This is a genomic window from Lawsonibacter faecis (assembly GCF_014287675.1).
Taxonomy (GTDB): domain Bacteria; phylum Bacillota; class Clostridia; order Oscillospirales; family Oscillospiraceae; genus Pseudoflavonifractor; species Pseudoflavonifractor faecis.
Window position 1 is genome coordinate 113,605 of record NZ_JACOPQ010000002.1, and the last position, 54,851, is coordinate 168,455.

General features: G+C 64.5%; 57 protein-coding genes (2 of these 57 only partly in view). 10 read left to right on the forward strand and 47 right to left on the reverse strand.

What is annotated here, in order from left to right; genetic code table 11:
- From H8S62_RS02660 to H8S62_RS02675, 4 genes are all read right to left on the reverse strand, one after another.
- Nucleotides 1-1,621: the 5' portion of an ABC-F family ATP-binding cassette domain-containing protein gene (locus H8S62_RS02660; RefSeq protein WP_155146336.1), read on the reverse strand. Its footprint begins 161 nt before the window's first position; 1,621 of the gene's 1,782 nt are visible here — the first part of the coding sequence; its start codon is at nt 1,619-1,621; its stop codon lies off the left edge, out of view.
- Between the two features lie 430 nt (nt 1,622-2,051).
- Nucleotides 2,052-2,966, reverse strand: a complete 915-nt coding sequence (gene tsf / locus H8S62_RS02665; protein ID WP_155146335.1) for a translation elongation factor Ts — start codon at nt 2,964-2,966, stop codon at nt 2,052-2,054.
- A 152-nt stretch (nt 2,967-3,118) separates the two neighbouring features.
- Entirely contained in the window at nt 3,119-3,838 is a 720-nt protein-coding gene (gene rpsB / locus H8S62_RS02670; RefSeq protein WP_186918389.1) for a 30S ribosomal protein S2, read from the reverse strand.
- 211 nt (nt 3,839-4,049) lie between these two features.
- Nucleotides 4,050-4,331, reverse strand: a complete 282-nt coding sequence (locus H8S62_RS02675) for a YlmC/YmxH family sporulation protein (RefSeq protein WP_155146331.1) — start codon at nt 4,329-4,331, stop codon at nt 4,050-4,052.
- 86 nt (nt 4,332-4,417) lie between these two features.
- Between H8S62_RS02675 and H8S62_RS02680 the strand changes: the two genes are divergently transcribed.
- Nucleotides 4,418-5,305, forward strand: a complete 888-nt coding sequence (locus tag H8S62_RS02680) for a hypothetical protein (protein WP_186918390.1) — start codon at nt 4,418-4,420, stop codon at nt 5,303-5,305.
- Between the two features lie 94 nt (nt 5,306-5,399).
- Here H8S62_RS02680 and H8S62_RS02685 read toward each other — a convergent pair whose 3' ends face one another.
- From H8S62_RS02685 to H8S62_RS02715, 7 genes are all read right to left on the reverse strand, one after another.
- Nucleotides 5,400-6,344, reverse strand: coding sequence for an L-lactate dehydrogenase (locus tag H8S62_RS02685; protein ID WP_155146325.1), 945 nt, complete (start codon nt 6,342-6,344; stop codon nt 5,400-5,402).
- Between the two features lie 124 nt (nt 6,345-6,468).
- On the reverse strand, nt 6,469-7,239 hold the full coding sequence (gene sigG, locus H8S62_RS02690) for an RNA polymerase sporulation sigma factor SigG (protein ID WP_155146323.1): 771 nt from the start codon (nt 7,237-7,239) through the stop codon (nt 6,469-6,471).
- A gap of 232 nt (nt 7,240-7,471) precedes the next feature.
- Complete coding sequence (locus H8S62_RS02695) at nt 7,472-8,107, reverse strand: RsiV family protein (RefSeq protein WP_186918391.1); 636 nt, start codon at nt 8,105-8,107, stop codon at nt 7,472-7,474.
- Nucleotides 8,108-8,461: 354 nt separating this feature from the next.
- Nucleotides 8,462-9,184, reverse strand: coding sequence for an RNA polymerase sporulation sigma factor SigE (gene sigE, locus H8S62_RS02700; protein ID WP_155146319.1), 723 nt, complete (start codon nt 9,182-9,184; stop codon nt 8,462-8,464).
- A gap of 27 nt (nt 9,185-9,211) precedes the next feature.
- Nucleotides 9,212-10,069 carry a sigma-E processing peptidase SpoIIGA gene (locus tag H8S62_RS02705; protein ID WP_155146317.1) on the reverse strand — a complete coding sequence of 286 codons (858 nt, stop codon included), beginning with the start codon at nt 10,067-10,069 and terminating at the stop codon, nt 9,212-9,214.
- A 314-nt stretch (nt 10,070-10,383) separates the two neighbouring features.
- Nucleotides 10,384-11,451, reverse strand: a complete 1,068-nt coding sequence (gene hisC / locus H8S62_RS02710) for a histidinol-phosphate transaminase (protein ID WP_186918392.1) — start codon at nt 11,449-11,451, stop codon at nt 10,384-10,386.
- Nucleotides 11,448-11,642 carry a DUF951 domain-containing protein gene (locus H8S62_RS02715; RefSeq protein ID WP_155146313.1) on the reverse strand — a complete coding sequence of 65 codons (195 nt, stop codon included), beginning with the start codon at nt 11,640-11,642 and terminating at the stop codon, nt 11,448-11,450. The genes hisC and H8S62_RS02715 overlap by 4 nt, the downstream gene beginning before the upstream one ends.
- 167 nt (nt 11,643-11,809) lie before the next feature.
- Here H8S62_RS02715 and H8S62_RS02720 point away from each other — a divergent pair, with 167 nt between their 5' ends.
- Nucleotides 11,810-12,709 (forward strand): S1 RNA-binding domain-containing protein, encoded by a 900-nt coding sequence (locus H8S62_RS02720; RefSeq protein ID WP_341481005.1) that lies wholly within the window; start codon nt 11,810-11,812, stop codon nt 12,707-12,709.
- A 150-nt stretch (nt 12,710-12,859) separates the two neighbouring features.
- On the opposite strand, the gene H8S62_RS02725 is transcribed toward H8S62_RS02720, so the two are convergent.
- From H8S62_RS02725 to H8S62_RS02750, 6 genes are all read right to left on the reverse strand, one after another.
- Entirely contained in the window at nt 12,860-13,246 is a 387-nt protein-coding gene (locus tag H8S62_RS02725; RefSeq protein WP_155146311.1) for a DUF3795 domain-containing protein, read from the reverse strand.
- Nucleotides 13,247-13,271: 25 nt separating this feature from the next.
- A complete protein-coding gene (locus tag H8S62_RS02730; protein WP_186918393.1) occupies nt 13,272-13,652 on the reverse strand; it encodes a nuclear transport factor 2-like protein in 381 nt (126 codons plus the stop codon).
- Nucleotides 13,653-13,664: 12 nt separating this feature from the next.
- Nucleotides 13,665-14,930: a replication-associated recombination protein A gene (locus H8S62_RS02735; RefSeq protein ID WP_186918394.1), complete on the reverse strand. Its 1,266-nt coding sequence runs from the start codon at nt 14,928-14,930 to the stop codon at nt 13,665-13,667.
- A gap of 16 nt (nt 14,931-14,946) precedes the next feature.
- Nucleotides 14,947-15,327 (reverse strand): DUF2500 domain-containing protein, encoded by a 381-nt coding sequence (locus H8S62_RS02740; RefSeq protein ID WP_155146730.1) that lies wholly within the window; start codon nt 15,325-15,327, stop codon nt 14,947-14,949.
- Nucleotides 15,328-15,439: 112 nt separating this feature from the next.
- The gene (locus tag H8S62_RS02745; RefSeq protein WP_186918395.1) at nt 15,440-16,696 is read right to left on the reverse strand and encodes a metallophosphoesterase; all 1,257 of its coding nucleotides are present in this window, start codon (nt 16,694-16,696) and stop codon (nt 15,440-15,442) included.
- Between the two features lie 142 nt (nt 16,697-16,838).
- Nucleotides 16,839-18,080, reverse strand: a complete 1,242-nt coding sequence (locus H8S62_RS02750; protein WP_279233729.1) for a serine hydroxymethyltransferase — start codon at nt 18,078-18,080, stop codon at nt 16,839-16,841.
- Between the two features lie 161 nt (nt 18,081-18,241).
- On the opposite strand from H8S62_RS02750, the gene nth reads away from it, so the two are divergent.
- A complete protein-coding gene (gene nth, locus H8S62_RS02755; protein WP_155146302.1) occupies nt 18,242-18,880 on the forward strand; it encodes an endonuclease III in 639 nt (212 codons plus the stop codon).
- A 72-nt stretch (nt 18,881-18,952) separates the two neighbouring features.
- On the opposite strand, the gene H8S62_RS02760 is transcribed toward nth, so the two are convergent.
- From H8S62_RS02760 to H8S62_RS02775, 4 genes are all read right to left on the reverse strand, one after another.
- Complete coding sequence (locus H8S62_RS02760; RefSeq protein ID WP_186918396.1) at nt 18,953-19,339, reverse strand: ribosomal maturation YjgA family protein; 387 nt, start codon at nt 19,337-19,339, stop codon at nt 18,953-18,955.
- A gap of 5 nt (nt 19,340-19,344) precedes the next feature.
- Nucleotides 19,345-20,733: an MATE family efflux transporter gene (locus tag H8S62_RS02765; RefSeq protein WP_186918397.1), complete on the reverse strand. Its 1,389-nt coding sequence runs from the start codon at nt 20,731-20,733 to the stop codon at nt 19,345-19,347.
- 75 nt (nt 20,734-20,808) lie between these two features.
- Nucleotides 20,809-21,600, reverse strand: coding sequence for a type III pantothenate kinase (locus H8S62_RS02770; RefSeq protein WP_186918398.1), 792 nt, complete (start codon nt 21,598-21,600; stop codon nt 20,809-20,811).
- Nucleotides 21,600-22,082: a metallophosphoesterase gene (locus H8S62_RS02775; RefSeq protein ID WP_186918399.1), complete on the reverse strand. Its 483-nt coding sequence runs from the start codon at nt 22,080-22,082 to the stop codon at nt 21,600-21,602. Before H8S62_RS02775 ends, H8S62_RS02770 begins: the two co-directional genes overlap by 1 nt.
- Before the next feature lie 76 nt (nt 22,083-22,158).
- Between H8S62_RS02775 and H8S62_RS02780 the strand changes: the two genes are divergently transcribed.
- The 3 genes from H8S62_RS02780 (at nt 22,159) to H8S62_RS02790 (ending at nt 23,442) form a co-directional block, all read left to right on the forward strand.
- Nucleotides 22,159-22,452 (forward strand): hypothetical protein, encoded by a 294-nt coding sequence (locus tag H8S62_RS02780; RefSeq protein ID WP_155146292.1) that lies wholly within the window; start codon nt 22,159-22,161, stop codon nt 22,450-22,452.
- Nucleotides 22,453-22,559: 107 nt separating this feature from the next.
- Nucleotides 22,560-23,108 carry a hypothetical protein gene (locus H8S62_RS02785; RefSeq protein WP_186918400.1) on the forward strand — a complete coding sequence of 183 codons (549 nt, stop codon included), beginning with the start codon at nt 22,560-22,562 and terminating at the stop codon, nt 23,106-23,108.
- On the forward strand, nt 23,095-23,442 hold the full coding sequence (locus H8S62_RS02790; RefSeq protein WP_243141733.1) for a hypothetical protein: 348 nt from the start codon (nt 23,095-23,097) through the stop codon (nt 23,440-23,442). Before H8S62_RS02785 ends, H8S62_RS02790 begins: the two co-directional genes overlap by 14 nt.
- Before the next feature lie 79 nt (nt 23,443-23,521).
- On the opposite strand, the gene H8S62_RS02795 is transcribed toward H8S62_RS02790, so the two are convergent.
- The 4 genes from H8S62_RS02795 to trpS all read right to left on the reverse strand — a co-directional run bounded on the left by H8S62_RS02795 (nt 23,522) and on the right by trpS (nt 28,170).
- Nucleotides 23,522-24,298: a hypothetical protein gene (locus tag H8S62_RS02795; protein ID WP_155146287.1), complete on the reverse strand. Its 777-nt coding sequence runs from the start codon at nt 24,296-24,298 to the stop codon at nt 23,522-23,524.
- A 532-nt stretch (nt 24,299-24,830) separates the two neighbouring features.
- Nucleotides 24,831-25,979, reverse strand: coding sequence for a non-hydrolyzing UDP-N-acetylglucosamine 2-epimerase (gene wecB / locus H8S62_RS02800; protein WP_155146286.1), 1,149 nt, complete (start codon nt 25,977-25,979; stop codon nt 24,831-24,833).
- A complete protein-coding gene (locus H8S62_RS02805) occupies nt 25,976-27,079 on the reverse strand; it encodes an MraY family glycosyltransferase (RefSeq protein ID WP_155146284.1) in 1,104 nt (367 codons plus the stop codon). The genes wecB and H8S62_RS02805 overlap by 4 nt, the downstream gene beginning before the upstream one ends.
- A gap of 89 nt (nt 27,080-27,168) precedes the next feature.
- Nucleotides 27,169-28,170 (reverse strand): tryptophan--tRNA ligase, encoded by a 1,002-nt coding sequence (gene trpS / locus H8S62_RS02810; protein WP_155146282.1) that lies wholly within the window; start codon nt 28,168-28,170, stop codon nt 27,169-27,171.
- 347 nt (nt 28,171-28,517) lie between these two features.
- Here trpS and gltX point away from each other — a divergent pair, with 347 nt between their 5' ends.
- Nucleotides 28,518-29,984 carry a glutamate--tRNA ligase gene (gltX, locus tag H8S62_RS02815; RefSeq protein ID WP_243255314.1) on the forward strand — a complete coding sequence of 489 codons (1,467 nt, stop codon included), beginning with the start codon at nt 28,518-28,520 and terminating at the stop codon, nt 29,982-29,984.
- 124 nt (nt 29,985-30,108) lie between these two features.
- Here the strand turns inward: gltX and H8S62_RS02820 are convergent, their stop codons facing one another.
- The 6 genes from H8S62_RS02820 to H8S62_RS02845 form a co-directional block, all read right to left on the reverse strand.
- Entirely contained in the window at nt 30,109-30,291 is a 183-nt protein-coding gene (locus H8S62_RS02820; RefSeq protein ID WP_155146278.1) for a hypothetical protein, read from the reverse strand.
- A 348-nt stretch (nt 30,292-30,639) separates the two neighbouring features.
- The gene (locus H8S62_RS02825) at nt 30,640-31,788 is read right to left on the reverse strand and encodes an S-layer homology domain-containing protein (RefSeq protein WP_186918402.1); all 1,149 of its coding nucleotides are present in this window, start codon (nt 31,786-31,788) and stop codon (nt 30,640-30,642) included.
- 150 nt (nt 31,789-31,938) lie between these two features.
- A complete protein-coding gene (locus H8S62_RS02830) occupies nt 31,939-32,571 on the reverse strand; it encodes a redox-sensing transcriptional repressor Rex (protein WP_155146274.1) in 633 nt (210 codons plus the stop codon).
- Nucleotides 32,572-32,775: 204 nt separating this feature from the next.
- A complete protein-coding gene (locus tag H8S62_RS02835; RefSeq protein WP_186918403.1) occupies nt 32,776-34,074 on the reverse strand; it encodes a purine-cytosine permease family protein in 1,299 nt (432 codons plus the stop codon).
- A 201-nt stretch (nt 34,075-34,275) separates the two neighbouring features.
- Entirely contained in the window at nt 34,276-35,868 is a 1,593-nt protein-coding gene (locus H8S62_RS02840) for an L-aspartate oxidase (protein ID WP_186918404.1), read from the reverse strand.
- 211 nt (nt 35,869-36,079) lie between these two features.
- The gene (locus H8S62_RS02845) at nt 36,080-37,261 is read right to left on the reverse strand and encodes an iron-containing alcohol dehydrogenase (RefSeq protein WP_155146268.1); all 1,182 of its coding nucleotides are present in this window, start codon (nt 37,259-37,261) and stop codon (nt 36,080-36,082) included.
- Between the two features lie 175 nt (nt 37,262-37,436).
- On the opposite strand from H8S62_RS02845, the gene H8S62_RS02850 reads away from it, so the two are divergent.
- The 3 genes from H8S62_RS02850 to H8S62_RS02860 are packed head-to-tail and all read left to right on the forward strand — an operon-like array spanning nt 37,437 to nt 39,600.
- A complete protein-coding gene (locus H8S62_RS02850) occupies nt 37,437-37,826 on the forward strand; it encodes a spore cortex-lytic protein (RefSeq protein WP_155146266.1) in 390 nt (129 codons plus the stop codon).
- Between the two features lie 12 nt (nt 37,827-37,838).
- The gene (locus tag H8S62_RS02855; protein ID WP_186918405.1) at nt 37,839-39,077 is read left to right on the forward strand and encodes a peptidoglycan-binding protein; all 1,239 of its coding nucleotides are present in this window, start codon (nt 37,839-37,841) and stop codon (nt 39,075-39,077) included.
- Entirely contained in the window at nt 39,067-39,600 is a 534-nt protein-coding gene (locus H8S62_RS02860; protein ID WP_155146262.1) for a peptidoglycan-binding domain-containing protein, read from the forward strand. Before H8S62_RS02855 ends, H8S62_RS02860 begins: the two co-directional genes overlap by 11 nt.
- A gap of 95 nt (nt 39,601-39,695) precedes the next feature.
- On the opposite strand, the gene hisE is transcribed toward H8S62_RS02860, so the two are convergent.
- From hisE to H8S62_RS02935, 16 genes are all read right to left on the reverse strand, one after another.
- A complete protein-coding gene (hisE, locus tag H8S62_RS02865; RefSeq protein WP_155146260.1) occupies nt 39,696-40,025 on the reverse strand; it encodes a phosphoribosyl-ATP diphosphatase in 330 nt (109 codons plus the stop codon).
- A gap of 37 nt (nt 40,026-40,062) precedes the next feature.
- Entirely contained in the window at nt 40,063-40,383 is a 321-nt protein-coding gene (gene hisI / locus H8S62_RS02870) for a phosphoribosyl-AMP cyclohydrolase (RefSeq protein ID WP_155146258.1), read from the reverse strand.
- 54 nt (nt 40,384-40,437) lie between these two features.
- Nucleotides 40,438-41,193 carry an imidazole glycerol phosphate synthase subunit HisF gene (gene hisF, locus H8S62_RS02875; protein ID WP_155146724.1) on the reverse strand — a complete coding sequence of 252 codons (756 nt, stop codon included), beginning with the start codon at nt 41,191-41,193 and terminating at the stop codon, nt 40,438-40,440.
- A 71-nt stretch (nt 41,194-41,264) separates the two neighbouring features.
- On the reverse strand, nt 41,265-41,987 hold the full coding sequence (gene hisA / locus H8S62_RS02880) for a 1-(5-phosphoribosyl)-5-[(5-phosphoribosylamino)methylideneamino]imidazole-4-carboxamide isomerase (protein WP_186918406.1): 723 nt from the start codon (nt 41,985-41,987) through the stop codon (nt 41,265-41,267).
- Nucleotides 41,984-42,592 carry an imidazole glycerol phosphate synthase subunit HisH gene (gene hisH, locus H8S62_RS02885; RefSeq protein WP_186918407.1) on the reverse strand — a complete coding sequence of 203 codons (609 nt, stop codon included), beginning with the start codon at nt 42,590-42,592 and terminating at the stop codon, nt 41,984-41,986. Before hisH ends, hisA begins: the two co-directional genes overlap by 4 nt.
- A 72-nt stretch (nt 42,593-42,664) precedes the next feature.
- Nucleotides 42,665-42,907: a PF20097 family protein gene (locus tag H8S62_RS18625; protein ID WP_155146252.1), complete on the reverse strand. Its 243-nt coding sequence runs from the start codon at nt 42,905-42,907 to the stop codon at nt 42,665-42,667.
- 1 nt (nt 42,908) lies between these two features.
- A complete protein-coding gene (gene hisB, locus H8S62_RS02890) occupies nt 42,909-43,484 on the reverse strand; it encodes an imidazoleglycerol-phosphate dehydratase HisB (RefSeq protein ID WP_186918408.1) in 576 nt (191 codons plus the stop codon).
- A 55-nt stretch (nt 43,485-43,539) separates the two neighbouring features.
- Nucleotides 43,540-44,814, reverse strand: coding sequence for a histidinol dehydrogenase (hisD, locus tag H8S62_RS02895; protein WP_155146248.1), 1,275 nt, complete (start codon nt 44,812-44,814; stop codon nt 43,540-43,542).
- Nucleotides 44,811-45,458, reverse strand: a complete 648-nt coding sequence (hisG, locus tag H8S62_RS02900; RefSeq protein ID WP_186918409.1) for an ATP phosphoribosyltransferase — start codon at nt 45,456-45,458, stop codon at nt 44,811-44,813. Before hisG ends, hisD begins: the two co-directional genes overlap by 4 nt.
- Complete coding sequence (gene hisZ / locus H8S62_RS02905; RefSeq protein ID WP_186918410.1) at nt 45,455-46,624, reverse strand: ATP phosphoribosyltransferase regulatory subunit; 1,170 nt, start codon at nt 46,622-46,624, stop codon at nt 45,455-45,457. Before hisZ ends, hisG begins: the two co-directional genes overlap by 4 nt.
- Before the next feature lie 143 nt (nt 46,625-46,767).
- Entirely contained in the window at nt 46,768-47,187 is a 420-nt protein-coding gene (locus H8S62_RS02910; RefSeq protein WP_155146241.1) for an NUDIX hydrolase, read from the reverse strand.
- A 36-nt stretch (nt 47,188-47,223) separates the two neighbouring features.
- A complete protein-coding gene (locus H8S62_RS02915) occupies nt 47,224-51,339 on the reverse strand; it encodes a PolC-type DNA polymerase III (RefSeq protein ID WP_186918411.1) in 4,116 nt (1,371 codons plus the stop codon).
- A gap of 41 nt (nt 51,340-51,380) precedes the next feature.
- Entirely contained in the window at nt 51,381-52,418 is a 1,038-nt protein-coding gene (gene ispG / locus H8S62_RS02920; protein ID WP_155149522.1) for a flavodoxin-dependent (E)-4-hydroxy-3-methylbut-2-enyl-diphosphate synthase, read from the reverse strand.
- A 55-nt stretch (nt 52,419-52,473) separates the two neighbouring features.
- Nucleotides 52,474-53,550, reverse strand: coding sequence for a M50 family metallopeptidase (locus H8S62_RS02925; protein ID WP_186918412.1), 1,077 nt, complete (start codon nt 53,548-53,550; stop codon nt 52,474-52,476).
- A gap of 42 nt (nt 53,551-53,592) precedes the next feature.
- Nucleotides 53,593-54,732 carry a 1-deoxy-D-xylulose-5-phosphate reductoisomerase gene (locus H8S62_RS02930; RefSeq protein ID WP_186918413.1) on the reverse strand — a complete coding sequence of 380 codons (1,140 nt, stop codon included), beginning with the start codon at nt 54,730-54,732 and terminating at the stop codon, nt 53,593-53,595.
- Nucleotides 54,733-54,836: 104 nt separating this feature from the next.
- A protein-coding gene (locus H8S62_RS02935) for a phosphatidate cytidylyltransferase (protein WP_186918414.1) crosses the window boundary here: on the reverse strand, nt 54,837-54,851 show its final stretch. Its footprint extends 816 nt past the window's final position; only the last 15 of its 831 coding nucleotides appear in the window; its start codon lies off the right edge, out of view; it ends in the stop codon at nt 54,837-54,839.

Consider the following 54,851-nt stretch of genomic DNA (forward strand, 5'->3'; position numbering starts at 1 on the left):
TCTCTTCCTCCAGCGCGGCGATCTCATCATCGATGGTCTCGTACTCCCGCTGCTCCTTGTAGCTGAATTTCAGCTTTCTCAGGCCGGCGGGCCTCTCCTGCCTCTTCCCGGCCGGCGCCCTGGGGCTCTTTTCCCGCTCCGCGGCCCGCCGTGCCTCCAGATACTCGCTGTACCCGCCGGGGTAGGCGGCCACCCGGCCCTCCTCCTCCACGGCGAAAACCCGGCGTACCACCTTGTCAAGAAAGAAGCGGTCGTGGGAGACGGCGATGACCGCTCCGGGGAAGGTCTCCAGATAATCCTCCAGAATAGTGAGGGTCTGAATGTCCAGATCGTTGGTGGGCTCGTCCAGCAGCAGCACATTGGGGGCCGCCGCCAGCACCGCCATGAGAAAGAGCCGCCGCTTCTCGCCGCCGGAGAGCCTGGAGATGGGGCTGTACTGGACGTCCCCCGGAAAGAGAAACTTGTCCAGCAGCTGTGTGGCGGTCAGCGTGCCCTCGGGCGTCTCAATGTTGTTTCCGATCTCCTTCACGTAGTCGATAACCCTGGTACCGGGGTCCATGGGCGGGTTTTCCTGGCAGAAATACCCCACCCGCACGGTCTCCCCCACCATCACCGCGCCGCTGTCCGGGGCGAGCCTGCCGGCGATGAGGTTCAGGAGTGTGGACTTGCCGCTGCCGTTCCGGCCCACGATGCCGATGCGGTCGTCTCTCAGGAGCATACAGTCGAAGTCCCGCAGAACCGTCCGTCCGCCGAAGGCCTTGCCCACGCCCGCAAGCTCAATGGTCTTTTTCCCCAGGCGGCTGGAGATGGCTGAGAGCTCCAGCTCCGTCTTCTGGGCGGGCCCCTCCCGGTTCTTGAGGGCCTCATAGCGCTCCAGACGCTCCCGACTCTTGGTGCCCCGGGCGGTGGGGCCCTGCATCACCCACTGGTACTCCCGCCGCAGGATGGACTGCCGCTTGCGCTCGCTGGCCTGGGCCATCTCCTCCCGCTCCGCCTTGAGCTTGAGGTACTTGTCGTAGTTTCCCTCATAGAAATGGAGGCTTCCCCCCTCCACCTCCACCATCCGGTTCACCACCCGCTCCAGAAAGTAGCGGTCGTGGGTGACCATCACCAGCGCTCCCCGGTACTGGCGCAGATAGTCCTCCAGCCAGAGGACCATCTCGCTGTCCAGGTGGTTGGTGGGCTCGTCCAGGATGAGCACGTCGCAGGGGTGGACCAGGGCGGAGGCCATGGCCACCCGCTTGCGCTGGCCGCCGGAGAGCTCGCCCACCGCCTGGTCAAAGCGGGAAACTCCCAGGCGGGTCAGTATGGTCTTGGCCTCGTACTCGGCCAGCTCCCTGGCCTCGGGGGACAGCCCGGCGAAGACCTGCTCCAGCACGGTGCGCCTCCCCTCGAAAACCGGATTCTGGGGCAGGTACTCCAGCCTGACGTTGGGGTCCCGGGCGACGGTTCCGCCGTCCGGCTCCTCCGTCCCGGCCAGGATGCGCAGAAGCGTGGATTTCCCGGCGCCGTTGACGCCGATAACCCCCAGCTTCTCCCCCGTATTCAGGTAGAGGTCCGCACCGTCCAGCAGGACCCGGGTACCGTAGGCTTTGGTGATGTTCTCTGCGGATAAGAGCATAACTGGTTCCTCACTTTAACATGCGATTGGAACCAGTATACACGAAATTGGGGTAAATGGGAAGCGGCTTCGGCAAGAATCCGTGGCGCGCCCGCCCCTCCTCATCCTCTTTTTGGGGCCGCCAGTGGTTTGCAGAATACAAAAACGCCCGGAGGTACGGCCTCCGGGCGCTGCGTTCTCTTACTTTCCGAGCTGCTTGGCAATCTCCTCGGCAAAGTTCTCCTGCTTCTTCCCGATGCCCTCGCGCCCCGCCCGGCAAAGGCCGGGCGGGGACCCCCTCATTTTATCTGCACGGACGGAATCAATCCGTCCGGCATCAAGGTTTTGGCCCTGCGTGAGAGGGCCAAAACGCTTGGCGCGCCCCCCGGGCGCGCTGAAGGGCGAGGGCATAAAAATGCCCGGAGGCCGTACCTCCGGGCGCTGCGTTCTCTTACTTTCCCAGCTGCTTGGCAATCTCCTCGGCGAAGTTCTCCTGCTTCTTCTCGATGCCCTCGCCCTTCTCGAAACGGGAGGCGGCCTTCAGGGTGACGGCGCCGCCCAGAGCCTTGGCGGAGTTCTGGATATACTGCTCCACGGAGACGGAGCCGTCCTTCACAAACTCCTGCTGCAGCAGGCAGTTCTCCTTGTAGAACTTACCCAGCTTGCCGGCCACGATGCCCTCCTTGACCTTCTCGGGCTTGGCGGCCATCTTGGGGTCGTTCTCCATCTGGACAAGCATAATCTTCTTCTCCTCGTCCAGCACGTCCTGGCTGACCTCGCTCTTGTCGAGGAAGCGGGGATTCAGGGCGGCGATCTGCATGGCCACGTCCTTGCCGATCTCAGTGACGTCGATATCGCCGGTCACTTCCAGATTCACCAGCACGCCGATCTTGCCGCCGGCGTGGATATAGGGCACGCTGACGCCCTCGGTGTAGAACGCAAAGCGGCGGACCTTGATGTTCTCGCCGATGACCAGGACCATCTCCTGCTGCTGCTCGGTGACGGTCAGGTCGGTGCCGGCGTACTTGCAGGCCATGAGGGCCTCCAGGTCGGCGGGCTTATTGGCGGCCACGGTGGCGGCCACACCCTTGACGAAGTCCACGAACTTCTCGTTCTTGGCGACGAAATCGGTCTCGGCGTTGACCTCGACCACCACGCCCACGCCGTCCACGACGGCTGCGTAAGCCATACCCTCGGCGGCGATGCGGCCGGCCTTTTTCTGAGAGGCGGCCAGGCCCTTCTCACGCAGGTACTCGACAGCCTTGTTCATGTCGCCGTCGGTCTCGGTGAGCGCCTTTTTACAGTCCATCATGCCCACGCCGGTCATCTCGCGCAGGGCCTGTACGTCTTTCGCAGTGAAAGCCATCATTAATTCCTCCTAAAATCATTTCGGATCGCCTCTTGGGCGCCCCTGTCGGGGCGCCGCCCGCCTGCCGGCGGACAGAGGGGTCCATACTTCCTAATATTAAATGAGAGCGTCCGCCCGCGCGGGCGGGCGCTCCCATGCTCGTTGCTCAATTACTCGGCTGCCTTCTCGGCCTCTTCAGGAGCATCCTGGCCCTGACGGCCCTCCTGGATGGCGTTGGCCATCACGCCGGAGATCAGCTTGATGGCGCGGATGGCGTCGTCGTTGCCGGGGATCACGTAGTCGATCTCGTCGGGATCGCAGTTGGTGTCCACGATGGCCACGATGGGAATGTGCAGCTTACGGGCCTCGTTGATGGCGTTGCGCTCCTTGCGGGGGTCCACGACGAACAGGGCGCCGGGGAGCTTGCGCATCTCGGTGACGCCGCCCAGGTACTTCTCCAGCTTGGCGATCTCGCCCAGGTGCTTGATGACTTCCTTCTTGGGGAGCATATCGAAGGTGCCGTCCTCCTGCATCTTCTTGAGCTGGTTGAGACGGTCCACGCGGCCGCGCATGGTCTTGAAGTTGGTGAGCATACCGCCCAGCCAGCGGGCGTTGACATAGTACATGCCGCAGCGGCCGGCCTCTTCCTTGATGGCCTCCTGGGCCTGCTTCTTGGTGCCGACGAAGAGCAGGGTCTGGCCGCTCTGGGACAGATCGCGGACGAAGTTATAGGCTTCCTCCAGCTTCTTCACGGTCTTCTGCAGGTCGATGATATAGATGCCGTTGCGCTCGGTGTAAATATAGGTGGCCATCTTGGGGTTCCAGCGGCGGGTCTGGTGACCGAAGTGGACGCCCGCCTCGAGAAGCTGCTTCATGGATACGACTGCCATAGTGTAATTTCCTCCTTTTTCATTATTACCGCCACGCGCCTCATCTGAGCCGGTCCATCTCCTTTTTAAAGGAGACACGGGACCCCCATCCGTGCGTGTGTGTAATACCGCGCTTTCGCACAGCTATGGTATTTTATCACAGGCTTCCGGCCATTGCAAGCATTTTTTCCATTTTGAGCGGTAAAAATACCCCTTTTTATGGCCGCCCCCATCACGCCTCCCGCCGCCTGCGGCGCTCCGCCCGCCGGACCTGGGCTGCGTCGGCCTCCACCAGGATGATGTCCTCTCCGAAGCGGCGCACCGACTCCCAGGGAAAGATGCGGTCCTCCTCCCTGCCCAGCAGTCCGAAGAGCCGCAGCCGCCCCGGCACCACCAGCGCCGTAACCCTGCCGCTCTCCAGGTCCACCTCCACATCGCCCACGTACCCGAACCGGCAGCCGTCGGACACATTGATGATCTCTTTGCACCGCAGATCGGCGATCCTGCTCTCCATAACAGATTCCCCCATTTTCAAATCAGACTTTCTGGTGTATAATCCTATGATACCAAAAACTCGTCCTATGAGAGGCGGCGGTCCCTGTGTCCCAGCAAGTAAAGAAAAAACGGCGGCGATGGCTCTGGGCGGCGGTCCCTGCCGCACTCATCCTGCTCTTCTTCGGCGTCAACCTCCTGCTCCAGACCTTCTGGGCCCACCGCGCGCCCTACTTCGCCCCCGACTATCCCCGGGTGGATCTGGCCCCCATCCTGGCCCAAGAGACCCTGACGGAGACCGATTACGACTCGCTCTTCCTCCAGACCGGCCTGGCCCGGCCCGCTGTGGACGACCTGCTGGCGGCGGGTCCCGCCTTCGCTCTGGAGCGGCTGACCGAGACCCAGAACGGCTTCTTCGCCCCCATCACGCCCCAGTGCGTCACCCTCATCGGCGGGCGCTTTACCTGTGAGGACCGGCTCCGCGACGGGGAGGGGAACGCCGTATACTCCGTCCCCCTGGCCCCTCTGCAGGCGGGGGATATCATTCTCACCTTCTCCACCCACACCTTCGGCTGGCGGCACGGCCACGCCGGCCTGGTGGTGAGCCCCGAGCTGGGCGTGACGGTGGAGGCGGTGGTCATGGGCAGCGACAGCGCCCAGATGGACGCCCAGCACTGGCGGACCTACTCCAACTTCATGGTCCTGCGGGTGAAGGACGCCGGCGACAGGGAGCGGCGCGATGTGGCCCGGTACGCCCTGGACCACCTGGACGGCATCCCCTACAGCCTGCTGGCGGGCATTTTCGGCGCCAAGGCCCCGGACGACGACCGCTCCCTCACCGCCCAGTGCGCCTACCTCCCCTGGTACGCCTGGCAGTCCGCAGGCGTGGACCTGGACTGCGACGGCGGGCGCATCGTCACGGTGCTGGACCTGGCGGAGAGCCCCCTTCTGGAAGTCGTACAGGTCTACGGCATCGATCCGCGGGACCTGCTGTAAAAACGCGCCCCTGTTTCCCAGCCGCAAAGCAGGTGCCTTTGACAAGCTGAAACGCCGGCCCGGACTCTCGTCCGGGCCGGCGTTTCAGATACCTCTATATATCCAGGCCTCCAATGACCTCTTTCAGCGTCCCGGCGGAGTGGAGAAGCTTCTCCTCCTCCTCGGGCGAGAGCTGGATATCCAGTACGGTCTCCACGCCCTTCCGCCCCACCAGCGCGGGGATGCTCATGCAGATGTCGTTGAGGCCGTACTCCCCGTGGAGGATGCTGGACACCGGCAGCACCGAGTGCTCGTCCCGGACGATGGCGTAGGCGATGCGGCGGATGGCCATGGCCACGCCGTAGTAGGTCGCGCCCTTCCGGCTGATGATCTCATAGGCGCTGTCCCGGACCTCCTCATAGAGCGCGTGGTCCGCCGCCGCGTGGTCGTAGTGGCCCCGCAGCTCACAGAAGTGGTCGATGGGCACACCGGAGATATTGGCGCTGCTCCAGACCGCCAGCTCGCTGTCCCCGTGCTCGCCGATGATGAAGGCGTGGACGCTGCGGCTGTCCACCTGCAGATGCTCCCCCAGCACGTACTTGAGCCGGGCGGTGTCCAGCACCGTGCCGGAGCCCAGCACCCGGTGCTCCGGGTAGCCCGAGAGCTTGAGGGTCACGTAGGTGAGGATATCCACCGGGTTGGAGACCACCAGCAGAATGGCCTCCCTGTTCCGCTTCGCAATCTCCGGGATGATGCTCCTGAATATCGCCACGTTCTTATGGACCAGATCCAGCCGGGTCTCCCCCGGCTTCTGGCCCGCCCCGGCGGTGATGATAATGAGAGCGCAGTCGGAGATATCGTCGTAATTACCCGCCCTGATTTTCATGGGCCGGGCGAAGGGCAGCCCGTGGGAGAGGTCCATGGCCTCGCCCTCCGCCCGGGCCTGATTAGCGTCAATGAGCACCAGCTCGGAAAAAATGCCGGTCTGCATCAGGCTGAACGCCGCGCTGGAGCCGACAAAGCCGCAGCCGATGATTGCCGCTTTCTGTAAACTGACCATAATAGGACCTCCTGTCCGGGTGGCACCGGTTCGGTTTGCTTTCTCTAACCGTCTCTATAGTATACCTTTTCACTATGAATTGCAATCAGAAATCTGCACAAAACCGAGCGTCCCATTTCCATCCCTACAAATTTTTCTTGATTTGCGTAATGGCGTTCTTCTCCAGCCTGGACACCTGGGCCTGGGAGATGCCCACCTCCGCCGAGACCTCCATCTGGGTTCTGCCCTCAAAAAAGCGCAGATTCAGGATGTGCCGCTCCCGCTCGGTGAGCCGGGCGATGGCCTCCTTGAGGGCGATGTGCTCCAGCCAGCTCTCGTCGGTGTTCTTGCTGTCCTTCACTTGGTCCATCACGCAGATGGTGTCCCCGCCGTCGGAGTATACCGGCTCGTAGAGGCTCACCGGGTCCATGATCGCGTCCAGGGCGAAGACCACGTCCTCCCGCTTGATCTCCAGCATCCTGGCGATCTCCTCCACGGTGGGCTCCTTCTGGTGTTCGGCCATATACTTCTCCTTGGCCTGGAGCACCTTGTAGGCCGTGTCCCGCATGGAACGGGAGACCCGCATGGAGCTGTTGTCCCGGAGATAGCGGCGGATTTCACCGATGATCATGGGCACGCCGTAGGTGGAGAATCGCACGTCCAGCTCGGTATTGAAGTTGTCGATGGCCTTGATGAGGCCGATGCACCCCACCTGGAAGAGGTCGTCCACGTTCTCGCCCCGGTTGGTAAACTTCTGAATGACCGACAGCACCAGCCGGAGGTTGCCGGCAATCAGCTGTTCCCGGGCGTCCATGTCCCCGGTCTTGGTCCTTTTGAGCAGCTCCGTGGTCTCGTCATTTTTGAGCACTTTTAATTTGGAGGTATTCACCCCGCAAATCTCTACCTTGCCCTGCAATACGCTGCACCCCCGCCATTAAATACTGTGCTTACAGTATTTCCTCGGCGAAGTGCTTCATACGGTGCATACCTGGGGTATATTTTTTATCGTGGGACCGTTTTCGATTGATTTTCTCATAATAGAGGGGCGCAAGGGAAATCCCTTGCGCCCCTCAGCCCGCCCCGCCCAGCCGTTCTGCCAGGGGCGGCTTGCGGCGGGCCCTTGGCAGAACGCGGTACTCCGTCGCCTCTTATTCCACCACCCGTTCCAATATCTCCGGCTTCAACAGCCCAGCCGCCTTCTCATAGGGGACAAGCACGATGACCTCCCCCACGCACATGGCGGCGGTCAGGCCGACGGGAAACGCGAACCCAAGGCCGTTGGGCGTCAGCATAAAGCTTTGAAACGACTCCGCGCCCATCTCCTCCGCGACGGCAAAGCCGAAAAAGAGATTCTCGCTGTCGGCAATGCGCTCAAAGCCTTCGCCGTTCCCCGCCGCGCGGCTGAGTCCCTCCTCCGCCAGCAGCTCCGCCAGCGCAGGGACCCAGACCTCCTCCTCTCCCGCAAAGAGGTCCTCCAAGCCCAGCATCTCCCCCGTCTCGGCGTCGAAGGTCTCGATCACCGGGGCATAAAAGACCCGGCTGCCAATATCCGGCCTGGTCAATATCACCTGATAAAAGCCGTTCCAGAGGTACTCGTCCTTCATGATCAGCCCGGTCCCGAAGCGGTCGATATAACTTGAGCCGTCCCAGGCCGCATATTCCTCCTGGTACGCCCACTCCTCTTTTAAAAGGCGGTCGTACACCTCGCGGTAATGCCGGTTTACCCCCGCCGCAAGGGGGTCCGCGCCTATGATACTCCAGCCATTGCCGATTTCTGGTCTCAATGCGCGTTTCACCGTCCGCGCCCCTGTAGGCCTCATAGACGTCATAGAGCCACGACAGATATATGCCACCCGAATCCACATAAGACGCATACGGATTGTCGTCCTCCTCCGCCGGCCCGTACGCGGGCGCCGTCTCCGCGTACGGCGCAGGCCCCACGCTCCCAGATTGCGCGGCGAGCGGCTCCGCCGCCTGTTTTTCCGGTTCTGACCGCCCATCACACCCGCTCAGCAGAAATAACGCCGCCAAAAGTACGCAAAAACCGCTCCTTTTCATGCCGACACCCCATTCATGACGAGTTTAGCAGAAAAAGCGCTGCTTTTCCTCTCAAATCGGTGACAATCAGCAGTCAAGCGCTACAGCATCCTCAGTATCTCCTTTTTCAGCCGGGAGATGATGCGCTTTTCCAGTCTTGAAATATAGGATTGAGAGATGCCCAGCAGGTCGGCCACCTCCTTCTGGGTCTTCTCCTGCCGCCCGTCCAGGCCGAAGCGCATGGTGATGATCTGCTTCTCCCGTTCGTCCAGCTTCTCCATGGCGTTGAAGAGGAGCTGCCGGTCCACGTCGGCCTCGATGGGCTTCATCACCACGTCGTTCTCCGTGCCCAGAATGTCGGAGAGGAGCAGCTCGTTTCCGTCCCAGTCGGTGTTCAGCGGCTCGTCGAAGGAGACCTCGCTCTTGAGGGAGGAGGTCTTGCGCAGGTGCATCAATATCTCGTTTTCAATGCAGCGGGAGGCATAGGTGGCCAGCTTGATGTTTTTGGCCGGCTTGTAGGTGTTGATGGCCTTGATGAGGCCGATGGTGCCGATGGAGATGAGGTCCTCGATGTTGATCCCCGTATTTTCAAACCGGCGGGCGATATAGACCACCAGCCGGAGGTTGCGCTCAATGAGCTGGGACTTAACCGCCTCCTCCCCTTCGTCCAGGCGGCCGATGAGCTCGGCCTCCTCGTCCCGGGTGAGGGGGGGCGGCAGGGTGTCGCTGCCGCCGATGTACATAATCTTTCCCGGGAGCTTCAGCCCCAGCTTTGCCAACAGACGCTGGATACGGACGTACCAGCGCGCTTTCCAACCGTTCATTTCCATCCTCCTAATGATAGTGGTTATCTAAGCTCCGATGAGGGCGCTGTACCCCCCGCCGTCGGACAGGCGGCCCGGCGCGAGGGCCACCAGAATGCCCCCGTAGTCCTCCTCCCCCACTCTTACGCCGTCGGTCCGCAGGGCCAGGAGCATCCCGCAGTCCACCCCCACGGCCTGATACGGCAGCAGCCGCCAGCGGCCCTTTCCGGCCCCCTGTGAAAGCCGCTCCAGGGAGGCCACCGGGTCGCGCAGATCGCCCTCCCCCGGGCACTCCCCCTCCGGGAAGAGGGAGACCAGCTTCTCCCCCTCGGCCACCATTACCGGCCGGTTGGTCACCGGGTCGGTGAGGGTGTTCCCCGTGTCCACCAGCGCGGTCAGGGCGGTCCGTCTGCCGCCCAGGGTGATGACCGCGGGCACCAGCTCCCGCCGGGGGCCGCTGTGGCGGGCCGTCCGGCGGAAGACAAAGGCAATCGCCACGTAGCACGCCGCGGCGGACAGCAGAATCAGGCGCAGGTCCATGGCGGAGTAGAAGATGCCGTTTTTCAGGCTCAGCCCCCTCCCGCCCAGCAGCTCGATGGCGAAAATACCGCCGCCGAAGGCCGCCGACACGCCGAAGAACACCAGCGTGAGGCGCAGCAGGCGCCGGCTGCCCCCGAACGCGCACAGAAGCATCAGCACCGCCGCCCCCAGCTTGCACAGGGGATGGACGAGAAACCCCATGCCCGGAAAGAAGACCGCCGCCGCGTAAAAGGCCCCCAGCGCCGCCCCCAGCCCCAGCCGGAGCCGCCGGATGACCTCCCCCGCCAGCCGCGCGGACGCCAGCAGAAGAAGGTAGTTGACCACCAGGTTGAGCAGGAAGAGCGAGTCTATGTATACGACCGTCATGTCATGGCCTCTCCCCTCTCAAATCACTATTCCAAATTATACCTGTCCGGCCAATCAAAAAAGGTCTAATCCGGGATAGCGGCAAAAAGAAGCTGACAAGCTAAATAGCTTGTCAGCTTCTTTTTCTTTATTTTACGCGACACTCCATCCGCAGCCGGGTCTTCCCTACCTCGGCTATGGTTTGCCGTACCCAGTCCAGCACGCGGGGATAATCGATGGCCGTCAAGTCCTCATACCGATTGATAAGCTCCCGGCTCAGGCGGAAAATCGCCTCTGCGTCTTCCGCACCGGCGGGACGCTTCGTCCGTTCCGCCTTAAGTATACGCCCCCACCAGCTCCCCGATGACCCGGCAGAAGGTCTCCATCTCCCCGTCGGTGCCGATGGTCACGCGGAGACAGTTGTCGATGCGGGGCTTGTCCCACCAGCGCACCAGAATGCCCCGCTCCCGCAGCCCCGAGAGCAGCTCCCGGGCGGGGGCCTTGTCGTGGGAGATAAAGAGGAAGTTGGCGGCGGAGTCGTAGACCCGAAAGCCCAGCTCCTTCAGCCGGGCGGCGGCGGCGTCCCTGGTGCGGACGACCCTGGCGACGACAGCCCGGAAGTAGTCCGCGTCCCGGACGGAGGCCTCCGCCCCCGCCTGGGCCACCCGATCCAGCGTGTAGGAGTTAAAGGAGTTCTTCACGCAGTTGAGCGCGGCGATGAGGCCGGCGTTCCCCATGGCGTATCCCACCCGCAGGCCCGCCAGGCTGCGGGACTTGGACATGGTGCGCACCACTACCAGGTTTGGGTAGCCGCCGATGAGCTCCACGGCGGACTGCGCGCCGAAGTCCACATAGGCCTCGTCCACCAGGACCGCCGCCTCTGAGTTGGCCTCCAGAATCCGCCGTATGTCGCTCAGGGGGATATCCCGGCCCGTGGGGGCGTTGGGGTTGGCGATGACCACGCCGCCGCTGCCCCCCAGAAACGCCTCCACCGGCAGGCCGAAGTCCCCGTCCAGGGGGATCTCCCTGTAATCCTGGCCGAAGAGGCTGGCGTAGACCGGATAGAAGCTGTAGGTGATGTCGGGAAACAAGACGGTCCGACCCGGCGTGAAGAAGGCCTGGAAGCAGAACGCCAGCACCTCGTCGGAGCCGTTGCCCACAAAAATCTGCTCCGGGGTCAGGCCGTGAAAGGCGGCAAGCGCCTCCCGGAGGGCGGTGCACTCCGGGTCGGGGTAGCGCCGCAGCTCGGCGCCGGCCGCATCCCTGATGGCGGCCAGGGTCCCGTCGGAGGGCGGATAGGGATTTTCATTGGTGTTCAGCTTAATGAATTTGCGGTCCCTGGGCTGCTCGCCCGGGGTGTAGGGCACCATGTCCCTGATGCGGTCGCTCCAGAATTCTTTCATTCCTGGGCCCCCTCGGTCCGTATGATTTTTTTGACGCTCTTCTCCGCCTTGCTCCGGGGGAGCATCAGCTCGTGCCCGCAGCCCGTGCAGCGCAGCCGGAAGTCCATGCCCACCCGCAGCACCTGCCAGCGGGCGCTGCCGCAGGGGTGCTCCTTCTTCAGCTCCAGCACGTCCCCCACCCGAATATCCATATTTCCGCCTCCTGACCCGAAAGCCGTTTTTCCTATTATAAGTTCCGCCGACTCCGCTGTCAATTCGCAGGCGGCGATTGCATATAGTGGTCTATCAGGAAAAACAACGGATAAGACGAAAGGATTTGGTTAGTTTGATGAATACGTTTCCGCCGGAAGGTCGGTTATTGAACACCAGCGAAAACCAGGCGGCCTGCGCCACCAAGGCCGGCCTCATCCAGGCCATGGAGCGCCGGCAGGTGCTGGAGGGCCGGGTGCTCCTATGCGACGCGGACCACAACCTCATCGTCTCCATGGGGAGCTTCACCGGGGTGGTGCCCCGGGAGGAGGCCGCCATCGGCATCGACGACGGCAGCACCCGTGAGATTGCGATTCTCACAAGGGTGGGTAAGCCCATTGCCTTTACAGTTGAGCGCATAGAGAACGAGGCCGGTGACCTGCGGCCCGTCCTCTCCCGCCGCAGCGCCCAGCGCATGGCCCTGGACCATCTGCTGAACACCCTGGAGCCCGGCATGATTCTCCCGGTCACCGTGACCCACCTGGAGCCCTTCGGCGCCTTCGTGGACGTGGGCTGCGGCGTGGCCTCCATGATCGGCATCGAAAACATCTCCGTCTCCCGCATTCCCCATCCCGACTGCCGCTTCACCGTGGGCCAGGAGATTTTCGCCGCGGTGCAGGGCGTGGACCGGGAGCAGGGGCGGATTCTCCTCACCCACCGGGAGCTGCTGGGCACCTGGGCGGAGAACACCGCCCAGTTCTCCCCCGGCATGACGGTCTCCGGCTGCGTGCGGGGCATCAAGGACTACGGGGCATTCGTGGAGCTCACGCCCAACCTGTCCGGCCTTGCCGAGCTGCGGGGCGACCTGCGGGACGGGGACCGGGTCTCGGTATACATCAAGGCCATTCTCCCGGAGCGGATGAAAATCAAGCTCCTGGCCATCGACCGCCTGCCCCCGGAGGCCGCGCCGCCTGCCCTGCGGTACTTTATCACCTCCGGGCGGCTGCGCCGCTGGCACTATGCCCCCGAGGGCTGCGCAAAGACCGGCGCAGAGACCGTGTTTGAATAAGCAAGAGGTGCGGGCTTGATGCCCGCACCTCTTGCTTTCGGCTTGTCAAAGAAATGCCGAGGGGCTTCTTTGGCAGAGCGCGCCTCATGCGTATTGAAATAGCAAGTTGTCCGCCGCAGGCGCCCCTGCGGATATGAGGCGTCTGCGCCCTTACCCGGCGCTCCCCCTCCCGTGGAGAATCAGCGCTATCGTCTCCTCCTCGGTCCCGGGAGCGTCGTAGTCCCCCAGGAATCCGCCGGGATAGTGGTAGACCACGCCCGCCCTCTCATTGCGCTCCAGGCAGTCCATCAGCTTCTCCTCGCCGTACTCCCGGAGGAACCGGGCGAAAGCCCGCACCTTGGTCTTCTCCATCATTCCACCGGCGCAGGGGAACCCGGCGCATTCCCAGCAGCCCGCGTGCCCCTTCTCCCGGCCGCACCGGAAGCACCCGCACCAGTCCCTGTTCCCGCAGCCCTCCCGGCGGCAGCCGGGACACGCCCCGTCGCTGCAGATGCAGCACGCAAGCCCGCAATAACCAAAGCCCTTGGTCCGATCCATCCTGCAGCCCCTCTCTCAGTCCCGCTTATCCAATGGCGCCTCCAAGCCCCAGCTTCCGCCGCCACTCCGGCGCTTCGCCGTCGTCGCCCCAGTACTCGTCCAGCCGGGAGATGACGCCGCCTGTAAAGGTAAAAAACGATACGGCGTGGAAGGAGGCGCTGTCGTCGGCCAGCCAGACCCGAACGACGGAGATCGCCGCTTCCCCCGCAAGCTCCACCCGCTCCACCTCGCCCCGCCACTCTCCGGGGTACTCGCAGTTGGCGCGGATATACTCCTCCGCGCTGAAGCGCTCGTTGGTATTGTGCCAGAAAACCGCCGCCCCGGGGGCAAAATAAGCCCCCAGAGCCTGCCGGTCCTGGGCGGCCACATCCCGCCAGAAGGCCGTCACAAACGCCTTTGGGTCCATCCCTTCCGCCCCCTATTCGCCCTTGATCTCGTCCCAGTACCGCTTGGCGGCCTGTTCCGTCTTGTTCTCGCCGTAGCGGTAGTACTGCACGCCCACCAGCTTGTCCGGCAGGTATTGCTGCTTTACATAGTGCCCGGGGAAAGCGTGGGGGTAGAGATACCCCTGCTCCCGCTCCATCCCTGCCGAATCGGCATGGACATTCTGGAGGTGCCGGGGGATGTCCCCGGTCCTGCCCGCTTTCAGGTCGGCCATGGCGGCGAAGATGCCCTCGCAGCCGGAGTTGGACTTGGGGGCGGTGGCCATGAGAATCACCGCGTCGCCCAGGGGGATGGCCGCCTCCGGGAGGCCCAGCATATTCGCCGCGTCGATGCAGGCCTTGACGATGGGGATGATCTGCGGGTAGGCCAGCCCCACGTCCTCGCAGGCCATGACCATCATCCGGCGGCAGGCGGACATCAGGTCCCCCGCCTCCAGGAGGCGGGCCAGGTAGTGGAGGGCGGCGTCCGGGTCGGAGCCCCGGACCGACTTCTGGAGGGCGGAGACGATATCGTAGTGGTCGTCCCCCTCCCGGTCGTACCGCATGGCGGAGCGCTGGGCCACCGCCCTGGCGTCCTCCAGCGTGACAAGGATGTTCCCCTTCTCCCGCCTGCCGGAGTTGAGCAGCAGCTCCACGGCGTTCATGGCCTTGCGCACGTCGCCGCCGCAGGCGCCGGCGATCTGCTCCCGGACGCCCTCCCCGCACAGGGCCTTCTCCCCCAGCCTCGCCTCCATGAGGGAGATCCCCCGGTCCACCGCGGGCAGAATGTCCTCCGCCGTTACGCTCTTGAATTCAAACACGGTGGACCGGGAGAGGACCGCGTTGTAGACGTAAAAATAGGGGTTCTCCGTGGTGGAGGCGATGAGGGTCACGTCGCCGCTCTCAATGACCTCCAGCAGGGACTGCTGCTGCTTCTTGTTAAAGTACTGGATCTCGTCCAGATACAGCAGGATGCCGTTGGGGGCCATCATGGTGCCCACCTCGCCGATCACGTCCTTCACGTCGGAGAGGGACCCGGTGGTGGCGTTGATCCGCCGCAGGGTGCGGCCCGACTGCCTGGCGATGATGTTCGCCACCGTGGTCTTCCCCGTGCCGGAGGGTCCGTAGAAGACCAGGTTGGGGATATTCCCGCTCTCGATGATGCGCCGGAGGAGCCCCCCCTCCCCCAAAATATGCTTCTGGCCCACCACCTCGTCCAGGCAGGTGGGGCGGATTTCGTCTGCCAAAGGCCGGTATGACATGGCCTCGGCCTCCCTTCTATACGTTCTCGATGCTGCGGATGAAGCCCTGGTAGCGGGTGCCCTGGAAGGTCAGCCTCCCCTCGTCCCCCTCGGCCAGCAGCCCGTACTCCTTGCCGGAGACGCGCAGCTCCATGCGGTCGCCGCTGTCCACCTGGAAGGTGACGTAATAGCTGGTGCTGGAGTGGGACATGCCCGCGTCCCCCGCGCCGCCCATGTGGTGGGAGACGTCGGCCCGTCTGGACACCACCGTCGCGTCCACGGTGAGCAGAGGCGCGCGGTTATTGCGGCTCCACTGGCCCGCGCCCTTGACAATCACAACGATGAACATTGCGATGACAATACCGAAGATCAGGAAAAAGAAGATCGGAAACAGACTGTCCATCAGACCAAAACCCATATGGAACAAAAGAATTCCCCCTGTCATGATTTACTACAGCGGCAGTGGTGAGGGCGCAAGCACCCTCACCACTATTCTAACAGTTGTTCGATTGTTCGTAAAGACTTTCTTTTCAGCGGAAGGGGCCCAGTGTCTGTACCGGCGCGTCGTCGGACTGGTGCTCCAGAATCCAGGGCATCCAGCGGGCGTAGATGTTCTCGCCGGCGTGGGCCCGCCAGAGGGCCAGACCGGGGTCGGCCCGGAGCCGGTCCCCCTCCCGCCAGAGGGTCCGGGCCTGATAGCAGGCATAGAAGTCCAGGTAGAAGCGCTCCATCTCCGCCCTGTCGGCCTGCGCGGCGTCCATGCGCTCCGTCACCCGGGCTGCGGTGTCCTCCAGCCGCGCCCGGGCCCGGGCCCCGGACTGCTCCGCAAAGCGGAGAAGCTCCGGCTCGCTGCGGCCCGTCCGCGCCGCCCAGCCGTCCACGTCCAGAGAGGGCACGGCATAATCCGCCGTGCCGTCCGGCTGAAGGGTGATCGCCGTATAGCGGTGGGGGTAGGCCGCGGGCATATCGGTGACGGCCTCAATCAGCTTCCTCCCGTCCCGCTCCGCCTCCACCAGAAAGGAGTTGTGCCGGTGGCCGCTGAGATAGAGCGGCACGCCGTAGGAGAGGAGCAGGTCCTCCAGGGCGTCCCCGCCGTCAATATTGTAGTTGCGGCCGTCGCCGTCCACGGTATGCACCATCAGGTTGTGGTGGCTGAAGGGCACTACCATAACCCCCGCCTCCGCCGCCCGCTCCAGGCAGTCCTCCACCCAGGCCAGCGTTTCGGCGCTGACGGTTCCGGCCAGCTTGCTCTCCTTCTCCCCGTAGACGTTGCAGTCCAGCGAGAGGAGCCAGAGCCCGTCCGTCACGGGGGCCAGGTAGCTCATGGACCCGCCGTCGGCGGAGAGGGCCTCCGCCCAGCCGAACGCGCCGTACAGCCGCTTCAGGGTCCCGGGCGGCACGCTGCGGTCCATGTCGTGGTTGCCCATGGTGACGAAGATATTCACCCCCGCCGCCTCCGCCGCCCCCAGGCGGGCGGAGAGTGCCTCGTGCTCCTCCAGCGTGCCGCCGTTGGTCAGATCGCCGCAGAGCACCAGGGCGGCGGGCTTATCCCGGGCCGCAGCGTCCATAAGGGCGTCGATGATTTCCTCCAGCCACACCATCTCCGGCAGCAGGTCGTTCCCCGCAGCCTGAGCGCGCGGCTGCCAGTGCAGGTCGGAGGAGACGTAGAGCGTCACCGGCTGCTCCGGCCAGCACAGCGGCGGCGCGTCCTCTCCCGTCGCCCGGGCGGCGCACCCGGAGAGCAGCGCGAGCGCAAGCACAAGCGCCGCCGGCAGTCCCTTTTTCATTGCCCCTCCCCCCTCATTATGAACATAATAGCAGAGGCGGAAAATAAATGCAACTAATTCTTATTATTTATATTGACATCTTTTTCTGCCGAGGATAGAATAAGAGCGCCGGCCAGAAAGCCGGCGCTCTTATCAAAGCGGTTTAATCGTATAGGGGGTGCTTCCCGGTCAGCTCGGCCACGGCGGCGCGGATGGCGTCCGCACTGCCCTCGAAGTCGGTGGCGGCCCGCCAGATGCAGGAGGCGATGACCTTCATATCCTCCTCCACAAAGCCCCGGCTGGTGGCGGCGGGGGTGCCGATGCGCACGCCGCTGGTGACGAAGGGCTTCTCAGGGTCGTTGGGGATGGCGTTTTTGTTGACGGTGATGTTCACCTCGTCCAGGCGGTGCTCCAGCTCCTTGCCGGTGACGCCGGCCTTGCGCAGATCCACCAGCATCATGTGGTTGTCGGTGCCGCCGGAGACCAGATCGAAGCCCTCGGCCAGCAGGGCGTCGGCCAGGGTCCTGGCGTTTTTCAGGATCTGCTCCTGATAGGTCTTGAACTCGGGCTTCATGGCCTCGCCCAGGGCCACCGCCTTGGCGGCGATGATGTGCTCCAGGGGTCCGCCCTGGCTGCCGGGGAAGATGCCGGAGTCAATCTTCTTGGCCAGCTCCTCCTTGCAGAGGATCATGCCGCCCCGGGGGCCGCGGAGGGTCTTATGGGTGGTGGTGCTCACCACGTCGGCGTAGGGCACGGGGTTGGGGTGCAGCCCCACGGCCACCAGGCCGGCCACATGGGCCATATCCACAAATAAGTACGCGCCAACCTCGTGGGCGATGTCGGCAAAGGCCTTGTAGTCGATGAAGCGGGGGTAGGCGGAGGCGCCGGCGATGATCATTCTGGGCCTGCACTGACGGGCCACGTCCCGCAGCTGGTCGTAGTCGATGAAGCCCTTCTCATCCAGGCCGTAGGCCACCATCTTATAATTCTTGCCGGAGAAGTTTACGGGAGAGCCATGGGTCAGGTGGCCGCCGTTGGAGAGGTCCATGCCCAGCACCGTGTCGCCCAGGCCGCAGAGGGCCTGATAGACGGCGTAGTTGGCGTTGGCGCCGCTGTGGGGCTGGACGTTGGCGTGGTCCGCGCCGAAGAGCTTGCAGGCCCGGTCCCGGGCGATGTTCTCCACCACGTCCACGCACTGGCAGCCGCCGTAGTAGCGCTTGCCGGGATAGCCCTCGGCGTACTTATTGGTCAGCACCGTGGCGGCGGCGGCCAGGACGGCCTCGCTCACAAAGTTTTCAGAGGCGATAAGCTCAATGTTGCGGCGCTGGCGGTCGTACTCGTCCCGGACGGCCTTCCCCACCTCCGGGTCTTGCGCGGCCAGAAATTCCATGATATCCTTGACCATGACGTTCTCCCCCTAATCATATCGTTCAGTTGTTGGGCGGAAGCATCTTCCACCGACTCATTATATCGGAAACTTCCAACAATTACAATCTTCTTTTCAGGTAAAAAGAAAAAAAGGCTGTTATTTATTTAACATTTAAGACAGAAGGGCGGATGATACCAATGAAGAAAAAAAAGGATGTTCTGGCCATTGTGGAGGCGCTGAAGGAGGCCTATCCCGAGGCGGTCTGTTCCCTGGATTATGCAAAGCCCTACGAGCTGATGTTCGCCACCCGCCTGGCCGCCCAGTGCACCGACGAGCGGGTGAACAAGGTGACGCCCGGACTCTACGGCCGCTTCCCCACCCTGGAGGCCCTGGCCGAAGCGGATGTGAGCGAGGTGGAGGAGTATATCCACTCCACCGGCTTCTTCCGGGCCAAGGCCCGGGACATCGTGGCCGCGTCCCGGATGCTGCTGGAGGAGTACGGCGGCGTGGTGCCCGACAATATGGAGGATCTGCTCCGGCTGCCCGGCGTGGGCCGGAAGACGGCCAACCTGATTCTGGGCGACGTGTACCACAAGCCCGGCGTGGTGGTGGCGGACACCCACTGCATCCGCCTCTCCGGCCGGCTGGGCCTCTCCGACGGCACCAAGGACCCGGCCAAGGTGGAGGAGCAGCTGCGCAAAATCCTGCCCCCCGAGGAGTCCAACGACTTCTGCCACCGGCTGGTCCTCCACGGACGGGCCGTGTGCATGGCCCGCGGCCCGGAGTGCGAAGGCTGCACCCTGCGCCCCTGGTGCGATTTCTATACCAAGCAGTGAAATACCCCCGGCGGCGCAGTCCAAGGACTGCCCGCCGGGGGTATTTTTCCGCAGGGACCTGATATCGCTGCGTTACAGCGGCCTTCTTCCGCATATCAGCCGCTCCGCGGCGAAGATGAGCGCGCCGCCGGCCAGATAGCAGAGGATATCCTTCCAGTCGAAAACGCTTCCCAGCACAATACGCAAAAGGCGGTTCTTCCCAAGCCCAAGCCGCTCCACAAGGCGAAAATACTGGGAAAACTCGACCAGAACCGCAAACAGTGTGACATAGAGGGGCAAAAGCGGCGCGCCCCGGGGCAGAAACACCCGCACAAGCGCGTAAACCACCGCCACAACCAGCACGTCCCCCAGGTAGGGGCGGACGAAATCGTCGTGGACGAAGAGGGCGATGAGCACCTCCACCGCCAGCAGGGCGGCAAAGAGGGCCCCGTAACAGATGCGCGCGCACTGGTTCTTCATACCGGCTACTCCACCCGGATCGTCTGCCCGGCCACCACGCATTTATCCTTCCAGCGGCCCCGGAGATAGACCACCCCGGTGATGGCGAAGCCCACCAGCCACCCGATGAGGTAGGACCAGTAGAGATTGCCCGGCGCGCCGGGGAACATCCAGGCCAGCAGATAGGCCGCCGGGACCCGGGCGCCCCAGAGGGCGATGATGGAGGAGATCATGGGCACCACCGTGCTGCCCGCGCCCCGCAGGACGCTGTTGAGGGTGAACTGGGCGGCCAGGACGAACATGGGGCTGAGCACCCGGACGAGGTAGTCCTCCCCCGCCAGCACCACCGCCGGGTCCTGGTTGAAGAGCATCAGCAGCTCTCGGCGCAGGGGCACCACGACGGCGCTGATGGCCGCGCAGACCGCCACGCTGAGGACCAGGGCGCTTCGGGTGCCGTGCTTCACCCGGTCCAGCCGCCCGGCGCCCACGTTCTGCCCCACGAAGGTGGTGACCGCCACGGCGAAGGACTGAATGGGCATGAAGGCGAAGGAGTCGATTTTGTTGGCGGCGGCGAATCCGGCGGCGAAGTCGGACCCGAAGCCGTTGATCAGGGCCTGCATCAGAATGATGGCCACGGAGAACTGGCACTGCTGGACGCCGGAGGGCACGCCCAGGCGGACGAGCTGCCGGAGCAGGTCCCGGTCCACCTTAAAACTGAAGATACGGATATGGATGTAGCTGTACTTGCGGTTGATGTAGGCCACGCCGAAAATCCAGGAGCAGAACTGGGCGATGATGGTGGCGAAGGCCACGCCGAACACCCCCCAGGAGAAGACCAGCACAAATACCAGGTCCAGGATGATGTTGATGACGCAGGCGACGGCCAGGAAGATCAGCGGGGTCTTGCTGTCCCCCAGGCCCTGCATGATGCCGGTGTTCACGTTATAGCCGAAGGTGCCGATGAGCCCCGCGAAGACCACCAGGCAGTAGACCCGGGCGTCCTCAAAGGCCTCGGCGGGCACGTTGGTGAGGCGGAGCATGGGGACCGTCACCAGAAGGCCCAGCAGGGTCAGGGGCAGGATGACGATTATCATGCCCGCGCAGATGGTGTTGACCGTGCGGCTCACCTGCTCCCGGTCCCCGGCGCCGATGTACTGGGCGATCATGATGGTGGCGCCCATGCTCAGGCCGATGAAGAGGGAGGAGAGCAGGAACACGATGGGAAAGCCCACGCTGACGGCGGTCAGCGCGTCCTTGCCCACGAAATTGCCCACCACCATGGAGTCCACCATGTTGTACATCTGCTGCAGGACGTTTCCCAGCAGCAGCGGCAGCGAAAAGGTCGCCAGCAGCCCCAGGGGCCTGCCCTGGGTCATGTCGATGGAGCCGTGCTCCCTCCTTTGAATCGTACTCAAAAAATCCCTCTTTCCTCTTCCCTGTCTCTCTGTCTGCCGGAGCTGTGCGGGAGCGGGCGGCGCGGCGAACCGTCCCTACAGGCCGGAGGCGGTCCGCTCTTTATGCCGGTTGTAGGTGATGCGCAGGCCGTCCAGGACCAGGCGGCTGTCCACAATGTCGATCATGGGCGTGTTCTGGGCCACCATCCGGGAGAGGCCGCCGGTGGCGACCACCTTGACCGCGTCCCCGTAGCCCATCTCCGCCTTGGCACGGCGGATCAGATACTCCATGGAGCCGATATAGCCCCCCACGGCGCCGGCCTGTATCTGGCTGACTGCTGTACAGCCCAATACCTTGTCAGGCATGGCAAGCTCAACATTGGGCAGGTTGGCCGTCTTCTGAAACAGGGCCTCGGTGGAGATGCGCACGCCGGCGGTGATGCAGCCGCCCATATACGCCCCGCCCTCGCTCAGGGCGTCCACGGTGGTGGCGGTACCGAAGTCCAGCACCACCAGGGGCGCGCCGTATTTCTCAATGGCGGCCACGCAGGCCATCGCCCGGTCGGCGCCCAGACGCTCGTCGCCGGGCACGCCGTAGGGCAGGCCGGGGTCCACCCCGTCGTCCACCACGAGGGGGATTTTGTCAAAGTACTTGATGACCGCGTTGGTGAGGGAATGCATCACCGGCGGGGCGACGGAGGCGATGATCACGTCCTCCACGGCGATGCTCTCCAAACCGAAGCGGCGGAAATACTCGCAGGCCAGCAGCCCGATCTCGTCCGACGTGCGGTTCACGTCGGTTTTGAGGCGGAAGCTGCCCAGCAGCTCCTCCCCGTTGAATATGCCAAACACCATATTGGTGTTGCCCACATCGATGACGACCAGCATCAGCCCATCCTCCCGTCATTCAGCTCCGCCGTGCGGCAGTACGTCTTTCCCTCCGTGAGGGAGATTACCCCGTAGGTGGGGCGGAACCCGCCCCGGCAGGAGCCGGGGTTTAAAATCCAGAGCCCGTCGTAAAAGTCGCAGAGGGGCTCGTGGGTGTGGCCGAAGAGCAGAATATCCGCCCCCGCCTCCCGGGCGGCCAGCACCGCCGTGCCGATGCCCGCCTTCACGCTGTAGATATGGCCGTGGGTCATCAGAATCCGGCGGCCCTCCGCCTCCAGGAGCTTTTTGACGCTCAGCTCCATAGAATAGTCACAGTTGCCCGGCACCATATCCAGGGGAATTTCCGGAAACCGCCCGGCCAGGGACACGGCGTCCCGCACCATGTCGCCCAGGTGGAGAATGCGGTCGGGCCGCTCCCGCTCCACCGCCGCGCACATATTTGACGTATTCCCGTGGGAATCGGAAAAAACCAATAGCTTCATTTTGCGCACCTTATTTCCTGTCGGCCATATAATGAGATTGAAGAAACACACATACAATGCTATGGAGGTATTCGCTATGCAGACTCCGAAATCCAATCTGGATGCCCTGATGAAAACGCCCCAGGGGGCCGTCATCGCCAAGCACAAGGACGAAATAATGGGCCTGATGCAGTCCAGCGACGCCCAGAAGCTCATGGAGATGCTCAACAAGAGCGCCGGCGGCGGCCTCAAGGGCGCGGCCGACGCGGCGATGAAGGGGGACACCTCCCAGCTCATGGATCTCATGGGCAGGGTGATGAGCAGCAAGGAGGGCGCCGAGGTGGTGGGCCGCATCAACAAGGCCGTGCCCAAGGACGCGAATCAGAAATAGGAACGGGCGCGGCAGCCGGGGCCGGCCGGGACGGGCAGGCGCCCGCCGGCCACCCCCTATCGCTTACTGCCTGTTAAAGATTTCCTCAGCAAAAGGAGGCGAGGGCCGTGGCCGAGCTGGAAGAAAAGTTGAACGCCATCCTGGGCAATCCAGAGGCCATGGGACAGATTGTCTCCATCGCCAAGGCCCTCACCGGCGAAAACGGCGCCGGTGCGCCGGCGTCCGCGGACGCGCCCGGGGAGCCGCAGCCGGAATACATACCCGTGGAGACCGCTCCTGCGGCTGAAGCGGTTCCCGGAGCGCCCCAGGCAGCGCCGGCGGAGAGCGCCGCTCAGCCGGACTGGGGGGCCATTATGTCCCTCCTGTCCGGCCTGTCGGGCGGCAGCCAGAGCGCGCAGCCCGGCCCGGCGGCCTCCAGCCCCCTGGGGGCCCTGGGCGATTTGGACCCCAGACTCATCCAGACCGCCGTGACCCTATTTTCCGAGTACAGCGCCACCGATGATCGGAAGATCGCCCTGCTGGCGGCGCTGAAGCCCTTTTTGAAGGAAGAGCGCTACGCCAAAATGGACCGGGCCATTCAAATCGCCAAGCTCTCGCGGGTGATCCGCGTGGCCTTCCAGCTCTTCAAAAAGGAGGGGCAAGATGGCGATGTATAACCGTTATATCCCCGCCGAAGGGGGCTATACCCGGATTGTGGAGGAGGACGCGCCCCCCTTCCACCCGCCGGAGGACCATCCCGGCCCCCACGCGGAGCCGGAGCGCCGGGAGCCGAAACCGGACTTCACCCCCCCGGAGCCGGAACAGGCGCCGGAGGCCCCCGCTGAAAAAAAGCCCGGCGGCATCTCCTCCCTGCTCAAGGGGCTGAAGCTGGACGATTTGGACACCGGGGACATTCTGCTCCTTCTCATCATCCTGTTTCTCTTCCTGGACGGGGACGATATTGAGCTGATTATTACGCTGGGGCTTCTGCTCGTGCTGGGGCTGGACTGAGGGGGACGGTAAAAGGGAAAACGCCGACCGGTCAGGGAGCCAAGGGCCGGCCCGCGGGGAGGCGTTTCAACTTCTGCCTTCAGCTTTTGATCTCGTGCAGCACGGAGCCGTCCGGCAGGGCGAAGCTCACGCCGGGGGGAACCGGCATCTCCACCTGCTCTGCGGTCATGGTGAGGACCGCCTCCTCCCCCTTCATGGTCTCGGCCGCCACCAGAAGCCCGCTGGACACCGAGACCCAGTACCGCTCCCGGTTGCCCACCTCGTTCTCAGCCACCTCCACATAGATGCAGGAGGAGCCGTTTTTCTCCTCATAGCCCGTGGCGGTGATGGACTTGGCGTCCAGGCCCAGCACGTCCTCATAGGTGGGGATGCGCTGGGCCAGATTGGCGTCCCGATCCCCCACGTCCCACTCGTTCCAGGTGCGGTCGCCCTCAAACCATCGATACCCCCTGCCGCCGCCCACAACGGTGTACTCCACCACGCCGTTGGGCCAGGTAGATTCCACCTTGGTCCAGCCGTGGTCCACCCACACCCTGCTCACGGTCTCCCCCAGCGTCCCGTCCCCCCGGGCGGTGCCCACGGTGATGGTGCGGTAGTAGCTCTCCGGCTGGAGCGGGACCATGGTGCGGATCACGTCCTGCACGGTCTGGGGCGTCACATCCACCCGGACATAGCGGCCGGTATCGTCGGGCTGGTCCTCCCCGCCGGGGGACTCCACAGGGCCGGCGGAGGGGTCGGGCAGAGAAATCTCCGGCGTGCCCGGCGCGAAGAGGTTCAGGCCAAAGCTGGAGAAGACGGCCGCCACAATCACGATTGCGATGAGCACGACAAAAAGCGTACGGTTTTTACCCTCCATGGCCGATACCTCCTTTGGGCGTTGGGTTGGTGGGGACAGACGGTACGCGGGGCGCCTGCCGATTGATGTCCTCTACAAGACAGACCGCCGGAAACGGCGGTCTCAGGCTGTCGGAAAAGTCCCATGGGACTTTTCCGACAGAAAACTGCATGACGGATAAGGGCTCGATTTCTTGGGTAAAAGTCACCCCATCCGTCATAAGAAGTGTCATTTTTAAGGCGCATGTCCCAAGAAATAACGAATCTTCATTTAACCGCGCCGTCCGCGGACAGCGCAGCTCTGCGAGGCTTGCTCTGCGGAGGTTTTTTCGAGAGGCTGAGACCGCCGGAAACGGCGGTCTCAGCCTGCATTTAAAACGCCTCCGGCGGGTCGCTGCGCAATCCGAACCTCCACTCAATGGCGCGGGAGCGCGCTCACGCGGGGACCCCCTGTTATTTCATCTGCCGGGGCAACTGAATTGCCCCGGCATCAAGGTTTTGGCCCGCGGGCCAAAACGCTTGGCGCCGACGCCATCCGGACAGCCTCACGGATTTTACGCTCCAAACTCCTCCGGCGGGTCGCTGCGCAATCCAAACCTCCACTCAATGGCGTCGGCGATGCGGCGGCAGGCGAAGCCGTCGCCGTAGGGGTTTACCGCGCGGGCCATGGCGGCATAGGCGGAGGGGTCCTCCAGAAGGGCGGAGGCCAGGGCGAAGATATCCTCTTCCCCGGTGCCGGCTATCTTCACCGTGCCCGCCTCCACCGCCTCGGGCCGCTCGGTCTCCCGCCGGAGGACCAGCACGGGCCGCCCAAGGGCGGGCGCCTCCTCCTGGAGGCCGCCGGAGTCGGTCATGACCAGATAGCAACGGGCCATCAGGTTGTGCATCTCATCGGCGGAGAGGGGATCGATGAGGTGGATGCGGCCGTGGCCCGAGAGGTGCTTCCCGGCCGCCTCCCGCACCACGGGGGAGAGATGGACGGGATAGACCAGCTCCACATCGGGGAAGGCGTCGGCGATGCGGCGCAGGGCGGTCATGATATTCGCCATGGGCGCCCCGTAATTCTCCCGCCGGTGGCAGGTGACAAGGACAATTTTCCGGCCCGTATAATCCAGCTCATTGAGGAGCCCGGTTGCAAAGTGATAATCCTTTACAACCGTTGTCTTCAATGCGTCGATGACGGTATTGCCCGTGACGAACACGCCGTCGGCGATGCCCTCCCGCTCCAGGTTGGCCCGGTTGGCCGCCGTGGGGCAGAAATGGAGGTCCGCAATATCCCCCACCAGCTTGCGGTTCATCTCCTCCGGGTAGGGGGAGTACTTGTCCCAGGTGCGCAGGCCCGCCTCCACATGGCCCACTGCGGTCTGCTGGTAGAAGGCCGCCAGTGCGCCGGCGAAGGTGGTGGAGGTGTCCCCGTGGACCAGCACCAGGTCGGGCCCGGCCTCCTGGAAGACCTTTTCCAGGCCCAGCAGGCACTTGGTGGTGATGGTGGACAGAGTCTGGCGGGGCTCCATGATGTTCAGGTCGAAATCGGGCTTGATGCCGAAGATATCCAGCACCGAGTCCAGCATCTCCCGGTGCTGGGCGGTGACGCAGCAGAGGGACTCCAGGGTCTCCCTGCCCTCCAGCTCCTTCACCAGGGGGGCCATCTTGATGGCCTCGGGCCGGGTGCCGAAGATGGTCATAACGCGCACGCGCTTCATTCCCCGTCCTCCTTCCCGTCCCCGGAGGGCCTGTCCTCCGGGACGGCGCCGTTCTTTTTCTCGTTGTTGTGCAGGAAAATGCGCCCGGCCACCGCGCCCGCGGCGCACAGGGCCAGCAGGAGGAGCATGGCCTTCTCCGGCCCGCCGGTGGTGAGCACCACGGCGGACAGGCCCAGAATGGCGCTGATGATATAGAGCACGGCCACCGCCTGCTTCTGGGAGAAGCCCATGTCGATGAGCCGGTGGTGGACGTGGCTGCGGTCGGCGTGCATGGGACTCTGCCCGTGGGCGATGCGGCGGATGAAGGCGAAGGCCGTGTCGAAAATCGGCAGGCCCAGCATGAGGAAGGGCACCACGAAGGAGATGATTGTATAGAGCTTGAAGAGCCCCTGGACCGAAATCACCGCCAGGACGAAGCCCAGGAAGGTGGACCCGGTATCCCCCATGAAGATTTTCGCCGGGTTCAGGTTATAGGGCAGGAAGCCCAGGCAGCCACCCACCAGGGCCGCCACCAGGAAGGCCACCTGGGGCTCCCCCACCACCAGGGCGATGACCAGCAGCGTCATGGAGCTGATGGTGGTCACGCCGCAGGCCAGGCCGTCCAGGCCGTCGATGAGGTTGACGGCATTGGTGATGGCCACAATCCAGATGACCGTCACGGGGTAGGCCAGCCAGCCCAGGTCCCAGTACGGATTGGAGGAGAAGACGTTGGGATTGGAGATAATCTGGATGATATTCCCCGAGCAGACCGCAATCAGGGCGGCGACGATCTGCACCACGAATTTGAAGGAGGCCCGCAGGGAGTAAATGTCGTCAAAAATGCCCAGCACCACGATGATTACCGCGCCCAGGAGCATTCCCCGGAGCTGAGGGGTGATCTGCACGAAGACCAGCGCGCTGATGAGAAAGCCCAGGAAAATGGCCAGCCCGCCCATGCGGGGGATGGGGTGGTCGTGCATCCGGCGGTTGTCCTTGGGCACGTCCACCGCGCCCACCTTCTGGGCCAGGACCTTCACCACCGGAGTGAGAATAAAAGCGACAATCAGCGCCACGCCCAGCGCGGCGGCCACCATGCCTATTTTTTGGAGTTCCACGTTCATGCCTTTTATGACTCCTATCCTATTTCGCCTTTGCGGGAATGCGGGCGGCGGGGACGGCGCCCCGCCCAGCACAGGGTATCCGAACCCGGCTACCTGGGCAGAAAGCCCACCTTCTTATAGACCTTGCGCAGGGTCTTTTCAGCGATATAGGACGCCTTCTCCGCGCCGGCGCGGTAGACCCCCTCCAGGTAGCCCTTGTCTGCCAGGAGGCGCTCGGTCTCCTCGCGGATGGGGCGCAGGGTCTCCACGACCGCCTCGCCCACGGCGCTCTTGAATGCGCCGTACCCCTTGCCCTCGAACTCGGCCTCCACCGCCTCAAAGCTCCTGCCGACGGCGGCGGCGTAGATCTGAATCAGGTTGGACACGCCCGGCTTCTCCTGGGGGGCGAAGCGGACGCAGCGCTCCGTGTCGCTGTCGGTGACGGCCCGCTTGAACTTGCGCAGAATGTCCTCGGGCTTCTCCATCAGGAAGACGCAGCCCTCGGGCATGGATTTGCTCATCTTGCTCTCGGGCTGGTTCAGGCTCATAATACGGGCGCCAACTTTGGCGATATAGGGCTCGGGGACCTTGAGCACGTCGCCATAGATTCCGTCGAACCGCTCGGCCACGTTCCGGCACAGCTCCACATGCTGCTTCTGGTCCTCGCCCACAGGCACGAAGTCGGGCTGGTAGAGCAGGATGTCGGCGGCCATGAGGGCGGGGTAGGTAAAGAGGCCGGCATTGATATTGTCGGCGTTCTTGGCGGATTTGTCCTTAAACTGGGTCATGCGGGAGAGCTCGCCGAACATGGTGTAGCAGTCCAGCACCCATGCAAGCTGGCTGTGGGCAGGCACATGGGACTGGATAAAGAGGACGCACTTCTCCGGGTCAAGACCGCAGGCAATATAGTTGGCCAGGAGCATCAGAGTGCGGCGGCGCAGCTGCGCCGGGTCCTGGCGGACGGTGATGGTGTGCTGGTCAGCCAGAAAGAAGTAACAGTCAAACTCCTCAATCATATCGGGCCAATGGCGCAGAGGCCCCAGATAGTTGCCCAGATGCAGATCGCCGCTGGGCTGAATGCCGGAGACCATGACCTTTTTTGTACTTTCCATATCAAACACCTCAATAAAATAACAGCGCGGACATGATGAATCATGTCCCCAGGGTGTATCTGAAAATTCGGGGTGGTGCGGGTTTCGGGCGAAAAGGGCGTCATACAAGCCGTTTTTTTGCAGGAATCCCGGGTGGATTCCGACGAAAAACGGCGCGGCAGGCCGCGGTTTCCGCCGAAAGACGCGCCGCCTGGACTTTTCAGATACACCCTACGGGCGTAATTTCCCATATTGGTGTATCATATCACATCCCATGCCGCTTGACAAGTTTTACCCACAGCTTTAGAATGGTATGCACTGAACAGTTATTGGAGGAATCACCTTTGGATAAAACATGGTTTGACGACATGGAGGCGCGCATCCCCAGAGGAGAGGTGCGGACCCGCTTCGCCCCCTCCCCCACCGGCTATATGCACATCGGCAACCTGCGCACCGCCCTGTACACCTGGCTTATCGCCCGGCACCAGGGGGGAAAATTCATCCTGCGCATCGAGGACACCGACCAGGAGCGCTTTGTGGAGGGCGCCACCGAGGTCATCTACAAGACCCTGCGCCAGTGCGGCCTCGACTGGGATGAGGGTCCCGACCTGGGCGGCCCCGTGGGGCCCTACGTCCAGACCGAGCGGCGGGACCTCTACGGCAGATACGCCGAGCTGCTCATCGAGCGGGGCCACGCCTACCGCTGCTTCTGCACCAAGGAGCGGCTGGACAGCCTCCACGGCGAGGACGGCCTGGGCGGATACGACGGCTGCTGCCGGAAGCTCTCCGCTGCTGAGATAGACGAAAAACTGGCGGCGGGAGTTCCCTACGTCATCCGGCAGAAAATCCCCGCGGAGGGACAGACCACCTTCCACGACGTGGTCTTCGGCGACATCACGGTGGAGAACGCCACCCTGGACGACCAGGTGCTCATCAAGTCCGACGGCCTGCCCACCTACAATTTCGCCAACGTGGTGGACGACCACCTGATGGGCATCACCCACGTGGTGCGGGGCAGCGAGTACCTCTCCTCCGCGCCCAAGTACAACCTGCTGTACGAGGGCTTCGGCTGGGCCGTGCCCACCTACGTCCACTGCTCCCCCGTCATGCGGGACGCGCACAACAAGATGAGCAAGCGCCACGGCGACCCCTCCTACCAGGACCTCATTGCCCAGGGCTATCTGTCCGAGGCGGTGGAGAACTACGTGACCCTGCTGGGCTGGTCCCCCCGGGGCGAGTACGCCGAGCGGGAGTTCTTCACGCTGAGCGAGCTGGCGGAAATTTTCGACATCGGCGGCATCTCCAAGTCCCCGGCGGTCTTCGACATTGAAAAGCTCAGGTATTTTAACGCCAACTACCTGCGCTCCATGTCCCCCGAGGACTTCTACGCGGGGGCGGAGTCCTATCTGCGGGAGGCCGTCAGGACCCCCGGCATCGACCTCAGGCTCATCGCGCCCCTGGTACAGCCCCGCTGCGACACCTGGCTGGACATCGCGCCCCAGGTGGACTTCTTCGACGCGCTGCGGTCGTACTCCAATGAGCTCTACTGCCACAAGAAGATGAAGACCGACGAGGCCAACTCCCTGGAGGCCTTAAAGCTGGTCCTCCCCGTGCTGGAGGGGCTGGGCGAGTGGAGCTACGACGCCATCCACGACGCCCTCATCGGCCTGGCGGAGCAAAACGGGCTGAAGAACGGCCGGATTATGTGGCCGGTGCGCACCGCTCTCTCGGGCAAGGCGGTCACCCCCGGCGGGGCTGTGGAAATTTGCCATATTCTCGGCAGGGACGAGACCCTGCGCCGCATCCGCAGGGGGATGGAACAGCTGGGCGGTTAAGCGGAACAACAGGCTGACAAAAGCCCTCCGCATAGAAAGCCCCGTGGGGCTTCTTTGACAAGCGGCAACAGGCCGGAGCTTTCGCTCCGGCCTGTTGTTTATGTTGTAGGCCTATCGGCAGGGCTTAGCAGCCGCAGCCGGTGTTGCAGCCGCCGCAGTTGTTGTTGCAGCCACAGCCGCAGCCGCAGTTGTTGCCGCCCCAGCTGCCGCCGCCGCAGCAGCAGCACAGAATGATGATGAGGATAATGATCCACAGGCAGCCGCCGCCGCCCCAACCGCCGAAACCGCCGTTATTGCAGCACCCCATAATGAAGTACCTCCTGAATTGAAATGGAGAACCGCAGCCGGTGCGCCCTGCGCCTCCCTCGCGGTCTCACTTCATACTATGCCGGGCCCGACGGTTGGTGCGAGGCGGTGTAAAAGAAAATCCGCTGGGACGCTCCGGCGGTGAGACGGCGCAGAGCGCCGCCGGCGTCCGCGTATGCGGGTCTGATGCGCTGCGCAGAGCGCCCCCGTCCGGCAATGCCGGACGGGGGCGCTCTGCGTTTGCAGGATATTCATTTGATTCCGCCGCCTGCGGACGGCGTGGCTCTGCGTGGCGCTCTCTGCGGAGGGGTTTTTGACAGTCCGAACTCGCCCATTATCTCGATGCTTCTTACCCCAGGCGCTGCACCGTCACGGCGTCGCGGACCGCCTTCACCCGGGCGGCGTCCAGGGCGCCGGCGGCGGTGAGCTTGCCCAGGAGGGTCCCGCCCGCCTTGGTTTTGGCGTCCAGGGAGTAATAGGAGACATAGGCCACCTGGGCCCGGAGAAAGTCGCTGCCGGTCAGCATGTTCTGCTCCCCGGCGGTGAGGACGCCCAGCTCCACACTGCGGGAGAGTGCGCTGCTCCAGGTGAAGTCGGGGCTGTCCCCGCTGTCCTGATAGCCCAGGGCCCGGAGGACGAAGGTGAGATACTCCCCGGCGGTGATGGTCTTCAGCGGGGCGAAGTAGAGTTCGGCGGTATCCGCGCCCACGCCCTTGGTATAGCCCTTGGCATAGGCGTAAGTCACATAGCCCTTACACCAGTCGGCCACGTCCACGAAGGGACAGGGCTCGGAGCAGGCCAGGGCCTCGTCCTCCTCGCCGATGAGACGCAGAAACAGGATCAGGCCCTCAATGCGGGCGGGGGCCCGCTCCAGCTCATAACCCCCGCCGTAGGCCACGTCGCTGCCCTTGAACATCCCCATATCCCCGAGGGCCGCGGCCAGGGCGTTGTAGTCGGCGGCGTTGCTCCCGGTGACGGCGTAGAATCCCTGGGGGGCCAGCACTGCCGTATCGGAGGTGACCGTAACGCTGCACAGGGTATCCTCGGCGGCCAGATAGCGGTGGCGGACGGCCAGCGCGCCGCCCTGGGGAAGCTCGGTCCCCTCGGTGGCGTCCACCACGCCGCCCCCCTCGTAGGAGACGGCGGCGGTCCCGGCCAGCAGCATCACGCTGGACCCGGTGTCGATGGTGATTACGTCGCCCCGCTTAAAGCGCTGCTCGGCAAAGGAGGCGGCGTAGCCGCCCTCCCCCGACAGCGCCCCGGCCCGGGCCAGCAGCAGGTCCGCCCGGGCCTTCAGCCGGGCGGAGGCGTCGCCGTAGGTCTTGCCCAGCCCGGACTCCGCCTTCTCCCCAGCCGTCTTCACGGTGGCGGGAATATACGTATTGTCGATATAGCTCCGGGAGATGAGCGGGTCGGAGGAGGTCCCCCCCGCCGCCAGTGCGGCCACGCTCCCGACCAGGATTAGCCCGGCAAGAATACCGGCTGCGAGTCTTCTCATGTAAATATGTGCTGCTCCTCTCGTATGCCGCCGGGAGTCCGGCGGCCCAAGCGCTTTGCCCCGGGCAAAACCTTGACGCCGGCGGAATTCACTCTCGCCGGCAGATGAATGTAAGGGGGCCGAACGATGCGCCCGCATCGGTTGGGGAAATCACTCCGTGTCCGAAATCATATAGCTCAGTGCCAGCAGGCTGTCGGCGAAGTGGACGTTCTCAATGACGATATTGTCCTCTTTCAGCTCCAGCTCCATATTGGTGAAATTCCAGATGCCCCGCACGCCGCAGGCCACCAGACGCTCGGCCATGATGCCCGCCACCTTGCCGGGCACCGTGAGCACGCCCACGCTGGCGGGATACTCCGCCAGATAGTTCTCAAGCTGCGCCGTATCGCGGATGACCACGCCGCCGATCTGGGTGCCGACGATGCTGGGGGCCACGTCGAATGCGGCGGAGAGCACAAAGCCGTTCTTTTCAAAGTGGAAATTCTCAATCAGGGCACGGCCCAGGTTGCCCGCGCCCAGAATGACCGCGTTGTGGTTGCGGTTCATACCCAGAATCTCCGCGATCTCCCCCTGTAGTTTCTCCACATTGTAGCCGTATCCCTGCTGGCCGAACTCTCCGAAGCAGGACAGGTCCTGCCGGATCTGGGAGGCGGTCAGGCCCATGGACTTGCCCAGGGCGCTGGAGGAGATGCGTACCGTTCCGGTCTGGAGCAGATCGTTCAGGTGGCGGAAGTACCGGGGCAGGCGGCGGATGACTGCGCTGGACACTTTCTGTTTTTTCATTCTAATCACACTCGATTGCTCAAAGTAATGAAAACTTGCCTTCCTAAGATTCTATCAGTTTATCCTAACAAAGCGCTCCTGTCAATTTTTTTCACAAATAAATTTTCTGCCCGCCTGACAAAAAATTCTCCCCCGCCGCTTGAACACTCGTCAAAAAGGTCCCCGCTTCCTGTGGTTTCCACAGAAAGCGGGGACCTTTATCGCTTAAAGCTTGTTCAGCGACTTGTCCAGCAGCTTGCTCAGCACCACGTAGAACACGATGGTGACGACCATGCCGATGATGGAGGAGATGAAGAAGTTGGCCTGGAGGGCCGCATAGCCGGCCACGCCGCCGGCGGCCCAGGAGATCAGGGCCAGCCAGTTCACCTTGCGGTTCTCCTTGCTCTTCTTCACGAAGAACCACTCGCCCACGATGAGGCCGGGGATGGGCGGCAGCAGCACGGAGAGGGCCTGGGTCACGGGCAGGAGGAACTTGGTGGCGCCGAAGGCCGCGAAGATGGCGGCTGCGGCGGCCACGAGGATGGCCAGCAGCATATGGGGGACCTTGCCGCCCAGCTTGGTGCCCTCGAAGATGTTCTGGAGGGCGAGGCTGGCGCCGTAGATGTTGTTGTCCTGGGTGGTCCACAGGCAGAAGATGGCGCAGAAGAACACCAGCACGCCCAGGCCCAGGGCGGCGGTGGCGCCCACAAAGTTGTTCTCACGGGTGGCGGCGGCTACCATGATGCCGCACAGCTCCAGGCCGAAGAGACCCAGCATGACGGCCACGAAGGCGCCCACCGCGACGTGGGAGGCCTTCTTGGCGAAGCGGCACACGTCGGGGGTGATGATGCAGCCGAAGACCCACGCGCCGATGAAGGAGGCGGTGGCGGCGGTGAAGGTGAGGGTGGAGCCGCCCTCGGGGATGAAGGCGGTCACGTTGCCGTACCCGGCCTGCACGCCCACGGCGATGAAGCAGGCCACCGTGAGGATAATGGCGCAGGGCACGCCCAGCCAACTCACGATCTCAAGGCCCTTCATGCCGCGGATGGCGGACTGGGCCCAGAGGGCGATGACCAGCACGGAGGTGATGGCCACGGGGATGGGCCACCAGGAGAAGGTGCTCTTGATCATGTTGGAGAAGGTGTCGGAGTTCACCGCAATCCAGTTCACGGCGGAGATGGCCAGGATGATGGAGAAGATGCTGGAGGCCCGGGCGCCCAGCGCCTTACGGGACAGGAACGCGGTGGAGAGGCCGGTCTTGAAGGCCACCACGCCCAGAAGCACTGCAATGACCGCCAGGAACAGGTTGCCCACCAGGCAGGAGAGCACGGCGTCGGAGAACGCCATCTTAGAGCCCACGGTGGTGCCGGTTACGAAGTTGGAGAGAGAGATGGTGTAGCCGGCCAGAATGACAAAGATGCTGCCGCCCTTTTTGCGCTGACTCTCCGGGACCTGCTCAAATGCGTACTCGTATGCGTCTCCCGCCGAGGATTTTGCTTGCTTGGTCTCAGGTTCGTTTGCCATAACGATTCCTCCTCAAATACTATCTATAATAGTAAATCGGTAGGGTGCTTTCCCTCTCTCAAAGAAGCATCCGCCGGTCTACGCAAATCAAAGGCCGCCGAACGGGGCCGGGCCTGAGTCCGCCTGTTGGCAACGCCTTTCATCTCGCGCTCTGCGCGAGATGAAAAAAAGCAATTGCTTTTTTGGCGGTATGCGGTTTTATCAGTCGATAAAAATACTGCGGGCCTGGGCGGGGTCCTGGTTTGGGTAGTCGGTGCGGTAGTGGCAGCCGCGGCTCTCGGTGCGGCGGAGGGCCGCACCGGTGACCAGGCGGCCCAGCTCAATGAGCTGCTCCAGCCGCCGCCTTTGCAGGGTCTGGGCGAAGTCTCCCGTGGGATAGCCGGAAACCTCCGCGGCAAGCGCTTCCAGAGCGCTCAGGCCCCGGTTCAGGCCGTCGGCGCTGCGCAGGATGCCGTCGTACCGCCAGAGTACCTCCTTGACCCGGGCCTCGCCCTGCGTCAGGGCGGCGTCCAGCTCCGGGCTGTGGGGGCGGTCCTGCTCCCCGAGGGCGGATGCCGTGCGGCAGTCCGGGACGCGGGAAGCATAGGCGCGGCCCTTGGCCTCCTGCGCGGCGGCCCGGCCCGCGATGCTGCCGAAGACCACGTTCTCGGTCAGGGCGGTGGCCCCCAGGCGGTTTGCGCCGTGGATGCCGCCGGTGACCTCGCCCACGGCGAAGAGGCCCTCCACCCCGGTGCGGCAGTCCTCGTCGATGGCGACGCCGCCGCAGGAGAAATGGGTGGCCGGGACCACCTCGATGAGGTCCCGGGACGGATGGATGCCCGCGGCCATGAGCTGAGGCGCGAAGCCGAAGCTCTCCAGCATGGCCTTCTCTGGGATGTGCCGGGCGTCCAGCCATACGCCGCCGTGGGGCGTGCCCCTCCCCGCCGCCAGCTCGCTGGCGATGGCGATGGACAGCACGTCCCGGGTGGCGCACTCCATGAACTCCGGGTCGTACCGGGACATGAAGCGCTCCATTTCGCTGTTGAGGAGGTACGCCCCCTCGCCCCGGAGGGTGTCGTTCACCAGGCGGCCCTTCAGGTGGGCGGGCCAGGCGAAGGTGGTGGGCATGCACTGGATGAACTCCAGGTCCCTCAGGCGGCAGCCCGCCTCACGGGCCAGCATGTAGCCCTCGCCGGTGAGGCCGGGGACGTTGGTGGTGTTCTCATAGAGGGCGGCCATGCCGCCGGTGGCCAGGACCACGGCCCCGGCGGAGATGAGCAGGGGCTTCCCCTCTGCGTCCATCCCCGCCGCGCCCACGACGCGGCCGTTCTCCTTCAAAAGCTCGGTAATCAGAGCGTTTTTGAGTATATGTACCCCCTGGGTCCGGGCCCGCTGGAGCATGACGCGCCAGGCGTCCCCTCCCCTGCCCTGGGCGCAGCGGAGGGAGCGGGGATGGGTGTGCCCGCCGGAGCGGAAGCGGCGCAGGGTCCCGTCCTCCCGGCGGTAGAACTCCACGCCCCAGCTCTCCACCTTTTCGATGGCGGCGGGGGCCTCCCGGGCCAGGCGGGTGAGGAGGGACACGTCGGCCAGGCCCGCGCCGCTGCGCAGGGCATCCTCCACAAACGTCTCCACAGAGTCCTCCCCCGCGCCCTCCAGTACCACCGCGAAGCCGCCGGCGGCGATGGCGGTGCAGTTGCCCCCCGGCTTGGACACCAGCGTCACCGCGGCGCCTGCCTCAGCCGCCGCCAGCGCGCTGCACAGACCCGCGCCGCCGCCGCCGATGACCAGCACGTCGGTTTGAATCGTCGTCTCCAATCACCATGCCCCCTTCCAACTACGCGGCCTGCGGCAGGCCACATATCAATGCAACGAAAGCCGGAAGCGGAATATCCGCCCCGCGTCCACAGCGGCGCGGGCGCCGCCGTCCGTCTTTTGTCTTTTTGTTCACAATCTTGTGATGATTTTAGCACATTTCACAAAACTCTTCAATAGAGTCAGCTGCTTTTTGTCATACTTTTATTGTTTGCTAATGATTCGCTTGCAAATAAATTTCATATAATTCCGGTTCCCGAAGAGGTTGGAAACGGCCCACCACCCGGCTGCCGCAGTAGGAGCACCGCCGGGCCAGCTCGCGGAGCGTCTCATCGCTCTGCACGCCCATCTCCGCCTGGCTGAAGCAGACGGGCATCCCCAGCTCCCGGAAATAGCCCTCAACCGCGGCGATGGCCGCGGCGGCGCAGGCGGCGTCGTCCTCCCGGGCAAGGCCCCAGACGTTCCGGCCGAACCGGGCGAAGCGGGCGGGGCCGCTCCCGACGACATACCGCGCCCAGGCGGGCCACATGATGCTCAGGCTCTCGCCGTGGGGGATGTCGAACATGCCGGAGAGCTCGTGCCCCAGGGCGTGGGGCGAGAAGTCCTTGGGCTGGCCCAGGCCGGTGAGGCCGTTGTGGGAGAGGCTGCCGCACCACATAATCTCGCTGCGGGCCTTGTAGTCCGCCGGGTCGGCCATGGCGGCCCGTCCGTACTCCACTGTGGTGCGCAGCAGGGCCTCGGCCACCGCGTCGGTGAAGGCGTTGTCGGTGTCCACGCTGAAATAGCGGTCCATGGTGTGCATCATGATATCCGCAATGCCGCAGGCCGTCTGCCGGGGCGGCAGGGTGCAGGTGAGGGCCGGGTTCATGATGGCGAACTGGGGCTTGTTGCGCTCCGAGCCGAGGCCCCGCTTCTCCCCCGTGGCCTCGTTGGTCAGCACCGCCGAGTCGGAGGTCTCGCTCCCCGCCGCGGCGATGGTGAGCACCGAGCCCTTGGGCAGGCTGGCGGTCACCTCGGCCCTGCCCAGGTAGTAGTCCCAGATGGGCGTCCCGGGCCGGGCCAGTCCGTGGGCCACCGCCTTGGCGGTATCCAGGACGCTGCCGCCCCCCACCGCCAGCACAAAGTCGAAGCCCGCGTCCCTGTGCCCGTCCACCGTCTGCTGGGCAAAGCCCAGCAGGGGGTTGGGCCTTATACCGCCGACGGCCTCCCACTCCAGCCCCGCGCCGCTGAGGGAGCCGGTCACCCGGCCGAGCAGGCCGCTCTTCACGGCGCTGCCGCCGCCGTAGAGCACCAGCACCTTATGCCCGCCCTCCCGGCGGACCGCCTCCCCCGCCTGCAGCTCCGTGTCCCTGCCGAAAATCACTTTCGTGGGGACGTGATAGGTAAAATCGTTCATTGTCCGCGCTCCTTTTCCATGGTTATTGTCAAGTCGAATCTATCTTAGCACATTTACAGCCGTTTTCAAACAGAGGACCGGACGCTCCCGGGCAGCGCACCACTTCCCCGCGGGCTGCATAGTCTGAATTGAGAAAACGCCTGATTTCCGCTTTTAATCAAAGGAGGAGTCCAAATTGGCCGATTACGGAACGGTTTCCGTCCGGGTCTTCACCGCCCGGGCGCAGATCCCCCTGGAGGGGACCACGGTGGCGGTCACCCGGAAGCGCCCCAATGGGAAGCATGAGCTGATCTCCATCCAGACCGCCAACGAGAACGGCAAGATCGCCCCCGTCACCATCCCCACGCCGCCCCCCGCCGGGAGCGAGGCCCCGGGGTCCGCCCGGCCCTTCTCCACCTGCGACGTATGGGCCGACCACCCGGATTACGAGCTGCTGGTGGTGGAGGACGTGCAGGTCTTCCCCGGGGTGGAGACCGTGCAGAACATGGAGCTCATCCCCCTGCCCGAGCATGTGGCCCCGCGGGACGCGGTCAACGAAGTGCTGGTCACGCCCCAGCCGCTGTAGAGGAGGACTGTCATGCCACCTACCGTCACGCCCTATATCCCGGAGTACATCACCGTGCATCTGGGCACCCCCGCCTCGGGGGCGGAAAACGTCACCGTCTCCTTCCCCGACTACATCAAGAACGTGGCCTCCAGCGAGATCTACCCCACCTGGGAGCCCGCCGCCCTCCGGGCCAACATCCTGGCCCAGATCTCCTTCGCCCTCAACCGGGTCTACACCGAGTACTACCCCAGCCGGGGGTATACCTTCCACATCACCAACAGCACCGCCACCGACCAGAAATTTATCCGCGGCCGGAACATCTTCGAGAACATCGAGGTTATCGTAGACGAGATTTTCGACACCTATATCCGCCGCATCGGCTATGTGGAGCCCCTCTCCGCCCGGTTCTGCAACGGCACCACCGTCACCTGCGACGGCCTCTCCCAGTGGGGCAGCCAGAGCCTGGCCGAGCAGGGGTACAACTCCTTCGCCATTCTCCAGAGCTACTACGGGGACAACATCGAGCTGGTGACCGACGCGCCGGTCCGGGGCGTGCGGGCCTCCTACCCCGGCGTCCCCCTGCGGCGCGGGGACGCCGGCGAGCCGGTGGTGGTCATTCAGACCTCCCTCAACCGCATCTCCCAGGACTACCCGGCCATCCCCAAAATCTACCCGGTGGACGGCGTGTTCGGCCCCGCCACCGAGAGCGCGGTGCGCAAGTTCCAGCAGATCTTCAACCTCACCCCCGACGGGGTGGTGGGCAAGTCCACCTGGTATAAGCTGGTCTTCCTCTATGTGGGCGTCAAGGACCTCTCGGAGCTGGTCAGCGAGGGGCAGACTTTTTACAACATCTCCTTCCAGTACCCCGACGCGGTCAGCGAGGGCCAGACCGGCGAGAAGGTCACGGTCCTCCAGTACATGCTGTCCACCCTGTCCCAGTTCTACAGCAACATTCCCTTCCTCACCATCGACGGCGTATTCGGCCCCGCCACCCGGGAGGCGGTGTCCGCCTTCCAGCAGATGGTGGGGCTGCCCCAGACCGGCGCGGCGGGCGAGGACACCTGGGACGCCGTCTACCGCGCCTTCTTCGGGGCGTACAGCTCCGTCATGACCGACGAGGCCCTCTTCCCCGTGGAGCGCAGCCGCGGCGGTTCCGGGCCGGAGGGCGACGCCGCCTTCGCCCGGACCACCCGCATGACCCAATATCCCGGCTTCGAGCTGTCCATGGGCAGCACGGACCGGAACGGAGGTGAACACGATGCTGCCTGAACGCCTGCTCATCGGCCAGCCGATACGAAGCCTGCAGACCATGCTGCGGGAGATCTCCTTTGTCTACACAGACCTGCCCCGCCTCATCCCCGACGGCGTCTTCGAGGAGGAGACCCGCCGGGCCGTGGTCTCCTTCCAGCAGCTCTTCAACCTGCCCGCGACCGGGACGGTGGACAACGACACCTGGGACGCCGTCGTGGTGGTCTACCGGCAGACCCTGAAGGTCACATCCAGGCCCGGCCCCTGCGCCGTCTACCCCGCCAACACCTATACCGTGGAGCCCGGAGATTCCACCATCCACATGTACGTCATCCAGTCCATGTTTAAGTCCCTCTCCCACGTGCTGGACGGCATCAGGGTGCCCGTGGTGGACGGGCGTCACACGGGGGTGTCCGTGGAGAACGCCCTCTGGCTCCAGCGCCGGGGAGGGCTGGAGGAGACGGGTATTTTCGACATGCGCACCTGGGACCTTCTCGCCCGGCTCTACTGCACGTATATTACCAGAAACCCCAAGGTGCATTAGGGCGGCTGCCAAGGAAGCCCCGTGGGGCTTCCTTGGCAGGCCGACAGGGGCCGCCTATCGTGAGATAGGCGGCCCCTGTGTCCTGTAAAACCGGTTCAGGTCTCCTTATCGGTGACCCGCATCTGCTTGAGATTGCCGATCTTTTCGCTCCGGCGCTCCAGCTCCGCCAGCACGTCGTCCAGCGGGATATCCTGGGCGCAGAGCATGACCATCAGGTGGTAGATGAGGTCGGAGACCTCCCCCACGGTGTCTTCGGCCACGCCGTTCTTGGCGGCAATGATGGTCTCGGAGCACTCCTCCCCCACCTTTTTGAGTATCTTGTCCAGCCCCTTGTCGAAGAGGTAGCAGGTATAGGACCCCTCCTGGGGGCTGGACTTGCGGGCCCGGACCACCTGATAGAGATCCTTCAGCACGGTATCGCTCATGGGTTTTCCTCCTGTTCCGGGGGCCTGGGCCGCCCGTCTATTCCGTAATTTCTCTGAAAAAGCAGCTCACGGCCCCGGTGTGGCAGGTGGGGCCGTCCGGCGTGCAGAGGTAGAGCAGGGTGTCGGCGTCGCAGTCGGCGGCCATCCGCCTCACATGGAGGAAGTTCCCCGAGCTCTCCCCCTTGTTCCAGAGCTTCTGCCGGCTGCGGCTCCAGAACCAGGCGGTCCCGGTCCGCATTGTCAGCTCCACCGCCTCCCGGTTGGTGAAGCCCAGCATCAGCACCTCCAGGGTCTGATCGTCCTGGATGATGACGGGTATCAGCTCCGATTTTTGGAAGAGCTGGTCCAAATCGAACATAGGCGTTCTCCTTTTTCTCGGTCCTATTCTGTGCCGGGCTGCGTCTCAATCCTGTCAGCGCATCGGAATTCCCCGCCCGCGCAGATAGCCCTTGACCTCCTCCAAGGTCAGCTCCCCGAAGTGGAAGAGGGACGCCGCCAGCGCCGCGTCGCAGCCGGTCTCCTCAAAGACCCGGGCGAAGTGCTCCAGACTGCCGCAGCCGCCCGAGGCGATGACCGGGATATGGACCGCGCCGGTCACGGCCCGGGTCATGGCAAGGTCAAACCCGGCCTTGGTGCCGTCTGCGTCCATGGACGTGAGGAGGATCTCCCCCGCCCCAAGGCGCTCCCCCTCCCTGGCCCAGGCCACCGCGTCCAGGCCGGTGGGGGTCCGTCCGCCCGCCGTCACCACCTCATAGCTCCCGTCCGGGCGCACTCTGGCGTCGATGGCCAGCACCACGCACTGGGAGCCGAAGCGCTCCGCCGCCCGGGCGATGAGGGTGGGGTCCTTCACCGCGGCGGAGTTGACGGAGATCTTGTCCGCCCCCGCCCGGAGCAGCTGCTGAAAATCCTCCAGGGTGCGGATGCCGCCCCCCACCGTCAGGGGGACGAAGACCTGGGAGGCGGTGCGCTCCACCACGTCGGCCACGGTGGCGCGGCCGTCGCTGGTGGCGGTGATGTCCAGAAAGACAATCTCGTCCGCCCCGGCGTCCGAGTAGAACTTCGCCAGCTCCACCGGATCGCCCGCGTCCCGGATGTTGACGAAGTTGACCCCCTTGACCACCCGCCCGTCCCGCACGTCCAGGCAGGGAATGATGCGTTTTGCCAACATAAACTCACCTCGGAACTTCCTCATATCGGCTCCCCCCGGGGAGCTCCGGCCGCAGTGCGGACCGGGGGCCGTCAGGCCTGCGGCCCGGCCTCCCGGACGGCCTCGGCCAGGTCGATTTTCCCGGCGTAGTACGCCTTGCCGATGATGGCGGCGTACAGCCCCATGTCCCGCAGGCGCCTGATATCGTCCAGGCCGGCCACGCCGCCCGAGGCGGTGATATTGCACTTCACCGCCCTCTGCAGGGCGGCGAGCTGCTCATAGGACGGCCCGGAGAGCATACCGTCGGTGGCGATATCGGTAAAGATGATATTCCCAACGCCCATATCCTCCATCCGCTTTGCAAACTCCAGGCAGTCCAGGCCGGAGTCCTCCTCCCAGCCCGCGGTGCGCACCCTGCCGCCGAGGCAGTCGATGCCCACCGCCACCCGGTCGCCGTAGAGCCCCAGGGCATATTGCACCAGGGCGGGATTGGCGACGGCGGCGGAGCCGATGACCAGCCGGTCGGCGCCGGACTCCCCAACGGTGATGACGTCCAGCTCGGTCTTGATGCCGCCCCCCAGCTCCACCTTGAGGCCGGAGCTGCGGATCACGTCGTAGATCAGGGGGAAATTCTCCCGCACGCCGCTCCGGGCGCCGTCCAGGTCCACCATATGGATGTGCCGGGCGCCGGCGTCGTAAAAGGACCGGGCCACGGCGAGAGGCTCCTCCGCCACCTGATGGACCGTGCCGAAATTTCCCTTGTAAAGCCGGACCACTTTCCGGTCCTTCAAGTCTATGGCTGGAAACAGTATCATCGGTTCAGCTCCCCAAAATTCTTTAATATCTGCAGACCCGGCTCCCCGCTCTTCTCCGGGTGGAACTGGCAGCCGTACACATTGCCGCTGCGCACCGCCGCCACCACGGACGCGCCGTAGTCCGTCCGGGCAGTCACGTTCTTCTCGTCGGCAGCCACGCCGCAGAAGCTGTGGACAAAGTAGACGTACGCCCCGTCCTCCAGCCCCCGGAAGATGGGGGCGCCGTTTTGAAAGGTCAGGCTGTTCCAGCCGATATGGGGGAGCTTGTACTCCGTGTCAATCTTACGGACCCGGCCATGGACAAGCCCTAAGCCTTTACATGTCCGCCCCTCCTCGCCCAGGTCGAAGAGAAGCTGCATCCCCAGACAGATGCCCAGGATGGGCTTTTTTTCGCTCTGCTCCGCCAGCACCCGGTCCAGCCCCGCCCCACGCAGCCTCTCCGCCGCATCGGGGAAGGCCCCCACACCGGGCAGGATGATGGAGTCCGCCCGCTCCAGCCCGGCGGCGTCGCCGGTAATCAGGGTCCGCATGCCCAGAAACTGCATAGCATTCGCGACGCTCTTCAGGTTGCCGACGCCGTAATCCACAATCGCTGTATAGCTCATTTCCTTGTCACATCCTCCTGTGCGATCCGCCGTGGAGGGCGACCCACGCAGATGGGCGGCACAGAGGCCGCCCTATTCCATTTCCTTCAGCGCATGTTTCGGCGCGTCAAGGACGACCTTTCCACAGTCGGGGCAGTAATAAGCGGTTATCTCCATACGGGTGCCTGAGATGCACTCTGACAAGAGTACGTCGTTTTCGCGGCTGCTGAATCGGGATATATGGCGGCTCTTTTCCCACTGCGGCGTCCAGTTGAGCGTGCCAAACGTCTCGATTCTGCCGTTCCACATCCGTCTCCGGCAGTACGGGCAGTCCATATCAAAGCACCCCTTTTGTAGAGGTGACGCCCCCGCCCTCCACCCGGACCGCGTCCTTCAGCGCCAGGCCCAGGGACTTGAACAGGCCTTCGGTGATATGGTGGGCGTTCCTGCCGCTGAGGGCCTTCATGTGCAGGGTGAGTCCGGCGTTGAAGGCGAAGGCCCGCATAAACTCCTCCGTCAGGCAGGCGTCGTACGCCCCGATGCGCGCCTGGGGCATCTCCGCCTCGAAGACCAGGAAGGGCCGGTTGGAGATATCCAGGGCCGTGAAGGCCAGGGCCTCGTCCATGGGGACATAGGCGCTGCCGAAGCGGCGGATGCCCCGCCGGTCCCCCAGAGCCTCCCGGAGGGCCTGGCCCAGAACGATGCCGGCGTCCTCCACGGTGTGGTGGCCGTCCACCTCCAGGTCGCCCTCAACGGCCAGCTCCAGGCCGAAGCCCGCGTAAAAGGCCAGGGCGGTGAGCATATGGTCGAAGAAGCCCACGCCGGTCCGGACGTTCACCCCGCCCCCGTCCAGGGCGAGGGTAAGGGCGATATCGGTCTCCTTGGTTTTGCGGGAAACGGCGGAAGTTCTCATATACAAATTCCTTTCCGGCGGCGGCAAGCCTTCGACCTTCACAGGCTCCGGGCGGTCATTCAAAGCGCACCCGGATGGAGTTGGCGTGGGCGGTGAGATGCTCCGCCTCGGCCAGCGTGATGATCTTGTCCTTCACCGGGGCCAAATCCTTCTGTCTGTACTCTACGACGCTCATCGTCTTGAGAAAGCTGTCCACGCTCAGCGGCGAAAAGAACCGGGCTGTGCCCGAGGTGGGCAGCACATGGTTGGGGCCGGCCATATAGTCGCCCAGGGGCTCCGGGGACCACTCGCCCAGGAAGACCGCGCCGGCGTTGCGGACCCCGCCCAGCAGGGCCCGGGGGTCGGCGGTCACAATCTCCAGGTGCTCGGGCGCTATTTCGTTGGCCAGCTCCACGCAGCCGTCCAGGCTGCCGCAGACGATGGCGCAGCCGAAGTCTCGGAGGGAGGCCTCAATGATGGCGGAGCGGCCCAAATAGCCGGTCTGCCGGACAATCTCGGCGTCCACCGCCCCGGCCAGGGCCGCGCTGGGCGTGAGGAGCACCGCCGAGGCCATCTTGTCGTGCTCCGCCTGGCTCAGGAGGTCGGCGGCGATGTACTTGGGGTTGGCGGTCTCGTCGGCGATGACCAGCACCTCGGAGGGCCCGGCCACCATGTCGATGTCCAGCGTGCCGTAGGCCATGCGCTTGGCGGCCGCCACATAGGCGTTGCCGGGCCCCACCAGCTTATCCACCCGGGGGATGAAGCCCGCGCCGTAGGTCAGCGCGGCCACCGCCTGGGCGCCGCCCACGGCAATGACCCGATCCACCCCGGCGATTTTGGCGGCCGCCAGGACGGCGTTATTGAGGTTTTCGGTGGGGGGCGTGACCATGACGATCTCCCCCACTCCGGCCACCCTGGCCGGAATGACGTTCATCAGCACCGAGGAGGGATAGGCCGCCGTGCCGCCGGGCACGTACACCCCCACCCGGCTCAGCCCCCGGACCACCCGGCCCACCGTGCCGCCGTCGGGGGAGGTCCACTCCAGGGTTTTGGCCAGCAGCTTCCCGTTGTAGTCCCGGATGTTGGCGGCGGAGCGCTCCATGGCGGAAATCAGCTTCTTGGAGCAGGCGTAGTAGGCCATCTCCAGCTCTTCCGCGCCAATCTCATAGGGCTCGGCCTTGTCAAAGCGGCGGGAGTACCCGGCGACCGCCGAAAAGCCGTTTTCCCTTACATCCTGCATAATATCGGCCACAGCCTTATCTATCCGCGCGCCCTTCTCCCGGGCCCTGGCCCGCATGGCGGCAATCCGCGCCTTTTCGGCGCTGCCGTCGGCCCTCACGATTTCAATCATGGCTTATTCTCCAATTCCCGCTCACAACGGGCGATAAAGTCCTGAATTTCCGCCTTATAGAGCTTCATGCTGGCGGTGTTGACGATGAGCCGGGCGCTCACCGGGGCCACCGTCTCAATGGGTACCAGGCCGTTCTCCCGCAGAGTGGCCCCGGTCTCCACAATGTCCACGATGGCGTCGGCCAGGCCCAGAATCGGGGCCAGCTCCACGCTGCCCTCAATCTTGATGATGTCCACATCCATGCCCTTTTTCTCAAAGAAGGTCCGGGCCACATTGGGATATTTGCTGGCGATGCGCCGGGTCTTGTAGGTTCCGTAGAAGTCGGTCCCCTCCTTCACCGCCAGGGCGAAGCGGCACCTGCCGAAGCCCAGGTCCAGCACCTCGTAAAAGGCCCCGCCCTGCTCCAGGATGGTGTCCTTCCCGGCGACGCCCAGGTCGCAGACGCCGTGCTCCACGTAGGTAATCACATCGGGGGCCTTGGCAAGCACCGTGTCCAGGGGATAATTGGGGATGGCGTGGACCAGCCTGCGGCCGGGGTTCTTGACCGGAGTGCAGTCCAGGCCCATGGCCTCGAAGAGGGCCACCGACTTATCCTGCAGTCGCCCCTTCGTCAGGGCGATTCTGAGCCGATTTCCCCCGCTCATACCTCCACCAGCCTTTCCGTGCCGTTCTCCAGCACCAGCACCATGTCCGCGCCCTTCTCCCGGGCCAGGTTCAGGGTGGATTCCAGCGCCCGGAAGGGGGACAGCTCCGCCGTGCCGGGGGCGCGGGCGTCCACCACGGCCAGGGCCCGGGCCAGCTCGCCGTCCCCGAAGTGGATCAGCAGCTCCAGCCTGGGCAGGTCCGCGCAGGGCAGGCACGAGGCCACCGCGTCCACGTCCACGGCAAAGCCGGTGGCCTGGGCGGGCCGCCCGAAGGCCTCCACCAGCTTGTCGTACCGGCCGCCGGAGAGGACGGCGTCCCCCGCCCCCTCCACATAACCCCGAAAGACCACGCCGGTATAGTAGTCTATCTGATGGACCAGGCCCAGGTCGAAACGGATGTACCGCTCGTACCCCGCCGCCTTCAGCTCGGCGTAGAGGTCCCGCAGATAGTCCAGCGCGTCGCTGCCGCCGGAGAGGGACTCGGCCTCGTCCAGCACCTCCGCCCCGCCGAAGAGCTGGCTCAGGCGGCGCAGGGGCCTCGCGGCGCTCTGGCCGGCGTAGGGCTCCAGCAGGTCCCCCAGGGCGGCGAAGTTTTTCCCCTCAATGAGGGCGCGCATCCGCTCCACCGCGTCGGCGCTCATGTCCATCCGGGCGGTGAGCTCCCGGAAGAAGCCCACGTGGCCCAGCTCGATGTGAAACCGCTCCAAACCGCTCTCCCGCAGGCAGTCCACCGCCAGGGCGATCATCTCCAAATCGGCCTTCCTGCCCGAGGCCCCGATGAGCTCCACCCCGCACTGGGCGATCTCGCTGCTGCCGCCCCGGTGCTCCCGCCCGGAGCGGAAGACGGTCTGGTCGTAGTAGAGCCGCTGGGGCAGGGGCACCGAGCGCAGCTTGGTGGCCGCCACCCGGGCGATGGGGGTGGTGCTGTCGGGCCGCATGACCATAATCTTCCCCGAGCGGTCGATGATTTTCAGCATGGCCTCCTGGGGCATGGGGTTGCCCGACTGGAGGAAGAGGTCGTAAAACTCCACCTCGGGGGTGATGACCTCGGCGTAGCTCCGGCGGCGGAAGAGGCCGGTCAGGGCCTGCTGCACCTGCCGCCGCTCACGGCACTCGGCAAAGAGCCGGTCCCGGGTCCCCTCCGGCGTGTTGACATTGTAACTCATAGGGCGCGCCCCTCTCCTGCAAGGTTTTCTTTTGCATATTACCACGCTACTATGTTAAAGTCAAGAAAAACCTGAAGGGATTCTCAAAACAGCGGACCGCCCGATCATTCGGGCGGCCCGGACGATCGCGGGTGGACGGGATTCTATGGAAACAGCTCTGCGGCCTTTGCCATCAGCTTGGGGTGGACCTCCGGGTAGGTCCACGGGCCGGGCGGCTCATAGGCCAGGAGGATGCGCTCGATCTCCAGCGGCGGCAGCGCTCCGAAGCGCTCGATCTCCGCGGCGTAGAGCATGCCGAAGCTCTCCTCCCCCGCCCCGTCCATGCCGGTGACGGAGTAGGCGCAGACCGGACGGAGGGCATACTCCTCCGCCCCGGTCTCCTCATGGAGCTCCCGCCGGGCGGTCGTCTCGACGGCCTCCCCCGGCTCCCGGTGGCCGCCGGGGGCCTCCCACGTATCCCGCGCCCGGTGCCTGCAGAAGACCCACCGGCCGGCATGACGGGCAATGACGACCGCAAAGCGGAGCTTTTCGTCCGGGACAGAATCATAAAATCGGACTTCCATGTGCTATGGCTCCTCTCGGAGTGAATCGCGGTGTTCTCAGAAAAGCGTGATCTGGCTGGTGTCGGGCATTCCGTCCATGGCCCCGGCGGCCTTGAGCTGCTCGATATGGGTTTTGGACACCTTGGGGCAGGCGGCGGAGAACTCCTCCACGGAGATGAAGGTCTTCCCCTCCCGCTGCTCCATGATGGACCAGGCCGCCGTCTCCCCCAGACCCGGGATAGCGGAGAAGGGCGGAATCAGCGAGGCGTCGCCGCCGTAGGTAAAGAGGGTCGCATGGGACTTATAGAGGTCCACGTGCTCAAAGGTGAGGCCCCGGAGGTAGAACTCGTAGCAGACCTCCAGCGTGGTGAGCATGTCCTGCTCCACTGCGGAGGCCTCCTTGTCCTTGGCGCGGATCTCCTTCATCTTGGCCTTGACCACGTCGATGCCCCAGCACATGCAGGTGGCGTCGAAGGCCTTGGCGCGGATGGAGAAATAGGCGGCGTAGAACGCCAGGGGCCGGTGGACCTTGAACCAGGCGATGCGGAAGGCCATCATCACGTAGGCCACGGCGTGGGCCTTGGGGAAGAGGTATTTGATTTTCTTGCAGGAGCCGATGTACCACTCGGGCACGCCGGCGGAGAGCATCTCCTCCTCCGCCCCTTCGGGCAGTCCCCGGCCCTTTCGGACCGCCTCCATAATTTTAAAGGAGCGCTTCTCCGGCATGCCGCAGGAGATAAGGAAGAGCATGATATCGTCGCGGCAGCCGATGGCCTGGTTGACGGGGATGCCGTCCTTGACGATGAGGTCCTTGGCGTTGCCCAGCCACACGTCGGTGCCGTGGGAGAAGCCGGACAGCCGGACCAGGACGTCGAACTCGCTGGGGGTGGTGTCCACCAGCATGCCCCGGACGAAGGAGGTGCCGAACTCCGGGATGGCCACCGCGCCGGTGGGGCCCAGGACCGGATCGTCCTCGAAGCCCAGGGCCTCGGAGGAGGTGAAGAGGGACATGGTGGCCTTGTCGTCCAGGGGGATATCCGTCCGGGCGTTGACCCCGGTCAGGTCCTCCAGCATGCGGATCATGGTGGGATCGTCGTGCCCCAGCATGTCCAGCTTCAGGAGGTTGCTCTCCATGGCGTGGTATTCAAAGTGGGTCGTGACGATATCGGTGCCCGTGTCGTCGGCGGGGTGCTGGACCGGGCAGAAGTCGTAAATCTCCCGGTTCTGGGGGATGACCACCATGCCGCCGGGGTGCTGGCCGGTGGTCCGCTTCACGCCGGTGCAGCCGTGGGCCAGGCGGTTCTCCTCCGCCCGGGGGACGTGGATGCCCCGCTTCTCCAGATACTTTTTCACATAGCCGAAGGCTGTCTTCTCCGCCACGGTGCCGATGGTGCCCGCCCGGAAGACGTGGGTCTCGCCGAAGAGCTCAAAGGTATAGCGGTGGGCCTTGGACTGGTACTCGCCGGAGAAGTTCAGGTCGATGTCGGGGACCTTGTCGCCGCCGAAGCCCAGGAAGGTCTCAAAGGGGATGTTGAAGCCGTCCTTCACGTAGGGCGTGCCGCAGACGGGACAAATTGCGTCCTCCATATCCGCGCCGCAGCCCGCGCCCTGGGCCTTGGCGGCCTCGAAGTCGGAGTGCTTGCAGCTCGGGCAGCGGTAGTGGGGCGGCAGGGAGTTGACCTCAGTGATGCCCGACATGAAGGCCACCAGGGACGACCCGACGCTGCCGCGGGAGCCGACCAGATAGCCGTGCTCCAGGGAGTTCTGCACCAGCTTCTGGGCGGACATATAGATCACGTCGTACTTGCAGTTGATGATGTCCCCCAGCTCCACATTGATGCGGTCGGTGACGATTTGGGGCGGCTCCTCGCCGTAAAGCTCTTTTGCTTTCCCCCAGACCAGCCGCTTCAGCTCCCCGTCGGAGTCCTCCAGCTTGGGGGCGAAGAGGCCCTGGGGCAGCGGGTCCACGCGCTCGCACCAGTCGGCCACCAGGTTGGTGTTGCGCACCACCACGTTGTAGCAGTCCTCCCTGCCCAGATAGCTGAACTCCTCCAGCATCTCGGTGGTGGACTTGAAGTAGAGGGGCAGGGGCGAGTCGCAGTCGTCAAAGCCCTTGGTGTCCAGCAGGATATGGCGGTAAATCTCGTCCTCCGGGTCCAGGAAGTGGACGTCCCCGGTGGCGCAGACCGGCTTGTCCAGCTCCTTGCCCAAGGCCACGATGGTGCGGTTGAACTCCCGCAGCTCCTCCTCGCTCTGGACCATCCCCTTGCGGAGCATGAAGGCGTTGTTGCACAGGGGCTGGATCTCCAGAAAGTCGTACCAGGAGGCGATGCGCTTGAGCTCGCTGAAGTCCTTCCGCTTGGAGACGGCCTCGTAAAGTTCGCCCGCTTCACAGGCGGAACCCAGGATCAGACCCTCCCGGTGCTCGTTGATGACGCTCTTGGGCATGATGGGAAAGCGCTTGAAGTGGTTCAGGTGGGCCTTGGAGATGAGCTGGTACAGATTGCGCAGGCCGATGTTGTTCTTGGCCAGGACGATGAGGTGCTTGGGCTGGCGGCGGGCCTTGCCCTGGGAACGCAGGGCCCGCATGGCCGGGTTGATGCCCTGGAGGGTGTGCACCCCCCTGTCCTCCAGCATTTTGAAGAAGGGGATCAGCATATAGGCCACGGTGGCCGCGTCGTCGGAGGCCCGGTGGTGGTTGAAGGCGGGCAGGTTCAGCCGCTCCGCCACAATGTCCAGCTTGTATTTGCCCAGGTCGGGCAGGAGGTTCTGGGCCAGGATGAGGCTGTCCAGGGATGTGCTCTCAAAGGGGAGGCCCGCCCTGCGGCAGCCCTCGGCAATAAATCCCATGTCAAACTCGGCGTTGTGGGCTGCAAGAGGCCTGTCCCCCGCGAAGTCGAGAAAGGCCCGGATGGCCTCGGCCTGGGAGGGCGCGCCCTCCAGCATCCTGTCGGTGATGCCGGTGAGCTCAATGATCTCCCGGCTCAGAGGCCGGCCCGGGTCGGCGAAGGTGTTGAAGGATTCCGCCACCTCGCCGTTGCGGAGGATGACCGCGCCGATCTCGGTGATGGCGTCCCGGCGCCTGTCCAGGCCCGTGGTCTCGATGTCGAAGCAGACGATTTCCCCTGTAAAGTCCTGCTCCTGTTCACCGTGGACCACCACGCGGTCGTCCACGTCGTTGATGTAGTAGGACTCCACGCCGTAGAGAATCTTGATGTTCTTGGCGGCGTGCCATGCGTCCGGGAAGGACTGGGCCACGCCGTGGTCCGTGATGGCGATGGCCCTGTGGCCCCAGGCCTCCGCCCGCTTCACCACCGCCTTGGTGGGGGTGAGGGCGTCCATGGTGGACATGGTGGTATGCAGATGCAGCTCCACCCGCTTCTCGGGGGCGTCGTCGGTCCTCTGGGCCTTCTCCCCCGCCATGACGGCGTAGGGCTCCAGCACCATCTCGCCGGAGAAACGGTCGATGTTCAGCTTGCCCTGGACCAGAAGGTGCATCCCCTCCTTCACATTGTCCACGATGGGCTTACCGGAGTCGTCGGGGAAAAATTTGTTGATGTGGATGCTCCCGGTGTAGTCGGTCATGTCGAAGCCCACCACCCAGGCGCCCCGGTTCTTGAGCTCCTTGTGGTCCACGGCGAAGACGTCGCCCTTCACCACCACGGTGCCCATATCCAGGTTCAGCTCCCCCATGGAGGTGGGCTCCTTCTTGATCTCATGCTTGCCGAAGATCAGCCTGCCCGCCCTCTTCGGACCGCCGCTCCCCCCCTTCTCCCGGGGACGGCTGAGCTTCAGGCTCTGGAGCGCCTGGCGGCGGATCTCCTCGGTGCGCTTGAAGGCGTCGTCCATCCCGGGCGCGGCAGGCTGGGCCGCGGGGGCGGGAGGCGGCGGGCTCACCGGGGCCTGTCCCCGCCCCGGGTCCGCCGCGCTCCGCTCATCCCGGAAGCCCAGCTCCACCCGCTCCACCCGGTAGGCCGCGGCCAGAGAGCGCTCCCACCGCGCCTTCAGCTCCGGCGAGGGCGGCAGGGGGCAGGCCACCTCCGCCCGGATGGTGCGCTCGGCCTTATCGATGACCGCCTTGGTGACCAGGCACTCCCCGGCCAGGTGGGCCAGATCGCCCTCGGGCCGCCAGGCGGAAAACAGTTTTAAAAAGGGTATCTTCTGCTCAGGCATATGTCGTTACGCTCCCACACACATTCAGTTCATCCTAAGTATTACAGGGCCTCTATCAGCTCGAACAGCTCGTCCACCAGGGCCTCCTGGGGGACCTTCTTCACAATCTCGCCCCGGCGGAAGAGCAGGCCCACGCCGTCTCCCCCGGCAATGCCCACGTCGGCGGCGGACGCCTCCCCGGGGCCGTTGACCACGCAGCCCATCACCGCCACGGTGATGGGCTTATCCACCGACTCCAGCCGGGCCTCCACCTCGTTGGCGAGGGCGATGAGGTCGATGCGGGTCCGCCCGCAGGTGGGACAGGCGATGAGCTCCGGCCCCTCCCGCCGCACGCCGGAGACCTTCAAAATATCCCGGGCAGCGCAGACCTCCTCGACGGGGTCGGCGGAGAGGGACACCCGGACGGTGTCGCCGATGCCCATGGCCAGCAGGCCGCCGATGCCCACGGCGGATTTGAGCACCCCCATCCGGGGGGTGCCCGTCTCCGTGACGCCCAGATGTAAAGGATAATTGCTTTTCTCGCTCATCAGCCGGTAGGCCCCGACGGTCACCGGCACGCTGGAGGACTTGAGAGAGACGCAGATGTCGTCGAAGTCGAACTTATGTAGCAGCTCAATGTGCCCGAAGGCGGACTCCACCAGGGCCTCCGGCGTCACGCCGCCGTATTTGGCCAGGAGGGGCTTCTCCAGGGACCCGCCGTTGACGCCGATCCGGATGGGGATGCCCCGCCCCCGGCAGGCGTCCGCTACGGCTTTCACCCGGTCTTCCCCCCCGATGTTGCCGGGGTTGATGCGGACCTTGTCGCAGCCCGCGGCCACGCACTCCAACGCCAGCTTGTAGTCGAAATGGATGTCCACCACCAGCGGGATGTGAATGCGCTCCCGGATGGCCCCCACCGCCCGGGCGGCGGCCATGTCCGGCACCGCCACCCGGACGATCTGGCACCCTGCGGCCTCCAGCCGGAGGATCTGCGCCACCGTGGCCTCCACGTCGTCGGTACGGGTATTGCACATGGACTGAATGGTAACGGGCGCGCCCCCGCCCACGGGGACGCCGCCCACCATAATCTGCTTTGTCATATTGAGTAACACCTCTCCGCCGCGGCCCGGCCGCGCCGCCTCCCCCAGGGGAGGCCTACTTTCCAAAGAGCTTCATCACGTCGCTGAACGCCACGACCACCATCAGCCCGATGAGCAGAATGAAGCCCGCGCCGTTGATATAGCCCAGGTACTTCTGGTCGATGCGTTTCCGGGTGAACAGACCGTAAATCTTATCCACCACCAGGAACAGGATCTGCCCGCCGTCCAGGGCGGGAATGGGCAGCAGGTTCATCACCGCCAGGTTGATGGCGATGAAGGCCACGAAATAGAGGATGCCCCGCACCGCCAGCAGCGCGCTGCCCGCGTTGGTTCCCACGTCGCTTATCATGGTCACGATGCCCACCGGCCCGGACATATCCCGGATGCCCACCGCGCCCGACACCAGATCGCCCAGGCTCACCCACACCAGGCGCACCGTGTCGATGGCGTTGTACCAGGTGAGCTGGAGCTTATCCAGGAGGGTCGCCTCCTTCTGGGCGAAGTAGAGCCCGTATCTCAGCCCCTCCCCCTCGTACTCCTGCTTCTGGAGAGGCAGGTCCTTCAGCTCCACGCGCCGCCCGTCCCGCTCCACCGTCAGGTCCATGGTCGCCCCCGCCCGGCTGAAGAAGAGGTCGATGTCCTCGCGGAGATAGACGGCGTGGCCGTCCACCTCCACAATCCGGTCCCCGGGCAGCAGGCCGTTCTCCCCCTCCAGGGGAAAGCCGGTCATGAAGCGGTCGATGGTGGTGGTGGTCAGAGTGTCGGTCACGGCGATGGGTGATGCGGAGCCCACCAGCAGGAAGAAAAAGATGAGCACGCCGGTGAGGAAGTTCATGAACGCCCCGGCCGCCAGGATGATGAACCGCTTCCAGGCGGGCTTGTTGTTGAAGGCCCGGGGGTCGTGGGAGTCCTCCTCCTCCCCCTCCATGGCGCAGAAGCCGCCGATGGGGAACAGCCGCAGGGTGTACTCGGTCTCCCCCTTCTGCCTGTGCAGGATGCGGGGCCCCATGCCGATGGCGAACTCGTTGACCTTCACCCCCAGCAGCTTGGCGGCGGCGAAGTGGCCGAATTCGTGTACGGCGATGAGGATGCCGAACATGAGGATGGCGACCAGGATATAGACAATGATCATAAGCTGAAATTTCTCCTTTACGGGTACGGGGGACGGGCGATTCTACAGAGCTGCGGCGGCGCGGGCCGCGGCGTCGGCGTCCAGGATGTCCTCCAGGGTTGGATTTTGGACGCTCTTCACCCGGCTCAGCGCCCGCTCCACCATGGCGGGAATGTCCATAAAGCGGATTTTCCCCTCCAGGAAAAGGCCCACCGCCGCCTCGTTTGCGCCGTTGAGAACGGCGGTGGCGGTGCCGCCGGTCCTTGCCGCGTCCATGGCGAGGCGCAGGCAGGGGAAGGCGTCCAGATCGGGCTGGGCAAAGGTCAGGGGCGGGCAGGAGAGCAGATCCAGGGACCCGGCAACCGCGTCCGTCCGCGCCGGCCAGGTCAGCGCGTACTGGATGGGCAGGCGCATGTCCGCCGTGCCCAGCTGGGCCAGCATGGCATTATCACAGTATTCCACCAGCGAGTGAACTATACTCTCCCGGTGGACCACGATGGAAATTTTTTCACATGGCATGGCGTACAGCCGCATGGCCTCGATATACTCCAGGCCCTTGTTCATCAGCGTCGCGGAGTCCACGGTGATCTTCGCGCCCATGGACCAGTTGGGATGACGCAGCGCCTGCTCCAGGGTGACGCGCTCCAGCGCCTGCCGCGAATAGCCGAAGAAGGGTCCGCCGGAGGCGGTGAGGATGAGGCGCCTGACCTCCCCCCTGTCCTGGCAGCCCTGGAGGCACTGGAAGAGGGCCGAGTGCTCCGAGTCCACGGGCACAACCTCCGCGCCGTGGGCGGCGGCGCCGTCCATCACCAGCTCGCCGCCGCAGACCAGGGTCTCCTTGTTGGCCAGGGCAATGCGCTTGCCCCGCTCAACGGCGGCCAGGGTGGGCCTCAGGCCCACCACGCCCACCACGGCGGTGATCACCGTGTCGGCGCGCTCCAGGGTGGCGGCCTCCATGAGGCCCTCCGGCCCGGAGGCCACCCGGACGGAGGTGTCGGCCAGGCGGACGCGCAGATCGTCCGCCGCGGCGCCGTCCATCATCACGGCCAGCTCCGGCTTGAACCGCCGGGCCTGGGCCTCGACTAAAGCTGCATCCCGGTTGGCGGTCAGCGCGGCCACCGTCATGCCGCACGCGGCAATCACGTCCAACGACTGCCGCCCGATGGAGCCTGTGGAGCCCAGAATTGAAATATGTCTATGCATGAAAACGTCTCCTTGTGGAGCTTCGCGGAATTTCCGCGGAGCGGAAACAATCTGTCGTCCGTCCGCGCCGCTGGGCGCGAAACCGGCGGGTATCAAGCCGCCCCCTAGATGGAAACGGC

Excerpts from the sequence above, each read along its gene's own strand:
- H8S62_RS02915 (WP_186918411.1), bottom strand. The coding sequence starts at position 51,339 with ATGCCTGAGCAGAAGATACCCTTTTTAAAACTGTTTTCCGCCTGGCGG.
- H8S62_RS02825 (WP_186918402.1), bottom strand. The coding sequence starts at position 31,788 with ATGAGAAGACTCGCAGCCGGTATTCTTGCCGGGCTAATCCTGGTCGGG.
- H8S62_RS02740 (WP_155146730.1), bottom strand. The coding sequence starts at position 15,327 with ATGGGTTTTGGTCTGATGGACAGTCTGTTTCCGATCTTCTTTTTCCTG.
- H8S62_RS02790 (WP_243141733.1), top strand. The coding sequence starts at position 23,095 with ATGGCGATGTATAACCGTTATATCCCCGCCGAAGGGGGCTATACCCGG.
- H8S62_RS02770 (WP_186918398.1), bottom strand. The coding sequence starts at position 21,600 with ATGCTGGTCGTCATCGATGTGGGCAACACCAATATGGTGTTTGGCATA.
- H8S62_RS02675 (WP_155146331.1), bottom strand. The coding sequence starts at position 4,331 with ATGGAGAGCAGGATCGCCGATCTGCGGTGCAAAGAGATCATCAATGTG.
- H8S62_RS02805 (WP_155146284.1), bottom strand. The coding sequence starts at position 27,079 with ATGAACGTGGAACTCCAAAAAATAGGCATGGTGGCCGCCGCGCTGGGC.
- H8S62_RS02855 (WP_186918405.1), top strand. The coding sequence starts at position 37,839 with ATGCCACCTACCGTCACGCCCTATATCCCGGAGTACATCACCGTGCAT.
- hisD (WP_155146248.1), bottom strand. The coding sequence starts at position 44,814 with ATGATTGAAATCGTGAGGGCCGACGGCAGCGCCGAAAAGGCGCGGATT.
- H8S62_RS02775 (WP_186918399.1), bottom strand. The coding sequence starts at position 22,082 with ATGAAGCTATTGGTTTTTTCCGATTCCCACGGGAATACGTCAAATATG.
- H8S62_RS02715 (WP_155146313.1), bottom strand. The coding sequence starts at position 11,642 with ATGGATATTCGGGTGGGGGACGTGCTGGAGCTGAAGAAGGAGCACCCC.
- H8S62_RS02705 (WP_155146317.1), bottom strand. The coding sequence starts at position 10,069 with ATGACGGTCGTATACATAGACTCGCTCTTCCTGCTCAACCTGGTGGTC.
- H8S62_RS02685 (WP_155146325.1), bottom strand. The coding sequence starts at position 6,344 with ATGGTCAGTTTACAGAAAGCGGCAATCATCGGCTGCGGCTTTGTCGGC.
- H8S62_RS02930 (WP_186918413.1), bottom strand. The coding sequence starts at position 54,732 with ATGCATAGACATATTTCAATTCTGGGCTCCACAGGCTCCATCGGGCGG.
- hisZ (WP_186918410.1), bottom strand. The coding sequence starts at position 46,624 with ATGAGTTACAATGTCAACACGCCGGAGGGGACCCGGGACCGGCTCTTT.
- hisH (WP_186918407.1), bottom strand. The coding sequence starts at position 42,592 with ATGAGCTATACAGCGATTGTGGATTACGGCGTCGGCAACCTGAAGAGC.
- trpS (WP_155146282.1), bottom strand. The coding sequence starts at position 28,170 with ATGGAAAGTACAAAAAAGGTCATGGTCTCCGGCATTCAGCCCAGCGGC.
- gltX (WP_243255314.1), top strand. The coding sequence starts at position 28,518 with ATGGAGGCGCGCATCCCCAGAGGAGAGGTGCGGACCCGCTTCGCCCCC.
- H8S62_RS18625 (WP_155146252.1), bottom strand. The coding sequence starts at position 42,907 with ATGGACTGCCCGTACTGCCGGAGACGGATGTGGAACGGCAGAATCGAG.
- H8S62_RS02845 (WP_155146268.1), bottom strand. The coding sequence starts at position 37,261 with ATGAACGATTTTACCTATCACGTCCCCACGAAAGTGATTTTCGGCAGG.
- H8S62_RS02835 (WP_186918403.1), bottom strand. The coding sequence starts at position 34,074 with ATGGCAAACGAACCTGAGACCAAGCAAGCAAAATCCTCGGCGGGAGAC.
- H8S62_RS02735 (WP_186918394.1), bottom strand. The coding sequence starts at position 14,930 with ATGTCATACCGGCCTTTGGCAGACGAAATCCGCCCCACCTGCCTGGAC.
- nth (WP_155146302.1), top strand. The coding sequence starts at position 18,242 with ATGAAGAAAAAAAAGGATGTTCTGGCCATTGTGGAGGCGCTGAAGGAG.
- H8S62_RS02745 (WP_186918395.1), bottom strand. The coding sequence starts at position 16,696 with ATGAAAAAGGGACTGCCGGCGGCGCTTGTGCTTGCGCTCGCGCTGCTC.
- H8S62_RS02730 (WP_186918393.1), bottom strand. The coding sequence starts at position 13,652 with ATGGACCCAAAGGCGTTTGTGACGGCCTTCTGGCGGGATGTGGCCGCC.
- H8S62_RS02795 (WP_155146287.1), bottom strand. The coding sequence starts at position 24,298 with ATGGAGGGTAAAAACCGTACGCTTTTTGTCGTGCTCATCGCAATCGTG.
- ispG (WP_155149522.1), bottom strand. The coding sequence starts at position 52,418 with ATGACAAAGCAGATTATGGTGGGCGGCGTCCCCGTGGGCGGGGGCGCG.
- hisI (WP_155146258.1), bottom strand. The coding sequence starts at position 40,383 with ATGTTCGATTTGGACCAGCTCTTCCAAAAATCGGAGCTGATACCCGTC.
- hisB (WP_186918408.1), bottom strand. The coding sequence starts at position 43,484 with ATGAGAACTTCCGCCGTTTCCCGCAAAACCAAGGAGACCGATATCGCC.
- H8S62_RS02860 (WP_155146262.1), top strand. The coding sequence starts at position 39,067 with ATGCTGCCTGAACGCCTGCTCATCGGCCAGCCGATACGAAGCCTGCAG.
- hisE (WP_155146260.1), bottom strand. The coding sequence starts at position 40,025 with ATGAGCGATACCGTGCTGAAGGATCTCTATCAGGTGGTCCGGGCCCGC.
- H8S62_RS02760 (WP_186918396.1), bottom strand. The coding sequence starts at position 19,339 with ATGAAGAACCAGTGCGCGCGCATCTGTTACGGGGCCCTCTTTGCCGCC.
- H8S62_RS02750 (WP_279233729.1), bottom strand. The coding sequence starts at position 18,080 with ATGGTCAAGGATATCATGGAATTTCTGGCCGCGCAAGACCCGGAGGTG.
- tsf (WP_155146335.1), bottom strand. The coding sequence starts at position 2,966 with ATGGCTTTCACTGCGAAAGACGTACAGGCCCTGCGCGAGATGACCGGC.
- rpsB (WP_186918389.1), bottom strand. The coding sequence starts at position 3,838 with ATGGCAGTCGTATCCATGAAGCAGCTTCTCGAGGCGGGCGTCCACTTC.
- H8S62_RS02780 (WP_155146292.1), top strand. The coding sequence starts at position 22,159 with ATGCAGACTCCGAAATCCAATCTGGATGCCCTGATGAAAACGCCCCAG.
- hisA (WP_186918406.1), bottom strand. The coding sequence starts at position 41,987 with ATGATACTGTTTCCAGCCATAGACTTGAAGGACCGGAAAGTGGTCCGG.
- H8S62_RS02830 (WP_155146274.1), bottom strand. The coding sequence starts at position 32,571 with ATGAAAAAACAGAAAGTGTCCAGCGCAGTCATCCGCCGCCTGCCCCGG.
- hisF (WP_155146724.1), bottom strand. The coding sequence starts at position 41,193 with ATGTTGGCAAAACGCATCATTCCCTGCCTGGACGTGCGGGACGGGCGG.
- H8S62_RS02925 (WP_186918412.1), bottom strand. The coding sequence starts at position 53,550 with ATGATCATTGTCTATATCCTGGTCGCCATCCTCATGTTCGGCATCCTC.
- wecB (WP_155146286.1), bottom strand. The coding sequence starts at position 25,979 with ATGAAGCGCGTGCGCGTTATGACCATCTTCGGCACCCGGCCCGAGGCC.
- H8S62_RS02910 (WP_155146241.1), bottom strand. The coding sequence starts at position 47,187 with ATGGAAGTCCGATTTTATGATTCTGTCCCGGACGAAAAGCTCCGCTTT.
- H8S62_RS02820 (WP_155146278.1), bottom strand. The coding sequence starts at position 30,291 with ATGGGGTGCTGCAATAACGGCGGTTTCGGCGGTTGGGGCGGCGGCGGC.
- sigE (WP_155146319.1), bottom strand. The coding sequence starts at position 9,184 with ATGAACGGTTGGAAAGCGCGCTGGTACGTCCGTATCCAGCGTCTGTTG.
- hisG (WP_186918409.1), bottom strand. The coding sequence starts at position 45,458 with ATGAGCGGGGGAAATCGGCTCAGAATCGCCCTGACGAAGGGGCGACTG.
- hisC (WP_186918392.1), bottom strand. The coding sequence starts at position 11,451 with ATGAAAGAATTCTGGAGCGACCGCATCAGGGACATGGTGCCCTACACC.
- H8S62_RS02725 (WP_155146311.1), bottom strand. The coding sequence starts at position 13,246 with ATGGATCGGACCAAGGGCTTTGGTTATTGCGGGCTTGCGTGCTGCATC.